At 71.5% G+C, this 54304-nt stretch carries 58 protein-coding genes, 2 pseudogenes and 1 riboswitch (1 of these 61 only partly in view); of the genes and pseudogenes, 27 read left to right on the top strand and 33 right to left on the bottom strand.

Annotation, left to right across the window (positions count from 1 at the left end):
• The first annotated feature begins 601 nt into the window (after positions 1 to 601).
• A complete protein-coding gene (locus AWQ70_RS03970) occupies positions 602 to 1783 on the top strand; it encodes a coiled-coil domain-containing protein (protein WP_245646717.1) in 1182 nt (393 codons plus the stop codon).
• A 309-nt stretch (positions 1784 to 2092) separates the two neighbouring features.
• A complete protein-coding gene (locus AWQ70_RS03965) occupies positions 2093 to 2677 on the top strand; it encodes a dihydrofolate reductase family protein (RefSeq protein WP_067170699.1) in 585 nt (194 codons plus the stop codon).
• 198 nt (positions 2678 to 2875) lie between these two features.
• Here AWQ70_RS03965 and AWQ70_RS03960 read toward each other — a convergent pair whose 3' ends face one another.
• Positions 2876 to 3883: an RNA polymerase subunit sigma-70 gene (locus AWQ70_RS03960; protein ID WP_067170325.1), complete on the bottom strand. Its 1008-nt coding sequence runs from the start codon at positions 3881 to 3883 to the stop codon at positions 2876 to 2878.
• Between the two features lie 557 nt (positions 3884 to 4440).
• Here AWQ70_RS03960 and AWQ70_RS03950 point away from each other — a divergent pair.
• Both AWQ70_RS03950 and AWQ70_RS03945 read left to right on the top strand, forming a co-directional pair.
• Positions 4441 to 5244 carry an alpha/beta fold hydrolase gene (locus AWQ70_RS03950; RefSeq protein WP_067170319.1) on the top strand — a complete coding sequence of 268 codons (804 nt, stop codon included), beginning with the start codon at positions 4441 to 4443 and terminating at the stop codon, positions 5242 to 5244.
• Positions 5241 to 6014: a MerR family transcriptional regulator gene (locus AWQ70_RS03945; protein ID WP_067170315.1), complete on the top strand. Its 774-nt coding sequence runs from the start codon at positions 5241 to 5243 to the stop codon at positions 6012 to 6014. The genes AWQ70_RS03950 and AWQ70_RS03945 overlap by 4 nt, the downstream gene beginning before the upstream one ends.
• 319 nt (positions 6015 to 6333) lie before the next feature.
• Here AWQ70_RS03945 and AWQ70_RS42605 read toward each other — a convergent pair.
• From AWQ70_RS42605 to AWQ70_RS03930, 3 genes and pseudogenes are all read right to left on the bottom strand, one after another.
• Positions 6334 to 7253: pseudogene (locus AWQ70_RS42605) on the bottom strand (ABC-2 membrane transporter-related protein).
• A gap of 38 nt (positions 7254 to 7291) precedes the next feature.
• Entirely contained in the window at positions 7292 to 8137 is an 846-nt protein-coding gene (locus AWQ70_RS03935; protein WP_067170312.1) for an ABC transporter ATP-binding protein, read from the bottom strand.
• Positions 8134 to 8526 carry a GntR family transcriptional regulator gene (locus tag AWQ70_RS03930; RefSeq protein WP_067170696.1) on the bottom strand — a complete coding sequence of 131 codons (393 nt, stop codon included), beginning with the start codon at positions 8524 to 8526 and terminating at the stop codon, positions 8134 to 8136. The genes AWQ70_RS03935 and AWQ70_RS03930 overlap by 4 nt, the downstream gene beginning before the upstream one ends.
• Positions 8527 to 8697: 171 nt before the next feature.
• Here AWQ70_RS03930 and AWQ70_RS38555 point away from each other — a divergent pair, with 171 nt between their 5' ends.
• Entirely contained in the window at positions 8698 to 8841 is a 144-nt protein-coding gene (locus AWQ70_RS38555; protein ID WP_157529870.1) for a hypothetical protein, read from the top strand.
• Here AWQ70_RS38555 and AWQ70_RS03925 read toward each other — a convergent pair.
• The 3 genes from AWQ70_RS03925 to AWQ70_RS03910 form a co-directional block, all read right to left on the bottom strand.
• On the bottom strand, positions 8810 to 9994 hold the full coding sequence (locus AWQ70_RS03925) for an erythromycin esterase family protein (RefSeq protein ID WP_067170310.1): 1185 nt from the start codon (positions 9992 to 9994) through the stop codon (positions 8810 to 8812). The two genes, AWQ70_RS38555 and AWQ70_RS03925, sit on opposite strands and share 32 nt — an antisense overlap.
• 640 nt (positions 9995 to 10634) lie before the next feature.
• A complete protein-coding gene (locus AWQ70_RS03915) occupies positions 10635 to 11021 on the bottom strand; it encodes a VOC family protein (RefSeq protein WP_067170304.1) in 387 nt (128 codons plus the stop codon).
• On the bottom strand, positions 11018 to 11308 hold the full coding sequence (locus AWQ70_RS03910; protein WP_067170300.1) for an ArsR/SmtB family transcription factor: 291 nt from the start codon (positions 11306 to 11308) through the stop codon (positions 11018 to 11020). The genes AWQ70_RS03915 and AWQ70_RS03910 overlap by 4 nt, the downstream gene beginning before the upstream one ends.
• Positions 11309 to 11789: 481 nt before the next feature.
• On the opposite strand from AWQ70_RS03910, the gene AWQ70_RS03905 reads away from it, so the two are divergent.
• Both AWQ70_RS03905 and AWQ70_RS03900 read left to right on the top strand, forming a co-directional pair.
• Positions 11790 to 12329 carry a DUF1062 domain-containing protein gene (locus AWQ70_RS03905; protein ID WP_245646714.1) on the top strand — a complete coding sequence of 180 codons (540 nt, stop codon included), beginning with the start codon at positions 11790 to 11792 and terminating at the stop codon, positions 12327 to 12329.
• A 371-nt stretch (positions 12330 to 12700) separates the two neighbouring features.
• A complete protein-coding gene (locus tag AWQ70_RS03900) occupies positions 12701 to 13621 on the top strand; it encodes a LysR substrate-binding domain-containing protein (RefSeq protein WP_067170294.1) in 921 nt (306 codons plus the stop codon).
• 25 nt (positions 13622 to 13646) lie between these two features.
• Here AWQ70_RS03900 and AWQ70_RS03895 read toward each other — a convergent pair whose 3' ends face one another.
• A complete protein-coding gene (locus tag AWQ70_RS03895; RefSeq protein ID WP_067170291.1) occupies positions 13647 to 14144 on the bottom strand; it encodes a MarR family winged helix-turn-helix transcriptional regulator in 498 nt (165 codons plus the stop codon).
• 84 nt (positions 14145 to 14228) lie between these two features.
• Here AWQ70_RS03895 and AWQ70_RS03890 point away from each other — a divergent pair, with 84 nt between their 5' ends.
• Positions 14229 to 14819, top strand: coding sequence for an NADPH-dependent F420 reductase (locus tag AWQ70_RS03890; protein WP_067170286.1), 591 nt, complete (start codon positions 14229 to 14231; stop codon positions 14817 to 14819).
• A 212-nt stretch (positions 14820 to 15031) separates the two neighbouring features.
• On the opposite strand, the gene AWQ70_RS03885 is transcribed toward AWQ70_RS03890, so the two are convergent.
• Positions 15032 to 15445: a RidA family protein gene (locus AWQ70_RS03885; protein ID WP_373282301.1), complete on the bottom strand. Its 414-nt coding sequence runs from the start codon at positions 15443 to 15445 to the stop codon at positions 15032 to 15034.
• Between the two features lie 52 nt (positions 15446 to 15497).
• Between AWQ70_RS03885 and AWQ70_RS03880 the strand changes: the two genes are divergently transcribed.
• A complete protein-coding gene (locus AWQ70_RS03880; RefSeq protein ID WP_218004401.1) occupies positions 15498 to 15941 on the top strand; it encodes a MarR family winged helix-turn-helix transcriptional regulator in 444 nt (147 codons plus the stop codon).
• 86 nt (positions 15942 to 16027) lie between these two features.
• Here the strand turns inward: AWQ70_RS03880 and AWQ70_RS41910 are convergent, their stop codons facing one another.
• From AWQ70_RS41910 to AWQ70_RS41040, 3 genes and pseudogenes are all read right to left on the bottom strand, one after another.
• Positions 16028 to 16159, bottom strand: a complete 132-nt coding sequence (locus tag AWQ70_RS41910) for a hypothetical protein (RefSeq protein WP_281196829.1) — start codon at positions 16157 to 16159, stop codon at positions 16028 to 16030.
• Positions 16141 to 16932: an MFS transporter gene (locus AWQ70_RS41045; protein ID WP_245646712.1), complete on the bottom strand. Its 792-nt coding sequence runs from the start codon at positions 16930 to 16932 to the stop codon at positions 16141 to 16143. The genes AWQ70_RS41910 and AWQ70_RS41045 overlap by 19 nt, the downstream gene beginning before the upstream one ends.
• A gap of 100 nt (positions 16933 to 17032) precedes the next feature.
• Positions 17033 to 17299: pseudogene (locus AWQ70_RS41040) on the bottom strand (MFS transporter); the annotation flags it as partial.
• Here AWQ70_RS41040 and AWQ70_RS03870 point away from each other — a divergent pair.
• Entirely contained in the window at positions 17184 to 18452 is a 1269-nt protein-coding gene (locus AWQ70_RS03870; RefSeq protein WP_245646710.1) for a hypothetical protein, read from the top strand. The pseudogene AWQ70_RS41040 and the gene AWQ70_RS03870 overlap by 116 nt on opposite strands.
• A 197-nt stretch (positions 18453 to 18649) precedes the next feature.
• On the opposite strand, the gene AWQ70_RS03865 is transcribed toward AWQ70_RS03870, so the two are convergent.
• The gene (locus tag AWQ70_RS03865; RefSeq protein ID WP_067170276.1) at positions 18650 to 20860 is read right to left on the bottom strand and encodes an alpha/beta fold hydrolase; all 2211 of its coding nucleotides are present in this window, start codon (positions 20858 to 20860) and stop codon (positions 18650 to 18652) included.
• Positions 20857 to 21750, bottom strand: coding sequence for an ABC transporter ATP-binding protein (locus tag AWQ70_RS03860; protein WP_067170689.1), 894 nt, complete (start codon positions 21748 to 21750; stop codon positions 20857 to 20859). Before AWQ70_RS03860 ends, AWQ70_RS03865 begins: the two co-directional genes overlap by 4 nt.
• A 107-nt stretch (positions 21751 to 21857) precedes the next feature.
• On the opposite strand from AWQ70_RS03860, the gene AWQ70_RS03855 reads away from it, so the two are divergent.
• The 5 genes from AWQ70_RS03855 (at position 21858) to tsaA (ending at position 24958) form a co-directional block, all read left to right on the top strand.
• Positions 21858 to 22931 (top strand): sensor histidine kinase, encoded by a 1074-nt coding sequence (locus AWQ70_RS03855; RefSeq protein WP_245646708.1) that lies wholly within the window; start codon positions 21858 to 21860, stop codon positions 22929 to 22931.
• Complete coding sequence (locus tag AWQ70_RS03850) at positions 22922 to 23593, top strand: response regulator transcription factor (protein ID WP_067170273.1); 672 nt, start codon at positions 22922 to 22924, stop codon at positions 23591 to 23593. Before AWQ70_RS03855 ends, AWQ70_RS03850 begins: the two co-directional genes overlap by 10 nt.
• An 18-nt stretch (positions 23594 to 23611) precedes the next feature.
• Positions 23612 to 23776, top strand: a complete 165-nt coding sequence (locus AWQ70_RS38545; RefSeq protein ID WP_157529869.1) for a hypothetical protein — start codon at positions 23612 to 23614, stop codon at positions 23774 to 23776.
• 313 nt (positions 23777 to 24089) lie between these two features.
• Positions 24090 to 24497, top strand: coding sequence for a nuclear transport factor 2-like protein (locus AWQ70_RS03845; RefSeq protein ID WP_067170269.1), 408 nt, complete (start codon positions 24090 to 24092; stop codon positions 24495 to 24497).
• A 56-nt stretch (positions 24498 to 24553) separates the two neighbouring features.
• A complete protein-coding gene (gene tsaA, locus AWQ70_RS03840; protein ID WP_067170267.1) occupies positions 24554 to 24958 on the top strand; it encodes a tRNA (N6-threonylcarbamoyladenosine(37)-N6)-methyltransferase TrmO in 405 nt (134 codons plus the stop codon).
• Positions 24959 to 25158: 200 nt separating this feature from the next.
• On the opposite strand, the gene AWQ70_RS03835 is transcribed toward tsaA, so the two are convergent.
• The 3 genes from AWQ70_RS03835 to AWQ70_RS03825 form a co-directional block, all read right to left on the bottom strand.
• Positions 25159 to 26376, bottom strand: a complete 1218-nt coding sequence (locus AWQ70_RS03835; RefSeq protein ID WP_067170682.1) for a Cmx/CmrA family chloramphenicol efflux MFS transporter — start codon at positions 26374 to 26376, stop codon at positions 25159 to 25161.
• A 394-nt stretch (positions 26377 to 26770) separates the two neighbouring features.
• A complete protein-coding gene (locus tag AWQ70_RS03830) occupies positions 26771 to 27685 on the bottom strand; it encodes an SDR family oxidoreductase (protein WP_067170264.1) in 915 nt (304 codons plus the stop codon).
• On the bottom strand, positions 27682 to 28302 hold the full coding sequence (locus tag AWQ70_RS03825) for a TetR/AcrR family transcriptional regulator (RefSeq protein ID WP_067170261.1): 621 nt from the start codon (positions 28300 to 28302) through the stop codon (positions 27682 to 27684). Before AWQ70_RS03825 ends, AWQ70_RS03830 begins: the two co-directional genes overlap by 4 nt.
• Positions 28303 to 28430: 128 nt before the next feature.
• Between AWQ70_RS03825 and AWQ70_RS03820 the strand changes: the two genes are divergently transcribed.
• Entirely contained in the window at positions 28431 to 28691 is a 261-nt protein-coding gene (locus tag AWQ70_RS03820; protein ID WP_067170257.1) for an Lrp/AsnC ligand binding domain-containing protein, read from the top strand.
• A gap of 78 nt (positions 28692 to 28769) precedes the next feature.
• Here the strand turns inward: AWQ70_RS03820 and AWQ70_RS03815 are convergent, their stop codons facing one another.
• Complete coding sequence (locus AWQ70_RS03815; RefSeq protein WP_067170254.1) at positions 28770 to 29444, bottom strand: response regulator; 675 nt, start codon at positions 29442 to 29444, stop codon at positions 28770 to 28772.
• Between the two features lie 222 nt (positions 29445 to 29666).
• On the opposite strand from AWQ70_RS03815, the gene AWQ70_RS03810 reads away from it, so the two are divergent.
• Positions 29667 to 30632: an alpha/beta hydrolase gene (locus AWQ70_RS03810; RefSeq protein WP_067170675.1), complete on the top strand. Its 966-nt coding sequence runs from the start codon at positions 29667 to 29669 to the stop codon at positions 30630 to 30632.
• Positions 30622 to 31749, top strand: a complete 1128-nt coding sequence (locus AWQ70_RS03805; RefSeq protein ID WP_245646706.1) for an acyltransferase family protein — start codon at positions 30622 to 30624, stop codon at positions 31747 to 31749. Before AWQ70_RS03810 ends, AWQ70_RS03805 begins: the two co-directional genes overlap by 11 nt.
• Here the strand turns inward: AWQ70_RS03805 and AWQ70_RS03800 are convergent.
• From AWQ70_RS03800 to AWQ70_RS03765, 8 genes are all read right to left on the bottom strand, one after another.
• Positions 31746 to 32342, bottom strand: a complete 597-nt coding sequence (locus AWQ70_RS03800) for a response regulator (RefSeq protein WP_067170251.1) — start codon at positions 32340 to 32342, stop codon at positions 31746 to 31748. The two genes, AWQ70_RS03805 and AWQ70_RS03800, sit on opposite strands and share 4 nt — an antisense overlap.
• Positions 32342 to 33427: a sensor histidine kinase gene (locus tag AWQ70_RS03795; RefSeq protein ID WP_067170248.1), complete on the bottom strand. Its 1086-nt coding sequence runs from the start codon at positions 33425 to 33427 to the stop codon at positions 32342 to 32344. Before AWQ70_RS03795 ends, AWQ70_RS03800 begins: the two co-directional genes overlap by 1 nt.
• Before the next feature lie 4 nt (positions 33428 to 33431).
• The gene (locus tag AWQ70_RS03790; protein ID WP_067170244.1) at positions 33432 to 34121 is read right to left on the bottom strand and encodes an ABC transporter permease; all 690 of its coding nucleotides are present in this window, start codon (positions 34119 to 34121) and stop codon (positions 33432 to 33434) included.
• A complete protein-coding gene (locus AWQ70_RS03785; RefSeq protein WP_067170241.1) occupies positions 34118 to 34831 on the bottom strand; it encodes an ABC transporter ATP-binding protein in 714 nt (237 codons plus the stop codon). Before AWQ70_RS03785 ends, AWQ70_RS03790 begins: the two co-directional genes overlap by 4 nt.
• 143 nt (positions 34832 to 34974) lie before the next feature.
• Positions 34975 to 35121, bottom strand: coding sequence for a hypothetical protein (locus AWQ70_RS03780; RefSeq protein ID WP_245646705.1), 147 nt, complete (start codon positions 35119 to 35121; stop codon positions 34975 to 34977).
• 87 nt (positions 35122 to 35208) lie between these two features.
• Entirely contained in the window at positions 35209 to 36489 is a 1281-nt protein-coding gene (locus AWQ70_RS03775) for an MFS transporter (RefSeq protein ID WP_067170234.1), read from the bottom strand.
• A 189-nt stretch (positions 36490 to 36678) separates the two neighbouring features.
• Positions 36679 to 37338 carry a CHAP domain-containing protein gene (locus tag AWQ70_RS03770; protein WP_067170231.1) on the bottom strand — a complete coding sequence of 220 codons (660 nt, stop codon included), beginning with the start codon at positions 37336 to 37338 and terminating at the stop codon, positions 36679 to 36681.
• A gap of 14 nt (positions 37339 to 37352) precedes the next feature.
• Positions 37353 to 37492, bottom strand: a riboswitch (cyclic di-AMP (ydaO/yuaA leader).
• Positions 37493 to 37840: 348 nt separating this feature from the next.
• On the bottom strand, positions 37841 to 38338 hold the full coding sequence (locus AWQ70_RS03765; RefSeq protein ID WP_067170228.1) for an FBP domain-containing protein: 498 nt from the start codon (positions 38336 to 38338) through the stop codon (positions 37841 to 37843).
• A 75-nt stretch (positions 38339 to 38413) separates the two neighbouring features.
• Here AWQ70_RS03765 and AWQ70_RS03760 point away from each other — a divergent pair, with 75 nt between their 5' ends.
• Positions 38414 to 38986 carry a TetR/AcrR family transcriptional regulator gene (locus AWQ70_RS03760; protein ID WP_067170225.1) on the top strand — a complete coding sequence of 191 codons (573 nt, stop codon included), beginning with the start codon at positions 38414 to 38416 and terminating at the stop codon, positions 38984 to 38986.
• A 42-nt stretch (positions 38987 to 39028) separates the two neighbouring features.
• On the opposite strand, the gene AWQ70_RS03755 is transcribed toward AWQ70_RS03760, so the two are convergent.
• On the bottom strand, positions 39029 to 40174 hold the full coding sequence (locus AWQ70_RS03755; protein ID WP_067170221.1) for an epoxide hydrolase family protein: 1146 nt from the start codon (positions 40172 to 40174) through the stop codon (positions 39029 to 39031).
• A 52-nt stretch (positions 40175 to 40226) separates the two neighbouring features.
• On the opposite strand from AWQ70_RS03755, the gene AWQ70_RS03750 reads away from it, so the two are divergent.
• The gene (locus tag AWQ70_RS03750) at positions 40227 to 41189 is read left to right on the top strand and encodes a helix-turn-helix transcriptional regulator (protein ID WP_067170217.1); all 963 of its coding nucleotides are present in this window, start codon (positions 40227 to 40229) and stop codon (positions 41187 to 41189) included.
• Between the two features lie 131 nt (positions 41190 to 41320).
• Here AWQ70_RS03750 and AWQ70_RS03745 read toward each other — a convergent pair whose 3' ends face one another.
• Positions 41321 to 41716: a cupin domain-containing protein gene (locus AWQ70_RS03745; protein WP_067170215.1), complete on the bottom strand. Its 396-nt coding sequence runs from the start codon at positions 41714 to 41716 to the stop codon at positions 41321 to 41323.
• Positions 41717 to 41768: 52 nt separating this feature from the next.
• On the opposite strand from AWQ70_RS03745, the gene AWQ70_RS03740 reads away from it, so the two are divergent.
• Positions 41769 to 42761: a helix-turn-helix domain-containing protein gene (locus AWQ70_RS03740; protein WP_067170212.1), complete on the top strand. Its 993-nt coding sequence runs from the start codon at positions 41769 to 41771 to the stop codon at positions 42759 to 42761.
• Positions 42762 to 42780: 19 nt separating this feature from the next.
• Here AWQ70_RS03740 and AWQ70_RS03735 read toward each other — a convergent pair whose 3' ends face one another.
• Positions 42781 to 44130, bottom strand: coding sequence for a serine hydrolase domain-containing protein (locus tag AWQ70_RS03735; RefSeq protein ID WP_067170209.1), 1350 nt, complete (start codon positions 44128 to 44130; stop codon positions 42781 to 42783).
• Between the two features lie 144 nt (positions 44131 to 44274).
• Between AWQ70_RS03735 and AWQ70_RS38540 the strand changes: the two genes are divergently transcribed.
• Positions 44275 to 45171: a TIGR03620 family F420-dependent LLM class oxidoreductase gene (locus AWQ70_RS38540; protein ID WP_067170206.1), complete on the top strand. Its 897-nt coding sequence runs from the start codon at positions 44275 to 44277 to the stop codon at positions 45169 to 45171.
• Positions 45172 to 45207: 36 nt separating this feature from the next.
• The gene (gene recD2, locus AWQ70_RS03725; protein ID WP_067170204.1) at positions 45208 to 47436 is read left to right on the top strand and encodes an SF1B family DNA helicase RecD2; all 2229 of its coding nucleotides are present in this window, start codon (positions 45208 to 45210) and stop codon (positions 47434 to 47436) included.
• Positions 47437 to 47445: 9 nt separating this feature from the next.
• Here recD2 and AWQ70_RS03720 read toward each other — a convergent pair whose 3' ends face one another.
• Positions 47446 to 48171 carry an ArsR/SmtB family transcription factor gene (locus tag AWQ70_RS03720; protein ID WP_245646704.1) on the bottom strand — a complete coding sequence of 242 codons (726 nt, stop codon included), beginning with the start codon at positions 48169 to 48171 and terminating at the stop codon, positions 47446 to 47448.
• A gap of 240 nt (positions 48172 to 48411) precedes the next feature.
• Here AWQ70_RS03720 and AWQ70_RS03715 point away from each other — a divergent pair, with 240 nt between their 5' ends.
• Positions 48412 to 49599, top strand: coding sequence for a L,D-transpeptidase (locus tag AWQ70_RS03715; protein WP_067170198.1), 1188 nt, complete (start codon positions 48412 to 48414; stop codon positions 49597 to 49599).
• 74 nt (positions 49600 to 49673) lie between these two features.
• On the opposite strand, the gene AWQ70_RS03710 is transcribed toward AWQ70_RS03715, so the two are convergent.
• From AWQ70_RS03710 to AWQ70_RS03700, 3 genes are all read right to left on the bottom strand, one after another.
• On the bottom strand, positions 49674 to 50132 hold the full coding sequence (locus AWQ70_RS03710) for a hypothetical protein (RefSeq protein WP_157529867.1): 459 nt from the start codon (positions 50130 to 50132) through the stop codon (positions 49674 to 49676).
• Positions 50133 to 50280: 148 nt separating this feature from the next.
• Positions 50281 to 50733 carry a hypothetical protein gene (locus AWQ70_RS03705; RefSeq protein WP_067170192.1) on the bottom strand — a complete coding sequence of 151 codons (453 nt, stop codon included), beginning with the start codon at positions 50731 to 50733 and terminating at the stop codon, positions 50281 to 50283.
• Between the two features lie 125 nt (positions 50734 to 50858).
• On the bottom strand, positions 50859 to 52067 hold the full coding sequence (locus AWQ70_RS03700; protein ID WP_067170672.1) for a cytochrome P450: 1209 nt from the start codon (positions 52065 to 52067) through the stop codon (positions 50859 to 50861).
• A 198-nt stretch (positions 52068 to 52265) separates the two neighbouring features.
• Here AWQ70_RS03700 and AWQ70_RS03695 point away from each other — a divergent pair, with 198 nt between their 5' ends.
• The 3 genes from AWQ70_RS03695 to AWQ70_RS03685 form a co-directional block, all read left to right on the top strand.
• The gene (locus AWQ70_RS03695; protein ID WP_084516491.1) at positions 52266 to 52925 is read left to right on the top strand and encodes a GbsR/MarR family transcriptional regulator; all 660 of its coding nucleotides are present in this window, start codon (positions 52266 to 52268) and stop codon (positions 52923 to 52925) included.
• 74 nt (positions 52926 to 52999) lie between these two features.
• A complete protein-coding gene (locus AWQ70_RS03690) occupies positions 53000 to 53272 on the top strand; it encodes a hypothetical protein (protein ID WP_067170186.1) in 273 nt (90 codons plus the stop codon).
• Positions 53273 to 53443: 171 nt separating this feature from the next.
• Positions 53444 to 54304, top strand: the 5' portion of a protein-coding gene (locus AWQ70_RS03685; RefSeq protein ID WP_067170183.1) for an alpha/beta fold hydrolase. 60 nt of this gene lie beyond the right edge of the window; 861 of the gene's 921 nt are visible here — the first part of the coding sequence; its start codon is at positions 53444 to 53446; its stop codon lies beyond the right edge, outside the window.

The following is a 54304-nucleotide window of genomic DNA, read 5'->3' as shown; positions in this document are numbered from 1 at the left end:
ACTCGCCCCCTTCCACGGCAGGGGGCAGCCGAACACCGACGACACGATCAACGGCGCTTACCGATCCCGATGCCGTATCACGAGCGGCAGGACAGCTCGCCGTGCGCGCCTGGGAGCGGGAGGGCCAGCCCGTGGCGGGCGCCGATGCCGGGACGGTTTCGTCGTGTGCTCACGGAGCAATGGCAGGGCCGTCGCCGGGGAGGGGTGCCGGCCCTCCTTCTTGCCCTGGACGATGATGAGCCGGGCAGCGGGCTCGCCGGGCAGTCACCGTCGGCCGGGCTGGAGCTGAGTTACCGGCCTTCCGCGCCGGGTCTCGGGGCCGGAGCGACCGGCGCAGGCCGGGTAGCCGCGCCGATCGCTCATCGCAGCCCCGGCCCCGTCGAAAGAGTCAGCGCCGGCACTGCCGAAGGTCTGCGTTTCCGCTGGCAGAGCGCCGGCGCTCAACAACAGGACGCTCAACAACGACGCGCGCACTCTTGCGCTCGCGGTTACTTGCGAGAATTAACAATCTCCCAAGTGATCGATCTGCCCTGAGGCGCAAGATTCTGCTTTTTCTGTTTTTTGGTTTCCAGAAATCCAGAAATTGCTAGAGTTGCTCGGCGTGACGACCTCTCCGGCGGCGACGCCGTGCAAGCACTGCGGCATGCCGATCGAGCAGCGGCCGGGGCGGGGGAGACCCCGGGAGTACTGCCCCGAGGGCGACTGCCAGGCGGCGGCGAAGCGCGAGCGGGAGCTGCGCCGCGCGACACCGGGACTCGAGGGCGCGCTCGCCCGCGCCGAGGATCTGTACGAGCGCATGGAGAAGGGGCTGACCGCCGCGATCGCCCCGCTCGCGCAGGTGTTGTCCGAGGAGCTGAGCCCCGCGGGAGTGGAGGCGCGGCTGAGCGCGGTGCAGGCTGAGGCGCACACCCGCGTCGCCATCGCCCGCACCGAGCGCGAGCAGGCGTTCGAGCAGGTACGGCTCGCCCGCGAGGCGACCGAGGAGGCGAAGCGCGAAGCGGAGGAGGCCCGCCGGCAGACCGAGGAGGCGCACGCGGAGCGCGACACGGCGTTCGCCGACGCGGAGACGGCCAGGGAGCAGGCGCTCGCCGCGCTGCGCGAAGCCGCGACGACGGAACGGATGGCGACGCAGGCGGTCGAGGACGCCCGCACGCGCGCCGACCTGGCCGAGACCGCCCGTGAGCGGGCCCTGCACGAGCTCGCCGAGCAGACCGAGCGCGCCGCCGCCGAGGTGCGGCAGGCCCAGGCCGACGCCGTACAGGCACGGCAGGAGAGCGAGCGGGCCCGCGCCGACGCCGCGGCCGCCGGAGCCGACGCGGAGATGGCTCGCCGGGCACACCGGGAGGCCGAGCAGGCGAGCGCCGCCGCCATCGCCCGGGCCCAGGCGGCGGAGGCGGAGCGTGACCGCGCTGTCACCAGGGCCGACGCCGAACGGGACCGGGCGGAGGCCGCGGAGTCGGCCCGCGCGCTCGCCGTCGCGGAGACCGCGCGGGCTCAGGCCGAGACCGCGACGGCCCAGGCCGACGCCCGCGCCGCCCGCGAGGAGCTGGCGGCCGCGACGGAGCGGGCTCGGTCCGCGGAGACGGAGCGGGAGCGGCTCCAGGCCGAGCTGGCCCTGGAACGGGCGCGCCTGCAGGACCTCCGCGCGCAGCTCGACGCGTCGAGGACGGAGGCGGCCCAGCTTCGCGAGCGCGCGGTCGCGGCCGAGCTCCGGGTGGACCGCCATGAAAGGGCGCGTACCGGCGACGGCGGGCCTGTGGCCGAGGGCGACGCGCGGGACTGAGCGTCCCTGAACATCCGGCCGTGGTACTGCTGGGCTCGTCTATTCAACTGTCGCGAGTTGTCGTTCCAATGGGCCTGATGGCGACGTTCCGTGTTCATCGACGTCGACGCCGCCGTCATAGCGGTGATCGACTCCCGGACCACCGCCTGCGGTGAAATCGAGATCCGGTCGGTGGTGCTCGAGCCCGCCGAGTACGCCGTGCTGAGTCCGGAACGCGAGGACTACCTGCGGACGCAGATCGCACACCGATTAGGTTTCCGCGCCGCGCCCGTCTGTACGTGTGAGATCGACTCACGGGAGGCTGGCACGATGCGGAAACTGATCTTCGGCATGAACGTGACCCTGGACGGCTACATCGCCGCGCCCGGCGACGACCTCGGCTGGAGTGGGGGGGAGGGACCGGACTCGTCGCCGAGCGCCGAGCTGTTCCAGTGGTGGTCCGACCGGGTGGACGCGACGGGCCTGGCGCTGTACGGGCGCAAGCTGTGGGAGGCGATGAGCTCCCACTGGCCGACCGCCGACAAGCAGCCGGGTGCCACACCGGCGGAGATCGAGTTCGCGCGCCGCTGGCGGGACATGCCGAAGGTGGTGTTCTCATCGACGATCGACAAGGTCGACTGGAACACCCGCCTGGTCACCGGCGACGCGGTCGCCGAGATCGCCCGGCTCAGGGCCGAGGACGGCGGCCCGATGGACATCGGCGGCGCGACGCTCGCCGGGGCGGCCATGCGAGCCGGGCTGATCGACGAGTACGTGCTGGTCACCGTGCCGGTCCTGGTGGGCGGCGGCACGCCGTTCTTCACCGCGCTGGACAGCTGGGTGAACCTGAACCTGGTCGAGATGCGGACATTTCCCGGCGGCGTGGTGCTGACCCGATACGAGACGAGGCGATGAGCACGGGCCAAAATGCTCGGCTCGTAAGGCCAGGTCGAGATCCTTCCTGGCGTCCTCACCGTGACCATCGGCGATGAGGGAACCTTTTCCCGGCCCTTCCTTGCGTTCCGAGTGAGCTGTTGACCGACTCGCTGAAGATGAGGACGACGGTGACGCCGGCCCGTGCGCTGGACTCGTCGACGATGGGGACGTGTCTGATCACAGCGTCGCGGGCAGGCTCAGCCATGGTTTGTCGGTGGCGTCGAATCCGGTGAGCTCGGCGACCTTCCCGTCGACGATGTGCAGGACCGCGATGTTGAACAAACGGTATTCCGGATCGTCGGGGGTGCGAAGGTACAGCACGGCGGCAGGCATGCGGTTGACCGTCGTGGCGATGCAGCGCCAGTCGTCGTAGCCGCGCTGGAAGAGCCCACCGGAGACCCAGCCGTCCACCGCGTCCTTGGCCGTGACGATCAAGGTGCCCGGCTCGGGCAGCATCGCGAAGCGCAGGTCGTCGCGCAGCAGGGCCATCAGCCCGTCGAGGTCGTTGCGCTCATGGGCGTCCATATACGACTTCACCACGCCGCGCTCGTCAGCCGACAGCTCGTGCGTGGCAGGGCTCCGCCAGTCGAGGCGGCGGCCGGGCAGCTGCTCGCGCATCGTCACGCGCGCCCGCTGCAGTGCGCTGGTCACCGACGCGACGGTCAGCTCGAGGGCGTTGGCGGCCTTCGACGCCGGCCAGCCGAGGAGGTCGCGCAAGATGAACACCGCCCGCTGCCGCGGCGGCAGGTGCTGGACGGCGACGATGAACGCCAGCTCGATCGTCTCCCGCGCCACCACCGATTCCTGCGGGTCCTCCGGGAGCATCCGGTCCGGGTAGGGCTGCAGGTAGCGCACTTCCGAGCCCGCGCCCAACAGCTCGGCAGGCACGGGTGTGCGGTCGTTGCGCTTCTCCAGGAAGTCGAGGCAGGCGTTCGTCGCGATCCGGTACAGCCAGGTCCGCAGCGCAGCGTGGCCCTTGAACGACTCCTGCTTGTTCCACGCCCGCAGGAACGTCTCCTGCGTCATGTCCTGGGCGTCGTCGTAGTTCGCGAGCATCCGGTAGCAGTGCACCTGCAGCTCACGCCGGTAGCGCTCCGTGATGAGCGCGAACTGTGCTGCGTCATTTGAGCGGGCCGCCGCGATGAACGCGGCCTCGTCGTCGCCTAGCAGTCTGGCGTCGGTCATGGTCGTCAATCCTTCCACGGGTGGCGAGGGGCTACCAGAAGTGACGACCTGGCGGAGGATTTCTGAGCGGTGAAGCCGCTGACACCGGGCCGTTCGTCAGGCCGGATGGGTCGCGTCGATCCAGGGGACGTGTTCGGGTCGGGCACCCCCTCGATGTCGAGGTGGGGTCCCCGTAGTACTGGGGAAGATCGGGCGGATATGGCTGGTCTGGCTGATCGCCCAGTGCAGCGGCCGATCCCGGCCGGCCGGCGGCAAGCCCGGCAGCTCCGGGGCCGGGGCGTCCTCGTTGCCGGCGGCGGTGTGTTCCGCTGGAGCGGGTGGGGGCGGCTGGAGGTGCCGGCCTCCTCATCGAAGGTGACCGGGGCCGCGAGAGCGTTCAGGTTGCGGTGCTTGAGCGGGGAGAGCCGGGCGATGTCGGGGGGCGAGCAGCATCCGAACGCCCAGTGGCGTTAGCGGGCCGTCGGGGGTCGGGTCATCGTCACTGGCCGTTCGGATGCGGGTGGCGTGGCAGGCCTCGTTATTGACCTTGACCTTAGGTCAGGGTGCACGCTGAGTGGGTGACCAACTTCAGCTCCCCCTGGACCGGCATGGTGCCGATCGACGACACCGCGCTGGCTGTGACCGACACCGGCGGGCCCGGCCCTTGCGTGGTCTACCTCAATGGCCAGTTCGCCAGTCAGCGGTACTGGCGGCGCGTCATCGCCGAACTCGGCAGCGGCTACCGGCACGTCACCTACGACATGCGAGCCCGCGGCCGATCGATGCGTTCGGCCGAAGCCGCCTCGTTCGAGGCGCACGTCGGTGACCTCGGCACCGTCCTTGCGGCCAGGGGCGTGGACCGGCCGCTTCTGGTCGGCTGGTCCTACGGCGCGCCGGTCGCGCTGCACTGGGCCAGCCGGAACCCGGACCACGTTGCGGGGGTGGTGTCCGTGGACGGCGCGTACCCGTATGACTTCGCCTACGCCGAGGAGCGGATCCGGCGGCTGTGGCGTCGGTCGCGCTGGCTGCTGCCCATGCTGTCCACGATGGGCATGGCCGGGAAGATGTCCGCCGAGCAGCATGCCCAGAGCAACATCGAGCTCAACGAGATCTACGCCGCCCTCGATCCGGTCTTCGACAGCGTGACCTGCCCGGTCCGGTACGTGGTCGCCACGGGCGGCAATCTCGGAGGCGACCGTGATGAAATGGAAAGCATGCGCGCCAGCCTCACCCCGGTGCTCGCCCGCAACCCGGACATCAAAGTGAGCGCGAAGGTCGCCAGCAACCACGGCAACATGCTGCGCAAGGACTTTCGTGCCGTCGCGGACGCGGTTCGCGAGCTCGCCGGCACCCCACGATCACGAGGTCGGCAGAGCAGATGACGGACGGCGTCACGATCGGCCAGGCCGCGGCATTCGCCGGCATCACGGTGAAGGCCGTGCGGCATTACCACAAGCACGGGCTGATCGACGAACCACGCCGCGACAACTCCGGCTACCGACGTTACGGCTCGGCCGACCTGCTGCGACTGGTCCAGATCCGGACGCTGGCCGCCGCCGGCGTACCGCTGGCCGAGGTCGGGGCGATACTCGACGCCGATCCTGACCGGTTCGCCGCCGCGCTCGTCGACGTCGAACGGCGCCTCAATGACCGGATCGACGATCTGATCGCGCGGCGCGAGACGCTGCGCCGACTCGCCGCCGGCGACCGGGCCCTGCTGCCCGACAGCGTTCTCGCGAAGCTGGACCGGGTGGCCGCCGACCTCGACTTCACGCCGGACGACGTGACGATGGCCCGGGAGGGCCTGGTGCTGATCAGGGCCCTGGTGCCGGAGGGCTTCGATGACTATGTCTCCCGGGTCGAGAGCGGCCTCGACGATCCTCGATACGTCTCCTTGGTCAAGCGCCTGTGGGGTGCCGCAGAGTGGGAGCCAGACGACCCCCGGGTCGACGAACTGGCCACCGCCATGGCCGACTACTACCTCTCCCATCCCGCACTGCTGCCCATCCCTGCCGGACTTCGGGCCGGCGCCGACGGCGCGATTCGGTACAGCCTGCTCGCCCACCACGGAGAAGAGCAGAAGCCGGCCTGGATCCGACTGAGGGCGTTGTTCGAGGCAAGAATGCGCTCGGCCGGCATCGACATCGTGTAGCAGCTCCCGACTGACTGAGCCCTGCGGCCGTATCCCCGGCTCGTCTGTCTCGGCGTCGCTGAACCGCCTGGCCGGGATCAATGCTGGAACTTCTGCTGGCGGGGGCCGCGCAGTTGCCCCACGCGGACGCGGATCTCCGCGAGGTGCGATCCGGCGGCCACCGCTTGCTGCCCGTCCACGGCGCGGGCCCGGTTGCCAGCTCGATTCGATCCAGGTGGACGCTCATGGTGTGGGGCATCGTGGCCATCAGGTCGGTGAGTTCCCCGGCCGCGGCGAGCGACCCCCGGTCCTGGACCGCCTCCTGCCCGGAACCGGCCGGTCAGCCGGGGCGGCGGAGGGTGCGGCGCACGGCCAGGCCGCCGAGGGCCGCCGATGCGAGCGCCAGGATTCCCGCCTCAGTCCATTGGAAGCGCCAGAACCTGGACGGGGGCTGGTAGTACACCACGTGCCGGTAGCCCTTGCCGAACAGGCAGGCCTGCCACGCCTCGGTGTTCTTGTTGCTCTGCCCCATGTCCACCCGGCGCCGGCAGCCGCTGTCGACCGGTTCGGCAACCTCCCTCCCGGACGGCTCCACCCAGGCGGCGCTCACCAGCCGGACGTCGGGATCGTCCAGCAGCACGGTGCCGGACAGCTCGGTACGCGCCGGCTCGGCGTAGTGGTCGCTCAGCTGGAACAGCGTGAACATCGTCATCGCCACCCCGGCCACGACCAGCGCCATCGCGGGCAGCGTCCGTCGGAACAGGGTGCCGGCTGCGGTGCCGAGCGCGAACGCGTACAGCCACCACGCCGCCGGCGCCACCCCGACCATGTTGAACACGCCGATGTTGCCGAACGTGGAGTCGACCCCCGCCCTGAACACCGGCCGCCACAGGCTCACCATGAGCGACAGCAGCAGCCCGCCCGCCACGACCGGCCGCCCAGGACCGACAGCTTGACCGCCAGCCACCGCCATATGGGCACGGCCTGGGTCCAGGCCAGGCGGTGGGTGCCGCGCTCGTACTCGCGGCCGAGCAGCGGCGCGCCCCAGAACGCCCCGATCAAGGCCGGCGCCACCAGCGGCATCCAGCCGAACACCGAGTAGACCGCGTCGTAGCGCTGCCCGAGCGCCACCGCCAGGTCGCCGCACGCCAGAGCCGGCCCGGGGCAGCCCGGCGGGGCGTGCGCGGCCACGTACCAGCTCGCCTCTACGGCCGAGCCCAGCAGCAGCGCCCCCAGCAGCGCCAGGAAGCCGGCCGTCATGAGGATCTGCGCCCGGTGCTGGCGCCATGTCACCCAGATCACGCATCCACCCCCGCCAGGTGCGGCAGCACCGCCGACTCGGGGCTGCGCAGGTAGCCCATGACGAGCTCGTCCAGCCCGGGGCGCCGCGCCTGCCAGCGCGGGTCGAGCGGCGGCGCGCCCCTGACCAGCATGCTGACCTGCCTGCCGGTACGGCTCGCGCTCACCATCTGCGTCCCCGCCGCCGACGCTTCGTGCGGCCCGGTGAGTACGAGATGCTTGTCGAGCAGTTCCTCGATGTCGCCGCTGACCTGCAGTCGGCCCCCGTTCAGCACGATCAGCCAGTCGCAGGTCTCCTCCAGGTCGGAGACGACGTGCGAGGACAGCAGCACGGTCAGCTCCCGCCCGGCCACCTCCGCCATGATCGAGCGCATCACGTCGTGACGGGCGAGCGGGTCGAGGTTGGCCAGCGGTTCGTCCAGCACGAGCAGGTCGGGTCGGCTGGCCAGCGCCAGCGTGACCGCCACCTGTGCCTGCTGCCCGCCCGACAGCCCGCTCACCTTCCGCTCCAGCGGGATGCCGAGTCCGGCCAGCCGGCCGGCAGCGGCGGCGTCGTCCCAGCGGGTGTTCATGCGGCGGCCGAAGATGAGCATCTCGGCGACGGTGAAGCTTTCGTACAGTGGCTTGTCCTGCGCCACGAACGCCGCCTCGCCGGCAACGCGGACGCTTCCCAGCGCGGGCCGCAGCAGGCCGACGGCCGCGTGCATGAGCGTGGTCTTGCCCGCGCCGTTGGGCCCGACGAGCGCCGCCACGCGTCCTGCGGGCACCGACAGCGAGCAGTCGCGCAACGCCCACGTACGGCGACGGCGGACCCCCAGCCCGGTCGCCTCCAAAGCCGGTCTCACGCCACGCCCTCCCTCGCGGCGTCGGCCAGGACCACGGTGAACAGCGCTCGGAGGTCCTCCTGATCCAGCCCGGCCGCGCGGGCCTCGCGCACCCACGCCTCCAGACCGCGCCGCAGCCGCGTGTGCTCGGCGAGCGTCGCACCCGCGATGCCCTGCCGGACGAACGTGCCCATCCCCGGCCGCCCCTCGACCAGCCCTTCGCGCTCCAGCTCCCGGTAGGCCTTGAGCACGGTATTGGGATTGATGGCGAGGCTCTCGACCACCTCGCGAGCGGTCGGCAACTGGTCGCCCGGCCGCAGCGTACCGAGCCGGAGCGCTTGTTTGACCTGGTGAACGAGCTGCAGGTACGTCGAAACCCCCGAGCCTCGGTCCAGGTTGAACTCGATCAACAAAACACCCTTTCACTAATCGAATAGTGAAAGGGTGTTGTATTCGATCACGCTTGTCAACCCGTGGTCGGCACGCGGACTCCGCCCTTTGGTGGCCGGCCACGATGGCCGCCCGGAGGTGTTCGACGACATGATCGGCTGCGCCCGTAGCGTGCGAGCCCAGGGGCGCCGGTGCCGGAGATCGTGCCCAAGCTGGTCGTTCCCAGCGGCAAGAACAAGGGACGCCACCCGACCTCGGCCGGGGTCTACCGGGTGCCGGCCGAGGTCGGGGCCGACCAGACGTTCAGGACGGCGCCGCCCCCATTGACAGCCTGACAGCCTGCTTGAGGAAGACGACGGCGTCGATCGTGTCGAGCTGGGCCGGGTCCAGCGGGAAATAGGCGAAATCGCGGGAGATGCGCGCGGCGGGCTTCGTGATGGCCTCGGCCAGGCGGCGGGCGTCGATGAGCGAGTGGTCCCACGGGAGCGTGGACAGGACGCCCTCGACCGTGTCCGGGGGCGGGGTGTCGTCACCGACTGTGCCGAGGGCCGAGGCCAGGAAGGCGTACCGGTCGCCCAGGTGCGTCGCGGTGATCGCTCCCGCGCTCCACCACTCCAGCGACTGGTCGCCGAACGGCATCAGGCTCTTGTTCCGCTGCAGGTGGAGGTTGCCGGCGAAGACGAGGGCCGGGCCGTGCTCGGCGACGGCACGCAGGTTGGCGGCCATCATCGCGTCCCGCAGGGCCGACAGCCGGGTCCACCGTTCCGGGGAGGCGTCGGCCATCCAGTAGTGGTAGCGGAGCAGGCCGGTGGCGGTGCGCCCGTACAGCGCCGCCCGCTCCCTGTCCTCCGGGCTCAGCTGCGGCGCCTGCGTGTCGAGCAGCGCCACCAGGTCGTCCGCGATCAGTCGCAGCCGCCGGGCGTCGGCGGACCGGCCGATCGACTGGGACGGATCCATGGCCGCGGCCTCGTTCGACCACCGGTCGTCCGGGCCCAGCAGCGTGTCGAGGATTTCCCTGGTCACCACAGTGCGGGGGAGCGGGCCGTCGAGGAGGGCGTAGAGGGCGGTGAGCGCCTGGCGCGGGCTCGCCGCCCAATACTCCAGAGGGCCGTCGAACCCGAAGAACCGGAGCTTTTCGTCATGCTCCTCGTTGTAGGCCCGCATCCAGCGCACGAGATCGCGGTTGGCCGGTGACGCGCCGAAGCCGTGGCTGAAGCCGCGTTCCATGACGTCATCGAGCGTGCCCGCCCCCGTCGTGATGTAGTCGTCCACCACGAGGCCCATGAGACAGTCGCTCTCGACGGCGAACGACCGGTAACCCTCGTGCTCGACCAGGTGCCGGAAGATCTCGTTGCGCAGCTCGCCCAGTTCCCCCACGAAGTGCCTGGCCTCGCCCAGGCCGAGCAGCAGGGGCCGGGCGGGCAGCGACCGGAGGAGCGCCGAGACGCCCGCGCCGTCGAGCGGACGGGCCGTGTCCTTGATGTCCATGACCTCAACCGTATCTTTGAACCTTCGGTGTAAACTTTCCGGAGACAATCCTCGCTTTCATCGCGATGAACCTTCAATCGGCAATGTGTCCGTGAGGCCGGTGGACCAGGCGCGCGAGCACGGCCTGTCCACCCAGGCGATCAGGAGCGACGAGGACGCCGGCATCCTGCCCCTCAGGCGGAACACCGCCCGGCCGGAACAGCACCCCAGGTCGTCGCCACGGACGGGCGGCCAACGGGCTCGGGGCGTACACCGCGGCCGACAGGACCGGGCCCACCCCGGTGCCGGGTGTGTGGGTCGCGGGCAACCTCGCCGATCCCACCGCGAACGTATTCGCGGCGGCCGCCACCGGCTCGGGCGCCGCCAGAGCGATCAACACCGACCTCATCGCCGAGGACACCCGCCGCGCCGTGCGGGCCCGCGTCGATCCCTTCTCACCCGAATCGGAAGCCCGCCTCTGCGAGCAGGTCATAGGCGACCGGCCACGGCATGTGACTCCAGGTCGCGCACGCCGGACAAGCTGACCGGCTGACCGGCCGTCGATGTCGCACACGCCGAGCCTCAGCAGGAGCGAGTGCCGGAGATGCCGGACGGCCTGCTCGTCCGACGATCGGGATCGTGGCGGAACAGCTCGATCGCGTTACTTGGTGTGCACGATCTGGATCAGGTTGCCGCAGGTGTCGTCCAGGACGGCTGTGGTGACCTGTCCCATCTCCAGCGGCTCTTGCGTGAATCGGACCCCGAGCGCGCGCAGCCGGTCGAACTCGGCGGCCACGTCGTCCACGGCGAAGGAGGCGGCCGGGATGCCGTCATTGACCAGCGCCTCCTTGTACGGCTTCACGGCGGGATGGCCGTCGGGCTCCAGCAGCAGTTCGGTCCCGCCGAGGTCTTCCGGCGAGACCACGGTGAGCCAGCGGGCTGCGCCCAGCGGGAGATCGGTCTTCTTCACGAAGCCGAGCTTGTCGGTATAGAAGCGCAGTGCCTTGTCCAGGTCATCGACGAAGACGCAGGTGATGTAGATCCTCATGGTGCCTCCGGGGTGTCGGGCTTGAGCCACCGGGTGACGATGCGCTCAAGGGGTTCGGTGGTCAGATCGTGGAACTTGTAGCGGCCCTGGCGCCGCGTGCGGACCAGACCTGCGGATTCCAGTACCGCCAAATGCTGGCTGATCGCCTGGCGGGACAGTCCGAGACCGTGTTTGGTGACCAGCCGTGTGCAAATCTCGAACAGGGTCTGGCCGTCCCGCTCCACCAGCTCATCAAGGATGCGCCGGCGGGTGGGGTCGGCCAGGGCCTTGAAGACATCCTCCGCCATGACTCCCACAATAGGCAAGTACCGACTTGCCTATCAAGTTGGGTTCGCGGCGCCCGAAGGCCCAGGAGGGCGGCGACCCGAGGTGCGGAACAGGGCGCCACCGGCCGAGCGGGAAAGTGGCCGGTCGGCGGCGAGACGGTGGGCCGCGCGGAATCGGGTGAGCTGTTGCCGGTCGCGTTGCGGCTGCGGACTTGCCGCGGTGGACTCAACTGACAGGCATCACCGCCGCCGGAAAACCGTTTGAGCCTTCCTTCCGCGTTCCCGTAGGTTGCCTGCGGCCCCGTCGCAGTGAGGACAGAGGACAAACCGCGTGACCCCGCCTGCTCTTTAGACCTGACACCTTCTTCCGCTCACCTTCAAGCCGACCCTCTCGTCGGCTCTGCCGGGCTGCCCATGTGCGCCCGGTCATACAGCGTTTGAGGCCGCGCGCAATCGGCCTCGTGTCAGGTCTAGAGAGATCATGTCTTCACAACCTCATACCGTGCTGCCCTGGGTCGTTCGTCGGACCAGGCTGCCTCTACTGTCGTTTCGGTGCGTCGACTGTCGGTCGGAGTCGGCCACCACCGGCGCGGGCAGGTTCCGCGTCAACGCCAACGGCAAGCTGCTGGACGTGTGGCTGCTGGTCCGCTGCGTGTCCTGTGATCGGACGAGCAAGCTCACCGTGCACGAGCGAGCGCCGGTCAGATCCTTCGATCCGGCCGAGCTCGACGGCTACCGCGCCAACGATCCGGAGCTGGTGGCGGCCAAACTGTTGGATCCGCTGCTCGCCCGGCGCAACCGGTTCACGCTGGACTGGAAGGGGGCCTGGCGGCTGGACACCCCGTCGGCATGGCTCGACGAGACGTGGCCGGTCCAGGTGGAGGTCGTCTTCGAGGATCCGGTGCCGATGCGACCGGAGCGGCTCATCGCGCAAGGGCTCGGCATCAGCAGGAACGAGGTGCTGCGCCGGATCAAGTGCGACATTCCGCTGCGGCGTCCGGTGAGCGCCGGGTTCACCTTCACCGTGATGGCCGGGGACTAGCGGGGATGTCGCGGCGGCGGTCCTCTCCCTGGCCGGGGACCGCGCCGCGACATCGTCGGCAAGACCAAGAACGGCCCGCCGGCGTGGCCGGGGCGGCACTGCCGGAGACGTCATCATGGCGTTGCGGGGCTGTGGCTGCTCCCCGGCCGCGCCGGCGACTCGTAGCAGCTGCCGGCGTGCCGGGACGGCGGCCGCCGATCAGCGTGACGCGGTCGCGACCGCGAGGCCGAAGCCGATGAGCGCGAGACCTGTCGTGCGTCCGAGCGTGCGGCCTCCGCGTTCCGTCGGTCCAGCGAATGTTTCCGACCTATATTCATCAGGAGAACCGACCGTTCCACGGACGCGCGAGAAGCGAAGAGAGCGATCCGCCGATGTACGACCTGCACCGACTGCGACTGCTGCGCGAACTCAAGCACCGCGGCACCCTCGCGGCCGTCGCCGCCGCCCTGTCCTACAGCCCGTCCTCGGTCTCCCAGCAGCTTTCCCTCCTGGAGGCGGAGGTCGGTGTCCCGCTGCTGGAACCGGTCGGCCGCCGGGTACGGCTGACAACGCAGGCGGAGATCCTCGTCGCGCACACCGAGGCGGTGCTGGAGCGGCTGGAACGAGCCGAGGCGGACATCGCGACCTCCCTGACCGAACTGACCGGCACGCTGCGCATCGCCTCGTTCCAGACCGCGGCCCTCGCCCTGGTGCCGCCCGCGCTGACCATGCTGCGCGACCTCCACCCCGCCCTGCGGGTGCACGTGACGCAGATGCCTCCGGAAGCGGCCCTGCCCGCGCTCCAGGCCCGCGACTTCGACCTGGTCATCGCCGAGGAGTATCCGGGTAACCCCAACCCTCGGCCCGCAGGACTCGAACAGGAAGATCTGCTCGACGACCCCCTCCACCTGGCGACGCCCGGACCCGCGGACGAGAAGTACGGCCCCACCGCCTCGCCGCGCTCGCTCGCCGGCCACCCGTGGGTCATGGAGCCCGAGGGCACCGCCGCCCGCCACTGGGCCATGACCCTGTGCCGCAACGCCGGCTTCGAACCCGATGTGCGCTTCGAGACCACCGACCTCCTGATCCACCTGCGCCTTGTCGAGCTGGGCCACGCCGTCGCCCTGCTCCCCGACCTCGTATGGAACGGAAAGCCGCCGACCGTCGCGCTGCGTCGGCTTCCCGCCGGCCAGCGCAGCCGCCGCGTCTTCACCGCGGTGCGCCAAGGCCGCAGCCGGCACCCCGGGATCAAGGCGTGCCGCCGCGCGCTCCGGCAGGCGGCCGCGGACGTGACGGCCCCGGCCGGCGCCTGATGTCCGGGGCGTGGGAGATGACCGGTCAGCTCCGCTTGTCGACCGCCCTGCGGGAAGGCGCCGTCGGGACGAGGCTCCGCAAGTGGTCGCGAGCGACCTTCATGATCGACGCGAGCTGCGCCACCTGCTGCTCGCTCAGCAGGTCGATCAAGCCCGCCCTGATGGTCGCCACATGCCCCGGAGCCGCGGCGAGGAGTACGGCACGCCCCTGCTCGGTGAGGGAGATCAGGATGCCGCGCTCGTCGGAGGGGTCGGGATCGCGCCGGACGAGCCCGCTCTTGACCAGTTGGCCCACCTGGTAGTTCAGGCCGCTCGGTGAACAGACCATCAGCGCGGCCAGTTCGGTCATGCGCAGGCTCTCGGGGCTCTCGTTGAGCCGGTGCAGGATCTCGTACTGCACCCGGGTCACCCCGCCCGCCTCGCGCAGATGAAGTTCCACCAGCCGGTTGAGCAGGTCGGACGCCTCGAGGAAGCCGGCCCACGCCTGCATCTCGGTCTCGTTCAGCCATCTGGGCTCGCCCATGAGCGTCACTCTACCGGGTGCTTCGAATTCGAAGTTAAGTGTGCTACGTTGCTTCGAATTCGAAACAAGAACAGGAGAAGTCTCGTGGAGATCTGCGTCATCGGAACGGGCAACGTCGGCTCCGTCCTGGCGGAGCGGTTCGCCGAGGTCGGCCACGGTGTCACCACCGTCAACACCTCGACGCCTCAGGAGCGGGCGGTCGACCAGGCCACACGCGCCGACGTCGTCGTACTGGCCGTGCCCTACCCGGCGGTGAAGGGATTCGACGGCGAACTGAAGGCGGCGCTGCGCGGGAAGGTCGTGATCGACGCCACCAATCCGTTGTCGCCCGACTTCATGTCCCTGACCGTGGGCCACGAGACCTCGGGCGGCGAGCAGGTCGCGGCCGCGCTGCCGGGCGCGAGGGTCGTCAAGGCGTTCAACACCGTGTTCGCGGCCACCATGGCGACTCCCGTGCTGGATGGCCGCCGGCTGCTGGTGCCGGTGGCGGGAGACGACCCGGAGAGCAGGAAGGTCGCCGTCGAACTGGGAACCCAGTTGGGGTTCGACGCGATCGACGTGGGGCCGATGACCAACGCGCGGTATCTGGAGCCGGTGTGCGAGCTGCTGGTCCAGCTCGGGTACGGCCAAGGGCTGGGGGAGCGGATCGGCCTCGTTCTCGCCCGAGGCCGGTAGCGCCTCGAGGGGCGCGTCGGCCCTCTTCGGGATCCGGTGCAGGTGAAGGTTGCCGGGCGCCGAACGGCGCCTCGCCGCGACGGCGGACGCCTACGGGGCTCCGGCCGATGCGGCCGGCGCCCGTGACGGTGAAGTCGGCGGGCGGGTAGGCGATCTCAACATTGCTCACCCTCCGCCCACCGCCGGCTCATGCACGGGAACGCGCGACTCCGTCAGCCGGGGATCACCGCGACGGCTTCCACCTCGACCAACTGGTCGTGGTAGCCGAGAACGGCGACCCCGAGCAGGGTGCTGGGCACGTCGTGCTCGCCCATGTACTCGCGATACACCTCCCACGCGGCGACCAGGTCGGCCTGGTTGGAGGAGGCCACGTACACGGTGGTCTTGGCGACGTCGGTCAGTGACGCGCCGGCGCCCTCCAGCGCGGTCACAAGGTTGCGCATCACCTGGTGGGTCTGGCCCGCGTAGTCCCCGACGGCGACCGTGTTGCCGTCGAGGTCGAGCGGGCAGGCGCCGGCCACCCAGATGGAACGCACGGGGGCGTCGGCGACGGCGGCGTAGGCGTATTCGACGGTCTTCGCGAGACGGTCGTTGCGGATCAGTCGCACTGCAGAATTAGTAGGCATCCGCATATAATCTACAGATGCTTTTCATCTGTCAACGACTATCGTTGGGCCCGTGACGGATCGCCGCGACCTTGCCGAGATGCTCCAGCCCCTGGTGCAGTCGCTCATCGCCGCCGAGCGACCTGTGCTGGCCGCACACGGGATCACCATGTGGGGCTACGCGGTGCTCACCGCCCTCGACAACAACACCGTACGCACCCAGGCCGCCCTGGCGGAGGCGATCGGCGCCGACAAGACCCGCATCATCAGCACTCTGGACAGGCTGCAGGCCGACGGGCTCATCTCGCGCGACCCCGACCCCCGTGACCGCCGGGCGCGCATCCTCGCGATCACGGCCAGGGGCAGCGACGCCTGCCGGTCGGCGCGGGCCGCCATCCAGGCCAACGAGGAACGGCTGCTCGCCCGGCTGCCCGCGGACGAGCGCCTGGGCTTCCTGCGCGCCGTAGAGGCGCTCTCCCGCCTCACCCGCGAGGAGATCGTCGGCGGACCCGGCTGATCATCGGTGCGACCACGCACGCCGCCCCCCTCCAGCCCGACCATGCCGATCACTCGCGGCGTCGCCTTGGCCGGGATGTCGAACACCTACGTCAGCGTGATCCGCCGGCCGGGGTTGATCTCGTCGTACAGGCCCGCGCCGCTCTCGCGGTTCTGGTCGATCGTCGCATCGGAGCTCACGTTGTACTGCTTGGCGTCGGTCATGTACGGGTTGGACATGCGAATCCTCCGTGTCTCCCTGGGCGCTTCACCGAGCGGCGGCGCTGGACGAGGGCGATCCTGATCGTCGGGATCAAGGTCAGCGTGGCGATGGCGGCGCCGACCACGGCGGGTCCGGTGGCCTCCAGGGACGAGTCGAGGGCGTGCCCGGCGATCCAGGTGCCGACCGCCGTGCCGAGATTGAACGCCGAGACGCTCAGGGCGGACGCCAGGGTAGGCGCCTCACCCGCGAAGCGGACCGACAGGGAGATCAGCACCGGATTGGCGCCGAGCCCGAAGAACCCCAGCAGCGCGACCAGAACGACCGTGGCCCAGGCGTGGGCCGACAGCAGGCAGATCGCCGGCAGCAGGACCGTGGCACCCGTGGCCGCCCCGATCGTCGCGGTGTGCGGGCGGGCGTCCCCCAGCCGGCCCCCGACCAGCGAGCCCGCCAAGGCTCCGATGCCGAAGCCGACGAGCACCAGCGGCACGAGCCCGGCCGCGATACCGGTCCGGCCGGTCAGCAGCGGCGCGATGTAGGAGTAGGCCGACAGCACCCCGCCGGTCGTGGTCGCGCAGGCAGCCAGCACCAGCCACAGGCGACCCGAGCGCAGAGCCGCCACCTCCGACCGCACCGAAACCGCCCGATGATCCGGGCCGTCGTGCGGGACGGTGCGGGCGATCAGGCCGGCGGCCGCCACCGCCAGGACCGCCAGCGCCCAGAACGGGCCCCGCCAGCCCACCAGTTGCCCGGCGAACGCGCCGAGCGGCACACCGACGACATTGGCGAGCATGCCTCCGGCGCCCACCAGGCCCAGGGGCGCGGGAGCCCGCGGCGGGACCCGCGGCGCGGCCGGCGGTCACGTTGGCCACCGCCCAGAACGCCCCGGTCGCCAGCGCCGTCACAAACCGTGCCGCCAGCAGCAGCGCGAAGCTGGAGCCGACCGCGACGACCAGGTGCCCGGCCGCGAACACGCCCAAGGCCAGCATCAGCGTCAACCGTCTGGGCAGCCGCAGCGTCAGCAGCGCCATCAGGGGCGCACCGATGATCATCCCGACCGCGAACACCGTGATCAGCAGCCCCGCCTGGGGCACGCTCACCCGCAGGTCGCCAGCGATCTCCGGCAGCAGGCCCGCGACCAAGAACTCGGTCGTGAGCATCAAGAAGGTGCCCACCGCCAGCAAGCGCGGCCCGAAGTTGCCCAGCCGGTGGTCAGCCGCTTCGATGAACCCCGTGTTCCGTCCCGTCTCCATGACCGCCCCTCGGCGGCGGCCCGTCGCCCGCGCCGTGCTCGCCGCTTTGACGATCATGGTCATCGCCCCGCTCACGCTGACCGGCTGCACCCGCTCGGCCGACCCGCCGCCGCTGCCGCCCCACGGGGTGTACGACCACGAAGCGGCGGGGGAGACCTCGCGCGCCGAGCCCGTCCCGGCCAACGGCACCGCCGGGGCCCTCACGCGGCCGTTGACGGAGGCCGGCTGGTTCTGCGCGCAGGTCCGCGGCAACGCGGACGGCCGCTCCCTGTGGTGCCGGATCGGTCGCCGTGACGAGACGGACACGGTCGTTCCGCAGGTGGCGCAGTTCCTTCTGGACCGCGAGGACCGGCTCGCCTGGGCGTGGTTCCCGGCCCCCGCTGGGAAGGAAGACGGCCAGGTCGCCGCTGCCGCCGCCTCGTCGCTGACCGCGGTCTGGTCCGGCGCCGGCGACCGCCTCCGCGAGGAGATCGACGACTTCGACCGCGACCGCCGGAGCGACACGGTGCGGCGGAGCGGCGAGATACCCCGGGCCGGGTGGCGGGACGAGTACGCGGACTACAACTATTCGGACCTCAACGGGCTGGTCGTCACCGCCAGGGACGGCTCCGTGCGGCGGTGGCCGTTCGGCGCCGAGCACTACGCGACCACCATGAGCTCGGCCGTCGGCGACCTCCTGGCCGGCGGATACGACTGCTTCTATCCGCCGCAGGAGAGCTGCAACCGTCCCCAGTCGAACGGCTACTTCCGGGTCAGCCTCCGCGGTGATCAGATCGTGTCGGCCGGCTTCGGCATCGGCAGCCTGATCGAGTCGGGGCGGCAACGGCATCCGCTCAGCCAGGAGTTCCCGCACGGGCTCACCTTCCTGACCGACGCCGTTCGCGGCGCGATCACCGAGCGCCTCGAACAGTGCCGGAGGACCGGTACGGGATTCACCGGCATCGTGGCCGGGTCCGTCGTGATCATCGACGCGTCGCGGGGCGGTGTCGACGACGACGATTTCGCGGCGTACTTCCACGTCCAGATCGGCGCACCCCTCGCCGCGACCCTGCCCGTCTGACGCACACGATCGGCTCTCCACCCGACCTCCACCCTGATCTCCACCGTGATCTCCACCATGCGGAGGTGCATGTACAGGCCGCTCGGTTCGTACGGTGCGGGCTGGCGTACGAGTTCAAGACCGAGGGCCCGGTTTCGGCGCACCGTGCGGACCACGCTCGCGTCGCCTCGCCTCCGGCCGTCGTGCCGCACGACGGATCAACTCTCCGCGCGACAGACGGTGTTCCCGGGCGGGACGCGGAGGTCGATGAAGTACCGGTTGGCGTGCGCGATCGTGCACGGGTCACCCGTGTGGTACAGCCCGTGCCCATGCCCCTCGAAGCGGATCGTGCCCGATCCCGGCACCCGGAGGGCGAGGTCGGCGGTGTCCGCATAGTCGGTCCACGTGCCCGCGCCGACGAACGGCGGCAGCCGGTCCACGGGAAGAGGAGCGGTGGGATCGCGTACCGGTTCGGGCCAGCCCACGCAGCCCAGTGGGTGCCACAGCTCGTTACCGGACAGGTGCGGTGCGATCCGGTCGCCCAGGGCTCGCAGGCGGCGGTACTCCGCGTAGTCGCGATAGCGGATTCCGTCCAGGCAATGGGTCATGTTCATCCCGACGAACGAGGGTGGCTTCAAGCTGCCCAGCGTTCCCGCCTTGACGTAGTCGGAGAATCCGGTGGCGTCCCCCTTCTCGGCCCGCCTGATCGCCTGGGCCAGTTCCTTCCAGCGGGCGTTGCCCACGCCGGGCGTGACGAGGTGGGGCATGGCGGCCACGGTGATGTCGAACCCGCTGTACGCGACCCCTTTCTCGGCGGGCACGGGGGAGCGGTCGGCTGCGGAGCGGAGTTCGTTCCACACCGTGCCGACGTCGCGTCCATGCAGCGCGCAGGCGGAGTCGTTCGCGCACCACTGGGAGAAGCGGGTGAACTGCGCCTCCATAAGGGCGTATCGCGCTCGATCCTCCTCGCTCTTGTCCCGGAGCCTGTTGACGGTCCCGTCGAGGTACATCGCTCGTACCCGGCTGGGGAAGAGCCTGGCATAGGCGAGCCCGGGAACGCCGCCGTAAGAAGTGGCCATGAAGGTGAGCTGCCGCTCGCCCATCGCCGAACGGATCGCGTCGATGTCGCGCGCGAACGAGGCGGAGTCGAGGTGACCGAACAGCTCGGGGTCGGCGGCGCGACAACGTTCGGCGGCCGCCCGGTTCGCGCGGCCCAGCGCGGCCCACTCGCGCTCGTTGTCCGGCCTGGTGATCCACGGGCCGGTGGTGAGGCAGTCCTGATCGAGGACGCCCAGCTCGACACCGTTGCGCGGCAGGAGGCTGACGACGTCGAAGCGGTCCCGGATCTGGGCGAAGCTGCCCGCGCGCCGCTCGAGGTCCTGCACTCCGGACCCGCCGGGCCCGCCGGGGATGGAGAACAGCACGCCGATGCGGTGGCGCCTGCCGGTGTGGGGCAGCATCGCGAGGGGGAGCGTGATCGTGCGGCCCCGGGGTTCGGCCCAGTCGACGGGGACGCGGATCTCGCTGCAGAGCAGCTTGTCGCAGGGCTTCCACGTCAATATGGAGTCGGGAGTGGCGGCGGCGGATACGGGCGCGGCGCCCACCAGGAGGACGGTGGCGGCCGAACCGGCGAGCAGCGGCCGGAGGCGGTGTCCGCGCAGCGCGATGGCGGCCGCCGCGGCGGTCAGGGCGGCGACGGTGTAGGCGGCCAGCAACGCGCCCGCTGCGATCGGGGTGAGCAGGCCGTCAGCGGCTATCTGGCCGGGCAGCGCCCCGATGAGGTGCGCGCCGATCTGGTGGCCGAGCGGGCGCGGCAGGGTCTGCGCGGCGACGGGCAGGATCAGCAGCACGACGATCAGCGCGACCAGCGTGCCCGCCGTGGAACGGATCGCCGTGCCGAGTCCCAGCCCCATGAGCGCGACCAGCGGCATCGAGGCGCCGGTGACCAGCAGCCCCGCCAGGACGCCCGGCTCGGACAGGGAGGCACCGAGCGTCTCCCCGTCCAGCAGCAGCGTGTCCGCTCTGGTGCCGAGGACCGCCATGGTGGCGGCGTACATGCCGAAGACGAGCACCTGCCCCGCGACCAGGCTCACGGCCACCAGGACCGGGATCTTCGCGAGGAGGAAGGTGCGGCGAGCGGGGACGGCCGTGAGGCTCGTGCTGATGTGGCCCGTGCCGTATTCGGTGGTGATGGAAAGCGCGCCGAGCGCGCCCATCACGAGGTAGGCGAAGGGCAGGCCGGTGCCCAGCCCGTCGCCCAGGCTGTCGAAGCGCCGCAGGTCCGCGCCCTGCTGGGCGTCGAAACCGCGTGTGACCAGGAAGGCCACGCCCGAGCTGAGGCCCACCGCGATCAGTGCGGAGATCAGCAGGTAGAGGTTGGAGCGGAGCGTTCTGAACTTCAGCCACTCCGCCGCGATCGCGTCCTTCATCGTGCCACGTACTCCCTGCTGTCGTCGGTCAGCTCCATGAACGCCTCCTCCAGGGAGGCCTCGCGCGGCGTGAGCTCGTACAGCGCGATGCCGTGGGCGAAGGCCAGCTCGCCGATGCGCCTGGCGTCGAGCCCGGTCACCGCCAGCCCGTCCTCCACCCGGACGACGCCCCCGTTGGCCTGCAGAACCGTCGCCAGCGCGGCCGGGTCGGCGGTGTGGACGAGCACGTGGCGCCGGTACCGCTCGGCGAGGGCCGCCATGGCCGTGTCGGCGATCAGGCGGCCGCGCCCCATCACCACGACGTGGTCGGCGGTCACGGCCATCTCGGCCATCAGGTGGCTGGAGACGAGCACCGCCCGCCCCTCCGCGGCCAGCGTGCGCATCAGCTCGCGGATCCACCGCACGCCCTCCGGGTCCAGTCCGTTGACCGGTTCGTCGAACATCAGCGCCTCCGGGTCGCCCAGCAGCGCCACCGCGATCCCGAGCCGCTGCTTCATGCCCAGCGAGAACGTCGCGATCCGCTTGCCCGCCACGGACGTCAGGCCCGCCCGGTCGATCACCTCCTCCACTCGGGCCAGGCCGATGCCGTTGCTGCGCGCCACGCACGCCACGTGCGCCCGTGCGGTGCGGCCACCGTGTACGGCTCCTGCGTCCAGCAGCGCCCCGAGCGTCAGCAGCGGGCGTCTGAGCGAGGCGTAGGGCCGCCCGGCGACCAGGGTGGTGCCGGCTTGCGGGGCTTCCAGGCCGAGGATGGCTCGCATCGTGGTGGATTTCCCGGCGCCATTGGGGCCGAGGAAACCGGTCACCTGGCCCGGTTTCGCGGCGAAGGTGAGCTCGTCCACCGCGGTGGCGTCGCCATACCTGACTGTGAGGCCATTGACTTCGATCACGGGGTTCAGCCTCGCCACGTGTGCTCGCGCCCTCCATCCGCCCAAGCCCAGCGCATGAGGTGGGATTTCCCACCCGCGAAGGTAGGGCTGGACCTACCGTGTGGCCGGTGATCGGCAGGCAGACTGGCGGGGTGCGCGGAGTCAGGAGAGGGTTGATCGCGGCGGCCGGGGTGCCGCTGAACGCGATCACGGGCGTGGCTGTGGTCCTCGCCTGGGTGCCGGCCGTCCGCGCGGCTCTCGTCTCGCTCCAGCGAGCGTGGGCGGGAGCGGTGCTGGGCCGGGCCGTCCCCGCGCGTGCGCCCGGCCTGCGCGTGCCGGCCTGGCTGGCGATCAACGCCGTCGTCGGCCCGGCCCTCCTGATGGCGATGGCCGCCGTGGTGAACACCGTGGGTGTCATCTTCTCCCTGCAGCCCGCGGTCAACAGCCCGAGCGTGACCTTCGCGCTCAGCCTGGCGCTGCTCACCCTCTCGGCACTCGCCCTGGCCGTCGCCGCGCTCATGGGACTGGCCGAGGCCCGGCTCGCCGAACTGCTCCTCGGCGGTGGCGGCTCGCTGGCCCAGCGGGTGCGGGAGCTGACCGCCTCCAGGGCCGCCGCCGTCGACGCGCGAGCGGCCGAACTGCGCCGGATCGAGCGCGACCTGCACGACGGCGCCCAGGCCAGGCTCATCGCGGTACGGATGAACCTCGGCCTGGCCAGGAGCGCCGGCGACCCCGAGCAGGCCCGCGCGCTGATCGAGGAGGCATGGGAGTCAGCCGGACAGGCCCTCACCGACCTGCGCGATCTGGTGCGCGGCATCCACCCGCCCGTACTCGCCGACCGCGGCCTGACAGGCGCGATCGAAGCGGCCGCCCTGCTCTGCCCCATCCCGGTCGCCACGGACCTCGTCCTGACCGGCCGCCCCGAGCCGCCGGTCGAGTCCGCGCTCTACTTCGCCGCGGTCGAGGCCATGTCCAACGTCACCAAGCACAGCCGGGCCACCCGTGCATGGGTACGAGTGCGCCACACCGGCGACGGCCTCCGCCTGGTCGTCGGCGACGACGGGCACGGCGGCGCGGATCCGGCGGCGGGCAGCGGCCTGCGCGGGATCGCGGAACGCCTGTCCGCCTTCGACGGCACGCTGACCGTGCAGAGCCCGCCGGGCGGTCCGACCATCCTCACCATGGAGCTGCCGTGCGCGTAGTGATCGCCGAGGATCTCGCCCTGCTTCGCGATGGCCTGATCCGGCTGCTGTCGGCGCACGGCTTCGAGGTCGTCAAAGCGGTGGACAACGGCCCCATGCTCCTGACGGCTCTGGTGGAGCAGACCCCCGACGTGGCCGTCATCGACGTGCGGCTCCCGCCCACCTTCACCGACGAGGGCCTGCGCACCGCCCTGGAGGCCCGGCGCCGCTGGCCCGGGCTTCCGGTGCTGATCTTGTCGCAGTACGTCGAGCAGCTCTATGCCCGCGAGCTCCTCTCGGACCGGTCGGGTGGCATCGGATACCTCCTGAAGGACCGCATCGGCGATGTCGCGGAATTCGTCGATTCGGTGCGCCGGGTCGCCGGCGGCGGCACCGCCATGGACGCGGAGGTGATCTCCCAGCTCCTGACCCGCCGATCGAGGGACGAACCCCTGGCGGAGCTGACCATCAGGGAGCGCGAGGTCCTCGCCCTGATGGCGGAGGGCCTGTCCAACCTGGCGATAGCGACCCGCTTCGGGGTCACGGACAAGGCGATCGGCAAGCACACCAACAACATCTTCGCCAAGCTCGGCCTCCCGCCCTCTGACGACCACAACCGCCGCGTCATGGCCGTCCTCGCCTACCTCCAGGCGGGCCCCGTCTCCCCGGATCCGTCCTGGTAACAGTCCGGAGAGCGAACTATGGGAGTGCACATCCGGCCGAGTCCGATCGTGATCACCGCCGTCACGGGCGTGACGGTCACGGCGACGGAGTTCTCCTGCGTCCTGCTGTTCGGCCTGGGCGCGGCGATCACACGCCTGCGTACAGGGCCGGGCCACACCGAGCGGCTGCTCCCGGTGCCGTAGCCGCGCGGGAACGTACGACGGCGGGAGTAACGCGAACGTCTTCGGCCGTACGACGACGGCGGCAGGTGCGGGCGGCGAAGATCGAGACTCCGCTCACACAACCGTCGAAGGGCACGATTCATGCCGCCATCGGTACGCCACGTCACTCCCGTTGTCCCTGCCGGCCTGCGGCGTCATGACCGCCGTCACCCACGTCGAGGCCGACATCGCCGCGTAAGGGCCTTCGGGACACTGCTCAGGCGAAGTAATCGGTGATAGCGATGATTTTTGATCTACCGGTAAACGCAGGCCCCTCTCCCTTCAAGGAAGCTTTATGGGCATCAGCTCCGAGCGCGACCTCGCTGACTTTCTGATCACCTACACCCGGGACATGGCTGTCTCCGACGAGGAGCCTGACGCGATCCTCGACCGCTACTTCGTTCCGGACTTCGAGTACTGCAACGACGGGCTCGTGATCGACCGGCAGCGCATGATCGATCACGTCCGCCCTGTCCGTAAGAATGTCGACAAAGAGGTGATGACCGCTGACGACTGGTCTGGTGTCGAGATCCACGAGGCGCTGGTCTCGGGTGACCGGATCGCCGCTCGGTGGACCTTGCGCACCAAGTTGCGCAAGGGCAAGATCTTCGCGGCGGAGATCTACATGTTCGGCCACCTGGCCTCAGACGGTCGGATCCGCCGGATCGATCAGATCAGCAAGCAACTGGAGGAAGCACAGTAACCACGTTGCTGGAACGTCCGTGGTCATGCCGCACCCCAGGAAAGGATCCAGGACTCTTGACCGAATTCACGCTGCGCCCTGTCGGGCGCGTCGAGTCGACACTGACCGATCGGGCGGCGGCGCCCCGGCAGCCCGACGAGGGAGCACCGGATGCCTGGCTTGTCTTCGACGACCGGTACGCCCCCGCTCTGGATGGCCTGACCCCGGGCACCGATGTACTGCTGCTCACCTGGCTCGACCGCTCCGACCGCGACACCCTCACCGTCCACCCGCGTGGCGACGCCACCCGGCCGCTCACCGGCGTCTTCGCCACCCGCGCGCCAGACCGGCCCAACCCGATCGGCTTGCACACCGTCCACATCCTCGCCGTCGCCGGTACGCGCGTCCACGTTCGCAACCTCGAAGCCCTTGACGCAACCCCGATCCTGGACGTCAAACCCCTCCTCACCCCGGACCGCTGACGATAGTTGAATAGGTGAGCTCGGCAGTACGCCGGAGATGCGCGCTTAACGCCTCCGGCGGGGAAGGCGGCCCGCTCAGGTCCAGGCGGCGCTCGGCGTGGCTCTTGCCGAAGCGGATGTAATCGTTGCCCCCGTTGTAGCTCTCCACCACGTTCAGCCCGGACTCGGTCGCGTGGGGGCCACGAAGGTTTCGCCGCCGGTCACATGTGCGGTCGCTGCATGACATGGGAGGCCGGCCCGTCCTCGCGCGCCGGGGTCCGCATGCGCCGTACGGCGTGGGCGAGGCCCGCCGTGATGAACGCCGCGGCCACCAGCAGGGCGCTCACCCACAGCGGCGAGCGGTAGCCGAACCCGGCGGCGATGGTGACGCCGCCGAGGGCGGGACCGGCGGCCGCGCCCACGTTGAGGGCCGCGGTCGCGAAGGAGCCGCCGAGCGAGGGCGCCCGGGTCGCCGCGTACAGGACTTGGGTGATCAGGGTCGAGCCGACGGCGAACGAGAGGGCGCCCTGGAGGAAGACGAGCAGGAGCGCGGCGACGGGGCTGCCGGCCGTGGCCGTGAAGAGTACCCACCCGGCGAGGAGGGCGATCCCGCCCGGGATCAGGACCCGCATGGGCCGCGTGTCGGACAGGCGGCCGCCGACGGTCACTCCCGCGAACGATCCGAGGCCGAACAGCGCCAGCATCGCCGGCACCCAGTGCTCGGAGAAGCCGCTGACGTGGGTGATCAGCGGGGTCAGATAGGTGAAGGTGCAGAAGGTGGCGGCGTTCACCAGCGCGGCCAGCAGCAGCACGACCAGGAGTCGCGGGCTGCGCAGGGCGCGCAGTTGGCGCCGCGCGCCGGGACGGGCCTCGTCCGGGCCGCCGGTCGCCGGAACGGTGTCCGGCACCGCGCGCAACACGGCGAAGACGGCCGGCAGGGAGACCAGGGCCACGGCCCAGAACGCCGATCGCCAGCCGAGGGTCTGGCCGAGCACGGCTCCGGCGGGCACCCCGGCGACGCAGGCGAGGGTGATGCCGCCCAGCAGGACGGAGGTCGCCCGTCCCTTGGCGTCCGGCTCGACCATGCCGGTCGCGGTCGCGAGTCCCACGGCGAGGAAACCGGCGTTGGCCAGCGCCCCGAGCACCCGGGTCACGAGGAGTACGGAGAAGCTGGCGGTGATCGCGCCGATGGCGTGCACGAGCATGAACGCGACCAGGAAGGCCAGTAGCGCCCGCCGGCGTGGCCAGCGCAGGCTGAGCACCGCCATCAGGGGTGCTCCGACGATCATTCCCGCGGCGAAGGCGGACGTCAGCGTGCCGGTGGCCGAGATGGAGACGTTCAGCTCGGCGGCGATGTCCGGGATCAGTCCGGACAGCATGAACTCGGACGTTCCTTGGGCGAAGACCGCGAGTCCGAGGATGTAGATGGCGAAGGGCATGGACAGGTGCTCCACAGTCGCGTCGAAAGGCATCGAAGAACGGCATGGACGCACCGGCGCGGCGTCCCGAGCCGCCGCGCGGAGCGGCGTTCACCCGGGGCGCGCGGGTGCTGTCGCATGGAGGAGACCGGCCCCGGCGCCGCGAAGGCGGCTGAGGGCGACGGCACTCCCGAGAAGAATCAGTCCGTACGACGGTGATCCGGCGGCGAGGGTGACGAAGGACGCGCCGCCTCAGTGACGGCGCTGCCGCGTGACATCACAAGAAGCCACCGAAGGACCGGTGGCTAGCGTCTCGATGCCTCAGGACTGGACATGGGCCACCACCCTAGTGAAGGGCCGAAGGCCTCGTCCACCGCATTAGGTGCCCGGGAGCCGGCTCGGGACGCGGCGGTGGTCAGAGCGGCTCGCCCAGCGGGCCGTACTCGCCTTCGAGCGCGACCGCCCAGTACGCGGCGAAGTCGGGCTGCGTGCCGTCCACGTCGGTGAACCCGTACTCCTTGTACAGGCTCCAGGTCGCGAGCGCCCGCCCGGTCTTGCGGATCACGTCCGGGTCGGCGGCCAGCGCGGCGACCGCCCGGCCCAGGTACGCCGGGCTCTCGGAGTGGGCGAAGTGCGGGTCCTTGGCCGCGCCGTCCCTCCAGTTGTCCTCGGTGACACCGAAGTGGTCCAGCACCGCCTCGGAACGGAGGAATCCGGGCGTGATCGCGACGGCCGCGACGCCGTACGGTCTCAGCTCGGCCGCCTGGGCCGCGGCGAGGCGGATCACCGACGACTTCGCCAGGTCGTAGAAGAACGACCCGCGATAGCGGGCGGTGTTGCCGTCGGTGACCTCGACGACCAGGCCGCTCCGGCGGGCGACCATCAACGGGAGCGCGTACCGGCTGGTGACGACGTGGGTCTCCACGGCCTGACGCAGCAGCCGCAGGCCGGTGTCCAGGTCCTGCTCCCAGAGCGGGTGCTCCCAGTCGGTCAGCGGATCGCCGCCCCATACGGAGTCGACCAGGATGTCCAGCCGCCCGTCCTGCTCGGCCGCGATCCGGTCGACCAGGGCGCGGACCTCCTCGGGCCGGCTGTGGTCGGTCCGTACGGCGATGCCCGTGCCGCCCGCGGCCGTGATCCGCTCGGCGGTCTCCTCGATGGTCTCCGCGCGGTCCAGCTCCGAACGCCCGGCCGCGCTGCTCCGGCCGGTGACGTACACCGTCGCTCCTGCGGCCCCGAGCTCCACGGCGATGCCCCGCCCTCCGCCCCGCGTGCCGCCCGCGACCAGGGCCACCTTCCCGGCGAGCGACGGTGTAGCGGTGTTCGTCATGATTCCTCCACATCTGGGGTGCCGCGAACATGAGCGGAGAGCACGGCGCGGATCTCTTCCCGCAGCCGCCGCGCCAGCGTGCCCCGCCGTTCGAGTGCCCAGGTCAGGCCTGTGCCGGCGGCGACCGCCTGGACCGTGGCGGCCAGGGCCGCGACGTCGGTCCCGGCACGCAGCTCGCCGGCCTCAACGGCCTCCGCGAGCAGGGACTCGATCGCCCGCCCCTGCGCAAGGTGGACGGCCAGGGCGTGCTCGTGGAACTCCGGGTCGGTCAGGTCGAGGCAGAGGAACGCCAGATGGTTGGCGAAGGTCTCGGGCGTCGCCATCCCGGCCATCTGCTCGGTCACCAGCGTCTCCAGCGTCTCCAGAGCCGCAGGCGGAGGATGGCCCGCGCCGCGCGCCCGGCGCAGGAGCGCGTCCGGATCCTTGGCCGAGCGCTCCGCCAGCGCCAGGAGCAGTCCGCGCTTGGACCCGAACCGCTGGACGAGCGTGCCGGGGACCAGCCCGACCTCGCGTGCCACCAGCGACAACGTGAGCCTGGCCGGGCCCACCCTGCCGATCACCTCCGCGGCCGCACGCAGGATCACCTCGTCGTCGACCCCTCGGGGACGTCCCGCCACCGCCGCACTCCCTCATTTAATAAATGACTGTTCATTTATTAAACCACGGATACGTCGCCCGGCGCCCCACCCGCCGCGGGAGGCGCCCAGGAACGAGCCTGGCGCGGTGCGCAGCGTGCGCCGGTGCGATGCACCTCATCGCCGAGACCGCCCAACACGGCGGACCGGCCCTGGCCTCGGTCGGCGCCGCGATGGCCGCTCACCCCGAGGCCGACATGGTGGCGGCCACCACCGGCCCGACCAACCCCATGGTCGGGGTGACCTGCCGCGACACCCGCGGCCTCTACCGCTACCTCACCGAGCGGGTGGCGCCGCTCCACGGCGTGCGCGAGTTGGAGACCGCGCCCGTGATCCGCACGGTCAAGCGGGTGGGCACCCTGCTGTCCTGAGATTCGGCCCGGGATCCTCGTAGCAATCCCGGAGAATCCGACGAACCTCTCTCCGACCCCCCGGTCACCGCCGCCCGATCAGGCCGACGCGCCTGAACCGTTCGTCGGCGACACCAGGCCCGCCTCGTACGCGAGGATGACGAGCTGGACCCGGTCGCGCGCGTCGAGCTTGGTCAGCAGCCGGGTCACGTACGACTTGACCGTGGCGACGCTGATGACCAGGTCGGCGGCGATCTCGGCGTTGGACCTGCCTCGCCCGATGAGGGTCAGGACCTCGCGTTCCCGCCCGGTGACGGCCTCCAGCTCACGGGGTTCCGGCCCGGGGGCGGGGCGGAAGGCGAACGCCTCGATCAGCCGCCGGGTGACGCCGGGCGCGATCAGGGCGTCGCCGGCGGCCACGACCCGGATCGCGGTGAGGATGTCGTCCAGGGCCATGTCCTTGACGAGGAATCCGGACGGGCCGGCGCGCAGCGCGCCGTAGACGTAGTCGTCCTCGTCGAACGTGGTCAGGACGATGACCTGGGCCGGGCTGGGGCCTCTGCTGATCAGCCGGGTGGCCTCGATGCCGTCCATGCCGGGCATGCGGATGTCCATCACCACGACGTCGGGGTGAAGGTCCTCGGCCAGCCGCACGGCTTCGTGCCCGGTCGCCGCCTCGCCGGCGAGTTCGAGGTCGGGGGCGTCGGTGATGACCATCCGCAGGGCGGTGCGGATCAGCGGCTGGTCGTCGGCCAGCACGACGCGTACGCTCATCGTTCGACGGCCCGGCGCACCTCGACGCGGCCCGCCCGGAGACCGGGCGGCACACGCTTCAGCAGCGGCGACGGAGGGGTGACGTGCATCCCGAGATCGTAACGGCGCGTGGCGGGCCCCGGCATCGGACCCCGGGTGTACGACCGTGGTCTATCGGCGGCGGAGCGGATGCCGACGGCGGTCCGATGCGGCACGGGCCCCGGCTGCGACACCGTCGATCGGGTGATCGACATCAACTCGCCCCGTCTGCGCCGCACCCTGCCGGCCGTCGCCATCGCCGCCTCGCTGGCGATGCCGGTGGTGGGTGCGGCGCGCCCCGCGGCCGTCCCCGCGCCCGCCCCCGCCACCACGGCCCCGCTGACGACGATGACTCCGGCGGCCCTGGCCGCACGGTACGCCGTCAGCCGGGACGACATCCGGGCGGCCGAACGCGTGGCCGGCGACCACGGTGATCGGTGGCGGGCCGCGATGCTGAGCGCCATGGCCGATCCCGCGCGCCGGTTCCTGTCCTTCGACGGCCGGGACGGCGGCCGTGCCGTGGAGGTCTTCGGCGACCTGGAGTCGGCCGAGGACGTCGCCGTGCTGGTCCCCGGCGGCGACACTCATCTCGACAAGTACGGGCTGCTGCGCGCCGGCGCGCTCAGGCTGCGACAGGCGCTCGGGGACCGGTCCGCGGTCATCGCCTGGCTCGGCTACCGCACGCCCAACACGGTGAGCCTGGCGTCACTCACCGCCGCCCACGCCGATGACGGCGCCGTCGCGTTGCGGACGTTCGTGCGGGAGCTGACCACGGTCAAGCCCGCCGCCCGCGTCTCCCTCGTGTGCCACTCGTACGGCAGCGTGGTCTGCGGCCGCGCCGTACCCGGGCTGGACGTCGACCACCTCGTCCTGATCGGCAGCCCCGGCGTCACCGTCGACCACGTCGGCGCGCTGCGTACCCGCGCGGCCGTCTGGGCGGGCAGGGGAAGCCGGGACTGGGTCGCCCGCGTGCCGCACACCCGCGTCCGCCTTCCCTTCGTCACGCTCGGCTTCGGCGCCGACCCGGTCTCCCCGGGCTTCGGCGCGCGCGTCTTCGCGGCCGGCGACGGCAGGCACAGCGACTACTTCAAGGCCGGCTCCCTGTCGCTGGCCAACATCGCCCGGATCGTCTCCGGACGGCCCCCGGTCGAGGCGCGCCGTGCTGCCTGAGCTCGTCCGGCGCGTCGACGCGGCGACGCCGGCCGATCGCGACCGCGCCGTCGACGCGCTGCGCGCGCTGGCCATCGGCGGCGTGGTGCTCGGCCACTGGCTGGTGACCGCGCTGGTCGCCGACAGCGGCACCGTACGCGTCACGAGCCCGCTGCGGAACATGCCCTACCTGGCCCCGGCGTCGTGGATCCTCCAGACCATGGCGGTCTTCTTCCTCGTGGGCGGCCAGATGGCCGCCAGGAGCCATGCCTCCGCGTGCGCGCGGAACGTCGGCTACGGGCGGTGGCTGGGCACGCGGATGGCCCGTCTGTTCCGGGCGGTGGCCGTCGTCCTGGCGGTCTGGGCTCTGGTGGCGACCGTCATGCTCGCCCTCGGAGCCGACTCCGCGACCGTGTACGCGCTGGTCAAGCTGGTGTGGTCGCCGCTGTGGTTCCTGCTGGTCTTCGCGGCGCTGACGGCGGCGACCCCGCTGGTCGCGCGGCTGCATCCGGTGTGGCCGCTGGCCGCGGTCGCGCTGGTCGACCTGGTCCGGTTCGGGCTGGGCGGGCCCGCGTGGATCGGCTGGGTGAACGTGGCGGCCGGGTGGCTGGTGCCGTACTGCCTGGGCGCGGCCTGGGCCCGCGACCGCCTGCGCGGCCGTACCACAGGGTGGGTGTTGCTGCTCGGCGGCGCGGCCGCCACCGCGGCACTGGTGGTGTGGGCCGGCTACCCGGCCTCCATGGTCGGAGTGCCGGGCGCCGCGCTCTCCAACCAGTCCCCGCCCACTCTCGCGGCCGCGGCCTTCGGCCTCGCCCAGTGCGGGGCGGCGCTGCTGTCGCTCGCCCCGCTGCGCCGGCTGCTGGCCCGCCCCGCCGCCTGGGCGGTCGTCGCGGCGGTCAACCTGTCCGCGATGACGATCTTCCTCTGGCACCAGACCGCCATGATCGCGGTCACCGCCGTCGGTCTGCTCGCGGGCCGGGCCCTGCCCGGTCTGCACACCGTCCCCGACGGTCCCGGCTGGCTGCTCGCCCGGCTGGCCTGGCTCCCCGCGTTCGCGCTGGCCCTGGCGGCGTGCTGGGCCACGTTCCGGGCCGGGCCCCGTGCTCCCGTCACCCCCATGGCCCGCCGCTCGGGCTAGAGGAGCCCCCGTTCCATGGCCACGACGACCGCCGCGGCCCTGCTGTCGACGCCGAGCTTGACGAAGACGTGCTTGAGATGCGTCTTCACGGTCGTCTCGCTGATCAGCAGGGTCCTGGCGATCTCCTTGTTCGCCGCGCCCCGCGCGACCAGGCGCAGCACCTCCAGCTCGCGCGGGCTCGGCTCCTGGATCGGGGGCTTGCCGATGAGCGCTGACGCGATCGACGGGGCCAGGACCGCTCCTCCGGCGGCGGCCGTACGGATCGCCCGGTGCAGCTCCTCGCGCGGCGCGTCCTTGAGCAGGTAGCCCGCCACCCCGGCGGCCATGGCCCGCGTCACGTCCCCGTCCGTGTCGTACGTCGTCAGCACGATCACCTTGATCTCCGGGTGGTCCTCGCGGAGCCGCCGGATCGCCCCGACTCCGTCCAGTCCCGGCATACGCAGGTCCATGAGGACCACGTCCGGCCGCGCCCGCCTGGCCATGGCCAGCGCCTCGAACCCGTCGGACGCCTCCGCGACCACCTCGATGTCGGCCACCTGATCGAACATGCCGCGCAGGCCGTCACGAACCACGGGGTGGTCGTCGACGATCATCAATTTGAGGGGATGCGCAGGCACAGCGCCGTCCCCTCTCCCGGCGCGGACTCGACCGTCAGCGTGCCCCCCACGCCGCCGGCCCGCTCCCGCATGGCGGCCAGCCCGTAACCCGAGCCGGGCACGGCCGGGTCGAAGCCCTGTCCGTCGTCGAACACGTCGAGCGTCACCTCGTCGTCCATGTACGTCAGCGTGATCGCCACCCTGCCGGCCCGCGCGTGCTTGGCCGCGTTGGACAGCCCCTCCTGCGCCGCCCGCAACAGCGTCGTCGCCACCTCGCCGGAAAGCGGCCGGCGCGTGCCCTCCACCGACACGGTCGCCGTCGTCCCCGACGTCCGTGACCACCGCTCGGCCACCTGCGCGAGCGCCGCGTCGAGCCCCGCGTGGGCGAGCGGCCGCGGCCGCAGCGCGTCGACGGAGCGCCGCGCCTCCTGCAGGTTGTCGCGCGCCAGCTCCTTCGCGAGCGCGATCCTCTTCTGTACGGCCGCCAGGTCGGGCATCGCCTGCTCGGCCGCCTCCAACTGGGTGACGATTCCACTCAGGCCCTGGGCGATGGTGTCGTGGATCTCCCTGGCCAGCCTCGCCCGCTCCTCCAGCACCCCGACCGCTCTGTTCTGCGCGCTCTGCCGGGACACGTAGCTCACGAACAACCCGACCGCGACCACCAGGCCGGAGCTGCCGGCCAGCCGCCACAGGGCGTCGGGATCGTCCAGGTACCCCCTGGCGGCGAAGGTGCTGAGCACCGTACCCACCGCCCCCACGTACGACCAGGGGGCGGCCAGCAGCAGGTACGGCTGGGGCATCAGCCCGAAGATCACCACGTCGAAGGAGCGGTCCGTCGTCACCAGCGCGACGTAGAGGCCGCAGAGCACCGCCAGATGGAACGCCATGGGGTTGAGCCGGCCGAGCAGACCCGGCCGCCGTACGACGAAGAACCAGTGCCAGGCGGCCATCAGCGCGAGAATCCCCAGCGCCGGCGGGGCCGGGCCCGCCCCGTCGCCGACCCAGAGGATCAGACCGAGCGCCAGGCAGGCGTGGAAAAGCAGATGGAAGGCGCGCAACCAGCGCGCCTCCCAGACGTTCACGTCGTCACTCCCATCGGAACAGCGCGACGGCGGCAGCCGTGCCGGCCACGATTATTCCGGCCAGGAGCACCATCGGGAAGACCGCGACGGTGCCGGACCAGCCGCCGCCGAGGGCGTCGACGCCGGGGGTCAGCGGCAGGAAGTCGCCGATCCGGCGCAGCGCGTCGGGCAGCGCCTTCCTGGGCACGGCGGCGCCCGCCAGGAAGATCATAGGGAACATGACCAGCATGCCGATCAGACTCGCGCCCCTGGCGTTGCGCACGACGGCGGCTATCACGAAGCCGAGCGAGCAGGCCATCACGGAGCAGAGCAGGAAGGCCGCGGCCAGCAGGGGGAGGTTCCTGGGCGGTTCCACGCCGAACCCGACGATCGACACGACCACCAGCAGCGCGGAGCCCGCCAGGCCCAGCACGACCTGCGCCACCACCTGCGCGCCGAACAGCATGACGGGGGAGACCGGCGTGATCGCCAGCCGCTTGAGGAACTTGCGCTCGCGGTAGGAGGCCACGATGCCCGGCAGCGCGCCGATCCCGCCGATGGCCACGATCATCGCGATGTAGCCGGGAACCGCGCCGCTGTCGCCCCGCTTGAGCACCAGCAACATGAGCGGGAACGCCGTCATGAAGAACAACGAGGCGGGGTCGCGGAACAGCAGCCTGAGCTCGGTGGCCGTCAGAGCGGTGAACGCCTTCATCGGTTGTCTCCCTCCAGCGCGAAGTAGGCCTCTTCCAGCGAGGCGGTCCCGGTCCGGGCGACGATCTCGCCGGGAGTGCCCACGGCCGTCACCCGGCCGCGGGCGAAGACGGCCACCCGGTCGCAGAGCGCCTCCGTCTCCTCGAAGTAGTGGCTGACGAGCACGACGGTGGTGCCGGCCCGCTTCAGATCACCGACCTGCCGCCAGGTCTCCCGGCGCGCGATCGGGTCCAGGCCCGTGGTCAGCTCGTCCAGCACGACCACCTCGGGGTCGCCGACCAGGGCCAGCGCGAGCATGAGCCGCTGCCGCTGCCCGCCGGACAGGTCGCCGAACGCCTTCCCGGCCAGGGGCGCCAGGCCCCACCGCTCCATCACCTGCCGCCAGTCGGCCGCCTCACGATAGAGGGAGCCGAACAGGCGCAGCGCCTCGGCGACCTTGATCCGCTCCGGCAGCGAGCTGTCCTGGAGCTGCGCCCCGATCCGCTCGGCGAGGGCCCGCCGCCCGCGCGCCGGGTCCGCGCCGAGCACCCGCACCGTGCCCGCGTCGGGCCGCCTGAGCCCGATCAGGCACTCGACGGTCGTGGTCTTGCCCGCGCCGTTGTGGCCGACGATCCCGAACGTCTCCCCGGACCGGACCGTGAACGTCACCCCGTCCACGGCGCGGGTGCCGCCGTACGTCTTGTGGAGGTCTCGCACCTCGATGGCTTCCATGCCTTGAGCGTCCCGCCGCGGCGCGACGCGCGGCATCGCCCGACTCGTCGCCCCGGCATCCTCCATCCGGGGGATGGCCGGAGGACACGGCCGGGCGCCCTCCGGGGCGAACGCGCACGCCGCCCGGTGGGAGGGCGGTCGCCTCACGCCTTCCGGCGTTCGTCCGCCGCGACGACGAGCACGCCGCCGAGGAGCGCCAGGCCCACGTTCGCGTGGACCTCGTAGCCGGTGAACAGATCCACGCGCGGGATGACGACGCGGTTGAAGACGTTCAGCACCGCGCCGAACACCGGCTGTACGGCGAGGCGGTCGATGGTTCCGCTGATGCCCGCGACGAGCAGACAGAGCCCGGCGAGCTGGATGGCATGGCGCGCGGCTCACCGCCCGACCGCCTCGCCGCTCGCCCCGCGTACGGCGGGCCCCCGGCGGCGCGCGGCCACGCCGTACAGCAGGGTGACGGCGACGATGACGAGCGGGAACACGGTGGCGACGGCGAGGCCGGTGCGCAGGCCGGAGCCGCCGTCGTCCGGCAGCAGCTCGGCGAGCCCCCGCAGTACGCCCTGACCCGCGCCGGAGGCGTCGGCGGCGGCCCCGGCGATCCACGGGCCGAGCGCGCCTCCGGCGTCGCCGAAGACCGCGAGCACGCCGAACATCGCCGCGCCGCCGAGCGGGAAGCGGGCCGAGGCGAGGCTGAACGTGCCCGGCCACAGGAGGCTGACGGCCAGCCCGCACACCGCGCAGCCGACGAGGCTGAGCACCGGGCTGCCGGACAGGCACACGACGAGGTAGCAGACGGTCGCCAGTGCGCCGCACGAGATCATGGCGGGCACCAGCGGGATCCGCTCGCCCCACAGGCCGTAGACGACGCGTCCCGCGCCCATCAGGACGGCGAACAGGCACGGCCCGGCGAGGTCGCCCCACACCTTGGAGACGCCGAGCCCTTCCTCGGCGAACAACGACGACCACTGCGACATGGTCAGCTCGGCCGCGCCCGCGGCCAGCATCAGGACGATCGCCGCGGCGAACGCGGGCGCGCCCAGCAGCGCCCTGAGGGACGTGCGGTGCTCGTCCGGGACGGTCGCGGGAAGGGGGACCCGCATGAAGGCCGCCGCGTTGACCATCGGGACCACGGCCCAGACCAGCGGCAGGACCTGCCAGGCGTCCTGGCCGACCCAGGCCAGCAGGAGCGTGCTGCCCGCCACGACGGCGACCTGCCCCCAGCAGTAGAAGGAGTGCAGCAGGCTCATCTGGGCCGCCTTGCCCTCCTGCGGGCTGGGCAGCGCGTCGACCACGGGGCTGACGAGCACCTCCAGCAGGCCGCCGCCGACCGCGTAGACGACGACCGCCGCGCACAGCCCGAGGTACGGGGACGGGGCGATCGCCGGGGCGACGGCGAGCAGCGCGAGCCCCAGCGCGGCGAGGACGTGCGCGACCACCAGCGGCAGGCGGTAGCCGATGCGGTCGGCGTACCTGACGGCGACGACGTCGGTGACGAGCTGGGTCGTGAAGTTCAGCAGCACCAGCCGGCCGAGCATCTCCAGCGGGACCTGGTACCGGGTCTGGAAGACGATGAACAGCAGCGGGGCCAGGTTGTTGACGATGGCCTGGGTGAACGAGCCGGTGTAGCAGGCGCGGCGCGTGTGCGCGAAGGTCGTCATCGGGGGGAGGGGCCTCTTCCTCGGGCTTGTTGCCTGTGGTCGGGCCAATCTCGCACACGTCCTGCCGCCGTGCCTATGATCTTGCGGCTCGGGATCGCGGTACGGCGGCGGCGCGGTGTCGCGACCGTCCTCCGGACAGCGGAACGCCCCCGGCGGTCCGCCGGGGGCGCTCTTTCGGGTCACACCGGATCAGGCGGTGTAGACCGGGTAGCCGAAGCCGGTCACCTGGCTCATCGGCCGGGTGCGGATCTCGACCTTGCCGTTGCCGGTGTTGCCTTCGACGGTCTTGATCGTGCCGTCGCCGTTGTCCTTGATGACGAAGCCGACGTGGTCGATGCCGTAGATGTCCTTGCCGCCGTTCCAGTCGAAGAACACGACCGCGCCGGGCTTGGCGGTGCTGCCCCAGCGGTGGTTGTCCTGGAACCACTTGGCGTGCTGCACGGTGTAGGCGTCCCAGCCGAGGACCGGGCGCAGGCCCGCCTGGTCGCCGACCCAGGAGACGAACATGTCGCACCAGGCGGCGTTGGCGTAGGCGTTGACGCTGCCGCCGTCACGGGCGACGGTCTCCTTCGCGCGGGGCGAGTTCATGTACCACTCGTGGAACTTGGTGCCGCCGCCGTTGGCGTTCTCGCTGACGCCGACCTGGCTCTGCGCGATCTGCAGGAGCTTCTGGGGGCTCACCTTGGGCAGCGAGGCGGCCTCCTTCATGAGGGGGCTGATGTTGGCCTGCGCACTGGCCGGAACGGTCTCAGCGTGGGCCGCGGACATGGCCGCGGGCACGGCGGCGCTGGAGACGGCGATGACTCCGGTGACCAGGGCAGCACGAAGGTAGGTCTTGGGGGCTCGCATTACGGGGGTCTACTCCCTTGCTTCCAAGCCGCCTACCGGGTTAGCTGACGGGTTCGGGCGTGGAAGTCGCCCTACGGCACAGCTGTGCCGATTCACCCCAGAAAAGTGGTGGGTCCCCGGCTCCGCGATGACGCGGACTCGGCGGTCGAACGGTCAGGTCCAGGAAAGGACGACCGTGTGATCGGTTATGGGGCAGGCATACCGCGCAGAGGTCAGGTATGCCCCGTGTTCCCAAAACGGTAATAGACCAACTCGAATCGGTCAAGCAGGGACAAACCCGGACATAACTCCGTAATGATCGGTTAACGAGACGCCATGAGTCGTGACGATCGGCCCGATCGCGCGGATCCTCCTGCCGCCACGGCGTTCCCGGCTCCGGGGGCGGCTTCCGGAGCCGGTGTCCGGAAGCCTGCCCGAGCGCCTGAAAGATCTACGTACCGGCTTGACCTGACGTGGGGATTTCCCTGGTCGTCCGCATGCCCGCCGTCGCCCTCGCCCCCGGTCACGCGACCACCTTGTCCAGGAAGGAGCGCAGGTTGGCCCGGGTGCGGGCGACCTTCTCCTCCGGGGTGAGGGACTCGTCGACGACTCCGGCGCCCGCGGCCTCCTTCTTTCCCCGGCTGTAGAGGGAGCAGGCGAGGTCGACGCACAGGTACCGCCCGACCGAGTCGCCCTGGCGGCCCGCCTCGCCGGTCCGGCGCGCCGTCATCAGCGCCACCCCGCCGCCGGTGTGCGTGGTCAGGCACAACGAGCACATGCTGCGCGAGGTGAAGCGGCGCGACCCGCCGGCCGTGACCCGGAGCGCGATCCCGACGAGGAGGCCGTCGCGTTCGACGACCAGGTACGCGCGTTCGGGCGCACCCGGATCTCGCCATCCGAGGAAGTCGAGGTCGTCCCAGGGGTGGTCCGCGAGGTCCTTGGGGAGGTCGAGGCGCTTCGCCTCTCCCTTCGAGCAGTTGACGAATGATGTGCGTATGTCGTGTTCGGTGACTGGTCTCATGGGCGGCGAGGCTAGCCCTCCTTACGGGTATTATGCAACTACTTAAAGCTTGTAAGTAAGCGTGAAGGGTGGCATATGGCACGGGCGGGAGTGACCGCGGAACGCCTGACCCTGGCGGCGGCGGACCTGGCCGACGAGATCGGCTTCCAGAATGTGACCCTCTCGGCGCTCGCGCGCAGCTTCGGCGTCAAGCCCGCCGCCATGTACTCGCACATCAAGGACGTACAGGACCTGAGGGTGCGGGTCGCGGCGCTGGCCCTGACGGAGCTCGCCGACAGGGCCGCCGCCGCGCTCGCCGGCCGAGCCGGCAAGGACGCGCTGGTGGCCTTCGCGAACGCCTACCGGGGCTACGCGAAAGAGCATCCGGGCAGGTACGCCGCGGCGCAGATGGAGCTCGACCCGGCGCCGGCGGCGGTGGTCGGCCCGGCGCGGCGGCACTCGGAGATGACGCGGGCGATCCTGCGCGGATACGACCTGTCGGACCCCGACCAGACGGACGCGGTGCGGATGCTGCACAGCACGTTCCACGGTTACGTGAGCCTGGAGACGGCGGGCGGGTTCAGGCACCACCCCCGCGAGGCGGACGCCTCGTGGTCCAGAACCCTCGACGCCCTCGACGCCGTCCTGCGAAACTGGCCGCCGGCCTGACGGGAGCCGGCGCCGTCTTGGCCACGGCCCGGGCCATCCCGGTCACCGGAGGTGGCGGAAGAAGGCCCGGATGTCCTCGACGAGCAGGTCGGGCGCCTCCATCGCGGCGAAGTGGCCGCCGCGATCGAACTCCGACCAGTGCACGATGTTGTGTTCGCGCTCGGCGATCCGCCGGACCCCGGCGTCGCCGGGGAAGACGGCGACGCCGTGCGGCAGCGCCGAGTACTCGGTCGCCGCCCCCCAGCCCTTCTGCCCTTCCTTGTAGAGGCGGGCGGCCGAGGCCGCGGTCCCGGTGAACCAGTAGACGCTCACGTCGGTGAGCATCTGGTCGACGTCCACCGCGTCCTCGGGCAGTTCGCGGGCCGGGTCGGTCCATTCCTTGAACTTCTCCACGATCCACGCCAACTGCGCCGCCGGCGAGTCGTGCAGCCCGAACGCGAGGGTCTGCGGCCGGGTCGCCTGGATGATCGCGTATCCGGCCCGGTCCTGATCCTGGTACTGGCCCAGGCGGGCGAGCTCCGCGTGGGTGAGCCCCTCGAATTCGGCCGGGTCGCCGGTCGGGAACCCGAGCGCGCCGTTGACGTGCACGCCGACCACGCTCTGGGGCGCGGCACGGCCGAGCATCGGCGAGATGACCGCGCCGCTGTCGCCGCCCTGCGCGCCGTATCGCCGGTATCCGAGCCGGTCCATCAGCTCCGCCCATGCCCGCGCGACCCGCCGCAGGTCCCAGCCGGTCTCGGTGGTGGGCCCGGAGAAGCCGAACCCGGGGATGGACGGGGCGACGACGTGGAAGGCCTCGGCGGGGTCGCCGCCGTACGCCGCGGGGTCGGTGAGCGGGCCGATGATCTCCAGGAACTCGGCGACCGAGCCCGGCCAGCCGTGCGTGATGATCAGCGGCAGCGCGCCGGGTTCGGGCGAGCGTACGTGCAGGAAGTGGATGTTCTGCCCGTCGATCCGCGTCGTGAACTGCGGAAACGCGTTCAGCCGCGCCTCGGCGGCACGCCAGTCGAAACCGGTGCGCCAGTACTCGGCCAGCTTCTTCGCGTAGCCCACGGGGACCCCGTAGGACCAGCCCACACCGGGCAGCTCGTCCGGCCAGCGGGTCGCCTCCAGCCGGCCGTGCAGGTCGTCCAGCCCCGCCTGCGGGACGTCGATCCGGAACGGGTGAATCCGCATGTCGTCGTTCATGTCTGTCACGGTAGGCGTCACCTAGGACAGCTTCAGTCCTAGGATTGCCGTCATGTTGGAGACATCGGCGCGGCTGCTGCGGCTGCTGTCACTGCTGCAGACCCCCAGGGACTGGTCCGGCGCCGAGCTGGCCGAACGGCTCGGCGTCTCGCCGCGCACGATCCGGCGCGACATCGACCGGCTACGCGAACTCGGATACGCCGTCGACGCCACCGCGGGCGCACCCGGCTACCGGCTCGGCGCCGGCACCGGACTCCCGCCGCTGCTGCTCGACGACGATGAGGCGGTCGCGGTCGCCATCGGGCTCGGCACCGCCGCCGTCTCCGGGGTGGCGGGCATCGAGGAGACCTCGGTCCGCGCCCTCGCCAAGCTGGAGCGGGTGCTCCCGTCCCGGCTCAGGCGGCGCGTCGGCGACCTGCGGTCGGCCACGGTCCCGCTGGCGGGCCGGGACGCGGCCGTGGATCCGGCCGTGCTCACCACGATCGCCGCGGCCGTCCGCGACGGGGAAAGCCTGCGGTTCGACTACCGCTCCCACGACGGCACCGGGGATCGCCGCACCGCCGAGCCGTACCGGCTGGTGAACTCGGGCCGCCGCTGGTACCTGGTGGCGTGGGACACCGGCCGGGCCGACTGGCGCACGTTCCGTGTCGACCGGCTGCGCCTGCGCACCCCGAACGGGCCACGTTTCACCCCTCGTGAGCCGCCCGGCGCCGACCTCGTCCGCTACGTCTCGGAGCGGATCTCCGTCGACCCGTACCGCTACCGCGGCCGGTTCACCGTGCACGCCCCGGCCGAGGTCATCGCCGTCCGGATGCCGCCGACGATGGCCGTGATCGAGCCGGCGGGGGAGGACGCGTGCGTCCTCAGCACCGGATCGAACTCCCTCGACGAGCTGGCCATGTGGGTCGCGCGGCTCGGCGTCCCGTTCACGGTGCACGAGCCGCCCGAACTCGTCGAGCACATCCGTGCGCTCGGCACCCGCCTCGTCGACGCGACCCGGCATCACCCGGCCTGACAAGCCCGCCTCAGCCCCGCGACCGGCGCCTGCGGCCTGTCGCCGCTCGCCGGCCGACTGCACCTGGCCTTGTCCGCCCGGTTTTCTGCGCGTCCTACGGGAACGCCGTCGCGCCGGGGAGCGGGTGGGGTTCAGGCGAGCGGGTGCCCGGTCGTGGCGTCCACGTGGCCGGGGATCTCCTCGTGCCGGTCGCCCACGCTCGACGTCCCGGTGGGCTCGAACAGCAGGATCGAGGCCCCGAGGGCGGAGGAGGGCCGGTGCTCGACCCCGCGCGGCACCACGAAGACCGACCCCTGGGGGAGCGTGACGGCGCGTTCCCCGGAGACGCCATCGCGCAGGGCGATGCTCAGCTCGCCCTCGATGACCAGGAAGAACTCGTCGGTGTCGTCATGGGCGTGCCACACGTGCTCGCCGGCCACCTTGGCGACCCGTACGTCGTAGTCGTTCACTCGGGTGACGATCCGTGGGCTCCACAACTGGTCGAAACCGGCCAGCGCGGCCCGCAGGTCGATGGGTGTGTTCGTCATGCGTCGATCCTGGCCGTGGGCCTTCATCTCGCGAAAGTGCTAGAAATCGCATATGTCGCAAGAATCCTCGCAGCGGGTCGCCGGCTCCCCGGGACGCGTCGTGATGATCGTGGACGAGGGGTCGAACCCGTTCGAGATGGGCGTCGCCACCGAGTTGTTCGGGCTGCGCCGCCCCGAGCTCGGGGTGCCGTGGTACGACTTCGCGCTGTGCGCCGCCGCACCCGCCGTGCGCATGCACAACGGCTTCTTCACGTTGTCGCGGGTGGCGGGCCTCGACGCGGTCGACGAGGCCGGCACCGTGATCGTGCCCAACCGGCCGGACCCGCTGACGGCCCCCGACCCCGCCGTGCTCGATGCCGTCCGCCGCGCCGCCGCGCGCGGAGCCCGGCTGGTGAGCTTCTGCACCGGCGCGTTCACCCTGGCCGCCGCCGGCGTCCTGGACGGCCGCCGCGCCACCACGCACTGGCGCTGGGCGGAGGAGTTCACCGCGCGCCACCCGAAGGTGCGGCTGGAGCCGGACGTGCTGTTCGTCGACGACGGCGACATCCTCACCGCCGCCGGCAGCGCGGCCGCGCTCGACCTCGGCCTGCACCTGATCCGCCGCGACCACGGGGCCGACGTGGCGAACGCGGTCAGCCGCCGGCTGGTCTTCGCCGCCCACCGGGACGGCGGCCAGCGGCAGTTCGTGGAGCGACCGGTCCCCGCCGTACCCGACGCGTCGCTCGCCCCGGTGCTGGCCTGGGCACAGGAGCGGCTGGACCGCCCGCTGACCGTCGCGGACCTCGCCGCCCGTGCCGCGCTCAGCCCCGCCACCCTGCACCGGCGGTTCCGCGCCGAGCTCGGCACCACACCGCTGAGCTGGCTCACCGCCGAACGCGTCGACCTCGCCCGCCGCCTGATCGAACGCGGCGAGCTCCGGATGGAGGCGGTCGCCCGGGCCAGCGGGCTCGGCACCGCCGCCAATCTGCGCGCGCTGATGCGGCGCGCGACCGGCCTCAGCCCCAGCGCCTATCGCCGGCGCTTCGGTTCCGCCGCCACCTCGTGAACGGCGGAACCGCGCCGCGTCAGCGCCAGCCGCCCTCGTCCACGCCGCCCGGCACCGGCACCGAGGTGTCGTACGGCTCGCGCGTGAACACGAACGTGTTGAGATCGAGGTGGACCCCGCCCTCCGGCGACCGCACGACCCGCAGCGTCTCGCCCGCGTAGTACCCGTCGAGGCCGAGCCACGTGCCGTCCTCCCGCGCGACGAACCGGGAGGCGCGCCCCTGCCCGTTGGCCGGTGTGAGGGACATCCCCCGGTCCGGCAGCAGGCGCAGCAGGTAGGCGGTCGGCCCCCAGTACCACGGCCCGGTGAGCGCGAGCAGGTCGGCGTCGGCGGTGCCGGGAAGCCATTCCGCCGGCAGCGGCGGCTCGTGCGCGGCGAGGATGTCCAGCAGGTCCTTCGGCAGCGACGCCCGTACGCCGGAGGTGGTGTTGGCCATGAACATCACGCCCCGGTCGTCGGCCGGGTCGGCCCACACGGTGGCCAGGAACCCGGGCATCGAGCCGGTGTGCCCGGCCAGGCGGCGGCCGTTGTGCCGGGTGAGCTGCAGGCCCAGGCCGTAGCCCGAGACCCAGGCGTCTCCGTCGTCCACCGCCGCGGGCTCGCGCATCTCGGCCAGGGTCTCGGGGCTCAGGACGCCCGCCGTGTGACCGGCGACGAAGGCCGTCCAGCGCGCGAGATCGGCCGGTGTGGACCACAACTGCCCCGCGGGCGCCATCGCGCCGTGGTCGTGCTCGGGCTCGGGCAGCAGCACGTCGGCCCACGGGTGCACCGCGTACCCGTGGGCGTGCGGGGCGCGCGGGCGCGGCGTGGTGCCGGTCATGCCCAGAGGGACGAGGACCTCCTCGCGCACCGCCTGTGCCCAGGGCATGGACCGCTTGCGGGCGACCAGCTCGCCGAGCAGGCCGAAGCCCAGGTTGGAGTAGTGGTATCGGCGGCCGGGGCGGTGGCGTGAGACGCCGGGGCCGAGACCGGCGATCATCTCGTCGGCCGGAGCGCCGGGAGTGCGCTCCCACCACTCCCCGGGCGGCTCGGCGGTCAGCCCGGACGTGTGGGAGAGCAACTGCGCGACGGTCACCTCGTCGGCGGGCGTGCCCGGCATGTGCTTGCCCAGCGGGTCGAGCAGGTCGAGTGCGCCCTCGTCGCGCAGCCGCATGACCACGACCGCCACCATGCTCTTGGTGATGGAGCCGATGCGGTACTGCGTGTCCGGCGTGGGCGGCTCGCCGTCGACCCGGCCCCGGAAACCGAGCCAGGCGACCCGGCCTCCTCGGACCAGCGCGGCGGCCAATGACGGCACTCGTGACTCCGCCTGCTCGGCCGCCAGCCTGTGCAGCAGGGCGCGAGCCGTACGTTCCTCGACCTTCGACATGCGCACAAGGCTAGCGGCGGCGTCCGACAGACCCGGTGGCCCTCGACCGGTCTCACACCCCGCGGCCGGACACTCACGCGCCGCTCCCTACAGAGCCCCTCCGCGGGGTACGTGGGGGGAGAACGAACGTCTGAGGAGGACCGGATGGACACGAAGCGGACCCGGCTCGGCCGGGTGGGGGTATGGCACGCGGCGCTCGGCCGCGTGTCGGCGGACGCGGGCAGGGACGCCGTCGCCGAGATCGAGCGGCTCGGCTACGGCACGCTGTGGTTCGGCGAGGGCTCCACGACCAAGGAGGCGCTCACGAACGCGGCGATCCTGCTCTGCGCCAGCCGGAGCATCACCGTCGGCACCGGCATCGCGAACATCTGGGCCAGGGACGCCACCGCGATGGCCGCGGGCGCCGACACGCTGGCCGAGGCGTACCCCGGCAGGTTCGCGCTCGGCATCGGCGTCAGCCACGCCCCGCTCGTCGAGTCGCGCGGTCACGACTACCGGCGGCCGGTGGCCGCGATGACCGCGTACCTGGACGCGATGCGCCGGGCGGACTACGAGGCGCCCGCGCCGGCGCATCCCGCGCCCCTCCTGCTCGCGGCGCTCCGCCCGCGGATGCTGGAGCTGGCCCGCGACCGCGCGGACGGCGCCCATCCGTACTTCGTGCCGGTCGAGCACACGGAACGGGCCCGCGAGGTGCTCGGGGGCGAGCCGATCCTCGCGCCCGAGCAGGCCGTCGTGCTCGAACGCGACCCCGGCACGGCGCGCGAGTACGCCCGCGAGCACATGGCGCCGTACCTGGCCCTGCCCAACTACGCGAACAACCTGCGCGCCCTCGGGTTCGACGACGACGACCTCGCGGACGGCGGCAGCGACCGGCTCGTGGACGCGATCGTCGCGTGGGGCGACGTGGACGCGATCCGGGACCGGGTGCGGGCGCACCTCGACGCGGGGGCCGACCATGTCGCGATCCAGCCGCTCGCGCCCGGCGGCCGGCTGCCGCTCGACCACCTGGGAGAGCTCGCGCCCGCCCTGCTCGCGGTGTGAGACCGGCGGACCCGACCCCGGCGCGGCTGCGGGAGAATGCCAGCCATGACGAACCCTCCCGGCAACCCTCCGGGCGCGGTCCTCGAAGCCGTACTTGAGCGGATCACCTACGCGAACGAGGAGACCGGCTACACCATCGCCCGCGTGGCCACCGAGCGCTCGGGCAACGAACTGCTGACGGTCGTGGGGCCGCTGCTCGGCGCGCAGGTGGGCGAGTCGCTGCGGCTCACCGGCCGGTGGACCTCCCACCCCCGGTACGGCAGGCAGTTCGAGGTGTGGTCCTACGCCACGGTGCTGCCCGCGACCGTCCAGGGCATCCAGCGCTACCTCGGCTCCGGGCTGATCAAGGGCATCGGCCCCAAGATGGCCGAACGGATCGTGGACCACTTCGGCACCGACACCCTGCGGGTGATCGAGGAGGAGCCCGGCCGGCTGGTGGAGGTGCCCGGCCTGGGGCCCAAGCGCACCAAGATGATCGCCGCCGCCTGGGAGGAGCAGAAGATCATCAAAGAGGTGATGATCTTCCTGCAGGGCGTCGGCGTCTCGACCTCGATCGCGGTGCGCATCTTCAAGCAGTACGGCGACGGCTCGATCGACGTGGTCCGCAAGGAGCCCTACCGGCTCGCGGACGACGTGTGGGGCATCGGGTTCAAGACGGCCGACACGATCGCGCAGGCGGTCGGCATCCCGCACGACAGCCCGGAGCGGGTGAAGGCCGGCCTGCGCTACACGCTGTCGCAGGGCGCCGACGACGGCCACTGCTACCTGCCCGCGCCCAACCTGGTCTCCGACGCGGTGAAGATCCTCGACGTTCCCGCCGAGCTCGTGACCACCTGCCTGGAGGAGCTGACCGCGGACGACTCCCGCGAGGCGAGCGTGGTCCGCGAGGAGATCCCGGCGGCCGAGGGCACCGTACCGGCGATCTACCTGGTGCCGTTCCAGCGCGCCGAGGCGTCCCTCGCCGGCACGCTGCGCGGCCTGCTCACGACCTCGGGAAACCGGCTGCGCGCGTTCGAGGACGTGGACTGGCCGGTCGCGCTGGACTGGCTGCGCGGCAAAACCGGCGCCGACCTGGCCCCCGAGCAGGCCCAGGCCGTACGGCTGGCGCTGACGGAACGGGTGGCCGTGCTGACCGGGGGACCGGGTTGCGGCAAGAGCTTCACGGTGCGCTCGATCGTCACCCTCGCCAGGGCCAAGCGCGCCAAGGTCATCCTGGCCGCGCCGACCGGCCGGGCGGCCAAGCGGCTGGCGGAGCTGACCGGCCACGAGGCGACCACCGTGCACCGGCTGCTGCAGCTCCGGCCGGGCGGCGACGCCACCTTCGACCGGGACAACCCGCTGGACGCCGACCTGGTCGTGGTGGACGAGGCGTCGATGCTCGACCTGCTGCTGGCCAACAAGCTCGTCAAGGCCGTCGCCCCCGGCGCGCACCTGCTCTTCGTCGGCGACGTCGACCAGCTCCCCTCGGTCGGCGCGGGCGAGGTGCTGCGCGACCTGCTGGCGGCGCCCGACATCCCGAGGGTGCGGCTCACGCAGATCTTCCGGCAGGCGCAGCAGTCGGGCGTCGTGGTCAATGCGCACCGGGTGAATACCGGCCAATCGCCCCTGGTGCGCGAATTTCCTGACTTCTTTCTTTTCCCGTGCGAAGAGCCGGAGGAAATCGCCGCGCTGACGGTGGATGTGGTCGCCCGCCGCATTCCGGGCAAGTTCGGGCTCAACCCGCGCCGCGATGTGCAGGTGCTCGCGCCGATGCACCGCGGCGCGGCGGGGGCGGGCGCGCTGAACATCGCGCTGCAGGAGGCCCTCACCCCGTACCGGGAGGGCATGCCCGAGCGCCGGTACGGCGGCCGGGTGTTCCGGGTGGGCGACAAGGTCACGCAACTGCGCAACAACTACGACAAGGGCGCGGCGGGCGTGTTCAACGGCACCGTCGGCGTCGTCACCGGCATCACGCCCGAGGAGAGCAAGCTCACCGTCCTGACCGACGAGGACGAGAACGTCGACTACTCCTTCGACGAGCTGGACGAGCTGGCCCACGCGTACGCGGTGAGCATCCACCGCTCCCAGGGCAGCGAGTATCCGGCCGTGGTCATCCCCCTCGCGACCAGCGCGTGGATGATGCTCCAGCGCAACCTGCTGTACACGGCGATCACCAGGGCCAAGAAGCTCGTCGTCATCGTCGGCTCACGCCGCGCCCTCGGCCAGGCCGTACGCACCAAGGGGGCGGGCAGGCGGCACACCGGGCTGACCCACCGCCTGTTGTGAGCCGGACGGCTACGCGGCCCCGTCGGGGGAGGGCCGCAGCGCCGCGACGTCGAGGTCCAGCAGGCGGGAGAACGCCTCCGCGCCCGCGGGGCCGACGCCCAGGGCGCGTCCCGAGCCGACGCGGGTCACCCAGCCCTCCCGCAGGGCGTGCCGGCAGAGGGCGGCCCTGGCCGATCCGGCCAGATGCGGGCGGCGCTCGGTCCAGTCCAGGCACGGGCGGGCGAGCGGCCTCCGGCCCGTGACGGGCGGCAGCCCTCCGAGCACGTCGCCCAGCCAGGCCACCCCGGCCTCGGTGAACGCGAACCCCGTCTCCCGTTCGAGCAGGCCGCGGCCGGTCAGGGCGTCGGTGATCGCGACCCCGAGGCGTCCGGCGAGGTGGTCGTAGCAGGTGCGGGCGAAGGCCAGCGCGCGGCGTGATCCGGCGACGCGCAGGGTCGCGGGCGGCGCCGCGGCGGGCGGGTCGTGGGTCGCCATGTCCTCGATGAGCTGCGCGACGGCGGGGTCGGCGAGCCGCACGTAGCGGTGGCGGCCCTGGTGCTCCTCGGCCAGCACGCCCCCGGCGACGAGGCGGGAGAGGTGCTCGCTGGCGGTCGACGGCGCGACGCCCGCGTGCCTGGCCAGCTCTCCCGCGGTCCAGGCCCGCCCGTCGAGGAGCGCGAGGCAGAAGGCGGCGCGGGTGCCGTCGGCGAGCAGCCCGGCCAGCCGGGTCAGCGCGATCTGGGAAGCGGTGCTCACCCGTCCATCATCGGCGGCGCTCATTGCGGCGCGCACCGAAGTGTCCCGGCGCTCTGACATTGATCATGATTTGGTTTGACGCGCACTTTACCGCCTGCGAACTAAGTTCAGGGTATTACGTGACGAAAGTGTGATCTAACTCTCGAAAAGAACGAGTCCGGCCAGTGTTAGTCCTAATAGAGTCTTGTGTTGCACTTTGCCATCATGGGGGAGACGTTTGCGTTGACCACTAACACGCGCATGAGATTGCCGCTCGCCGGACTCGCCGCCGCGACGGCCGTCGTTCTGTCCGCTTGTTCCGGGGGTTCGGGCGCTGGGGGAGCGTCCGGCACCGCTGACACCGGTGACACCGGGGCGACCGCGGCCGCCGCGCCCACGATCAAGATCAGCCCGGCCGAGGGAAGTTTGAAGGTACGGCCGGACAAGACCGTCGTCGTGACGGCTGCGAACGGCTCGCTCGAAGAGGTCACCCTGGAGGCCGACGGCAAGCAGGTCGAGGGTGAGTTCGACGCGGAACGCAGCAAGTGGGTCTCCAAGGAGCCGCTGAAGCCGTCCAGCAACTACACGGTGTCGGCCAAGGCGAGCGGGGACGGCGGGCCGACCACCGCGACGAGCAAGTTCACCACCCTCAAGCCCAAGATGGAGCTCGCGGTCGCGGACGTGACCCCCGGTATCAAGGGCGAGACCGTCGGCGTCGGCATGCCGATCATGGTGACGTTCAACCAGGCCGTGCAGGACAAGGCGGCGGTCGAGGCCGCGCTCGAGGTCAAGGCCGAGAAGCCGGTCACCGGCGCGTGGCGGTGGATCAACGACAAGCTGGCGATCTACCGGCCGGCCAAGTTCTGGCCCGCCCACCAGACCGTCACGTTCACCGCCCACCTCGCGGGCGTCAAGGGCGGTCCCGAGATGTACGGCGTCGAGGACCACACCGCGAAGATCAAGATCGGCGCGGCGTTGGTCAGCTACGTCAACGTCAAGACGCACATGATGGTGGTCAAGCGCGACGGCAAGACCATGCAGACCATGAAGATCAGCGCGGGCAACGGCACCACCCGCGAATACACGACCACCAGCGGCGTCCACCTGACCATGGAACGCGGCAATCCGGTCACGATGATCTCTCCGGGCAAGAAGGAGGGCGAGCCCGGGTACTACAAGGAGATCGTCAACCACGCGGTCCGCATCTCCAGCAGCGGCGAGTACGTGCACAGCGCCCCGTGGTCGGTCGGCTCGCAGGGCCGGGCGAACGTCAGCCACGGGTGCATCAACGCCCACCCGACGCAGGCCAAGTGGTACTACGACAACTTCCACCGCGGCGACGTCGTCAAGATCGTCGGAACCAACCGCGCGCTCGAGTGGAACAACGGCTGGGGCTTCTGGCAGATGTCCTTCAGCCAGTGGAAGAAGGGCAGCGCCCTGAAGTCGTGACGGCCCGGGGGACTCACGCGTCGGCCCCCGACTCCCGCGTGGGAGTCGGGGGCCGACGCGCGTGGGACGGCGGGTCAGGGCAGAACCAGCTCGCTGACCTTGACCGCCATCGGCCCGGCCGGGTCGTAGACGACCCTCACCGGCACCCGGCCCTTGCTCAGCCGCTGGTAGAGGTGGATCGGGTAGCAGTTCTTGGTGCCCATCGCGCGCTTGTCGCTAGTGTCGTACGGGTACCCGGCCGGCGCCTTGCCGCACTTCTTGTTGACCTGGCGGAAGACGAGCCCCTCGGTGTAGTCGATCCTGATGGGCCGCCCGCTCTTCCTGGTCAGCTCCCACGCCATGATGTCGCCGTCCCCGACCGAGCCCAGACGGGCCCGGTACGGCGTGACGATCATCGCCGAGTCGCCGGACTTCTTGGCCCAGCCGTACACGGTCTTGAGGGGCGCCTGCCGCGCGGCCGCCGACGCCGGGGCGGCGGCCAGGGACAGCAGGGCGGCGACGGCGCCCGCCGCCGCCAAGGCTGACTTCTTCACTTCATCTCCGATCATGAGCCCGCACCATCGTGACATGTCAGGCTTTGGTCGGAGAGCACGGAGCGATATGAGCAATCCCATGCCAGAACAGAACAACCTTCGCCGTTCCCGCCGGGTCTCACATTGAATGCGCGAACCGCCGGTGCGGTCAGCCCGCGGCATGCCGAGTCGCCGTCGCGTAGGACCGGAACATCTCCACGAACAGCCCGATCAGGGCGATGCCGAGGACGCCGTGGTACCACTCCCAGCCCACGCCGATGCCGACGAACCCGTCCACGATCATGATCACTGCGCCGCCTCCGACCGCCAGCAGCATCCCGGCCAGCACGAGCAGCATCAACGTTCTCGGCACCGTGCGTCCCGGTGGCGTGACGGTGGCGAGGGCGACGCACGCGCCCACCATGCCGGAGGCGGTCGCGAGCCACTGTGCGACGGCCGCGTCCATGAAGTAACTCTGCGCCTCGGCGGCCGACACGGGCGGGCCGCCCGGAAAGCCGAGCCGGGCCTGCAGGGCGAAGGCGGCCTTCCCCGCCGCGTAGCCGAGGAACAACACCGCCAGCGTGTAGGCCGGCCAGCGCCGGGGGTGAGCGGAATCAAGCATGGCTCGACCGTAGACACGGCCTGCCGGACGTCCCTCCCCCATAGGAGGGAGATGCCTCCCCTTGCGGGGGTGCCGTCACCTGGCACCGGCGGCCGTACGCGACCGCACCCGTCACCGGCGCGCGGTCACACGTCCCAGGCGACCGGGAGGCTCTTCACCCCGTAGATGTCCGCGGTCTCCGGGCGCAGCCCCACCTCTTCGGCCGGGACGGCCAGGCGCAGCGTGGGGAAACGGTTGAGCAGCGCGGGGAAGGCGACCCGCATCTCGACGCGGGCCAGTTGCTGGCCCAGGCACTGGTGGATGCCGTGGCCGAAGGCCAGGTGCCCGCCGTCCTGCCTCTGGAGGTCGAGTACGTGGGGGTCGGCGAAGCGCTCGGGGTCGCGGTTGGCGGTGTTGTACGACACGATGACCGTCGTGCCGGCCTCGACGGTCTGGCCGCCCAGCTCGACGTCCTCCAGCGCCGTCCTCATGAACGTCTTGGCGACGGACAGATACCGGAGCAGCTCCTCCACGGCCCGGTCGGTGAGCGCGGGATCGGCGCGCAACGCGGCCAGCTGCGCCGGGTTGCGCAGCAGCGCGAAGGTGCCCAGCGCCAGCATGTTCGCGGTGGTGTCGAATCCGGCCGCCAGCAGGATCAGGCTGATCCCCCTCAGCTCCTCATCGGTCAGGTCGCTGTCGGTGAGGTCGCTGAGCACGTCGTCGGTGGGGTTCGCGCGCTTGGCGGCCACCAGCTCCGCGAGGTAGTGCTGGGTCGCGGTGTAGGCCGCGATCTGCTCCTCTTCGCTTCCCTCCCCGCCGAGGAACGAGTCGATCTGGTCCTGGAAGGAGCCCCGGTCCTCGTACGGCACCCCCAGCAGCTCGCAGATCACGATGACGGGGATGGGCTTGGCGAACGCGGTCACCAGGTCCACCGGCGGCCCGGCCTTCTCCATGGCGTCCAGGTGGTCGGCGGTGATCTGCTCGACGCGCTCGGTGAGCTGTCGCATCCGCCGTACGGTGAACCTGCCGACCAGCGGCTTGCGGTAGCGGCTGTGCTGTGGCTCGTCCATGAGGAGGAACTCGCCGGGCGGCGCCGGGGGGACCTCGATGTCGCCGTAGTCGATCAGCGGGTGGTGGCGCATGAGCTCCTTGCGTGAGCTGAACCGCGAGTCGGCCAGGACCGACCTGACCAGGTCGTATCCGGTGATCAGCCAGCCCTGGTGCCCATCGGGGAAGGGGTAGCGGCTGATCGGGCCGTGCCGGCGGGCGTCGACCAGCTCCGCCGGCGGGTCGAAGGGGCAGCCGGGCTGGCGCGCCGTCGGCAGGGTCGTGACGGTGTGGAGGGACTCACCCATCGCCATTCCTCATCTCGCGATAGTACGTGTTCGGTGCACATCGAAAGCTACGTTGCGTTCAGGATGTCGTCAATCGCCCGAATGGAATTTGCCGAGGTAGACGGCGATAAATTGATGCAATGACGCTGAAGGCAAACGCAATGGGGCGTTGCAATGAATGGCGGCGAAGGCAATACTTGCGGCATGCCAGGAGGACGGTTGACCCAGCGGGACCGCCAGCGCATCGCGGCCGGACTCGCCGACGGGCTCTCCTACGCCGAGATCGCCAGGCGGCTCGACCGGCCGACCTCGACGATCAGCCGGGAGGTCGCACGCAACGGCGGCCCCGGAGGCTACCTGCCCCAGCAGGCGCACCAGGCGACGGTCCTGCGCTCGCGGCGCGGCACACCCGCGCCCCCGCAGGCGGCCGCACCGCCGGGAGGAACGTTGGAAGAGGAGATCATCGAGATGGCGGTCAGGACGGGGCTGCCGAGGATGACCGCGCGCGTGCACCTCGACCTGCTGCTGTCCGAGGACGGCAGACGCACCGCGGCCGAGCTGACCCGCCGGCTGAAGGTCAGCCCGGCCTCCGTCTCCGTGGCCGTGAACTACCTGGTCCAGCAGGGGTATGTCCGGCGCGAGCGCGATCCGCGGCGGCGTCGCGACCTCTACGTGGTCGACAACGACGCCTGGTACCACTCGATGGCGGTCAGCACGCGGCAGACGCTCGAGGCGGCGCGGGCCGCGATGGCGGCGGCGGAGGCGTTCGGGCTCGACCGGCCCGTGGGGCAGCGGCTGGCCAAGGGAGGAGCGTACCTGGAGCGGGTCAGCCTCGACATGATGGACTCGGCCGACCGGTGGCGCGCCCTTCTGGCGTGACCGACGAAGATCGCCCCATCCTGGATGTCAACCAATCCTTGACATGACCGCGAGGTCAATGAATCGTTGACATCATGAGTCGTCCCGCCTTCCGCGCCCCCTCCTCCGGGCTCCTGGCCATCTCCATCCTGCTGCCGCTGCTGGGCATCCTGCTCGTGGCGCAGGCCGCGCTCGACAGCCTGGCGCCGTTCCTGCTCTTCCTCGTCGCCGGGCTCGCGGTCTTCGTCGCCGGCGTGGTGACGGCGGTGTCCGCGACGCGTGGCGCGGCCATGTCCGGCGCCGACGCCGCCCGCCTCGAGGAACTCGAGCCGCTCCCTCCCGCCGACGAGGAGGGGGACCGGCGGTGAGCGAGTGCGGCGGCCGCCGCGCGAACCGCTGTACTGCCCGCGGACGTCGGTGACAGGCGAGGCGAGCGATCCGGACGACGTCTTCGCGAGCGATCCGGTCGGCGGCTCACTGCCGCAGTCGGCCTCACCGCGTTAGGATACGACTGTATCCATACAAGGGATGAGGTCACCATGCGCATGCCCGACCGGCCGTCCGCCTTCACCAGCGACTCTGCCCGTGACAAGTACTACGCCGTCTATGACCGGTTGCTCGGCGAGCTGTGGCCGGTGCCGGTGGACGCCATCGACGTGGAGACCCGCGCCGGCATTGTGCGGATCCACCGGGCCGGGCCCGCCGAGGGGGATCCCGTGGTGCTCCTGGCCGGTGCCGGCGGGAACGCGTTGGCCTGGTACCGCTACATCGAGCCGCTGGCACGCACGCGCCCGGTCCTCGCCGTCGACCCTCTCGGCGAGCCAGGCCGCTCGGTTCAGAGGCGACCGCTCACAACCGGCGCCGAGGTCGGTGGCTGGATCACCGACGTACTGGCCGCAGTCGGAGCCGAGCGCGCACACGTGGCGGGTTTCTCCGCCGGCGGCTGGGCCGCAGTGGAACAGCAACTCGGAGGGGGCGGCCGGGTCGCGGCGCTGACGCTGGTGGACCCGGGCGGCTTCGCGCCGTTGCCCAGGCGGTTCATCCGCTGGGCCCTTGCCGGCGCCATCGCCTCCATGCTTCCCCGTACGTTGCGACACCGCATGGCCGGCGTAGTGGGCAACGGGGTGCTGCGTGAGGATGGGCTGGTGGAGCTGATGCGGGCCGGCTGGTCCTTCCGCCGGCGGGTGCCCATCCCGCCCGCCTACACCGACGAGCAGATACGCGAGGTGTCCGTGCCCGTACAGGTGCTGCTGGGCGCCCGCAGCGCGCTGCTCGACGCGCAGGCGCTGGCCGCGCGGCTGGCCGACATCGCGCCGTCCTGGCGCGTGGAGATCGTGCCCGGCACCGGGCATTCGCTGCCCGTCGAAGCTCCGGACCTGGTCGCCGAGCGGATCCTCACC

This window comes from Microtetraspora niveoalba, from assembly GCF_001570405.1.
GTDB lineage: Bacteria > Actinomycetota > Actinomycetes > Streptosporangiales > Streptosporangiaceae > Microtetraspora > Microtetraspora niveoalba.
The sequence above is the reverse complement of the archived record's forward strand: the minus strand, read 5'-3'. Positions and strand labels throughout refer to the sequence as shown.

What these genes read in the sequence shown, in the direction of transcription:
- AWQ70_RS03965 (WP_067170699.1), top strand. Translation starts at nt 2,093, where the DNA reads ATGCGGAAACTGATCTTCGGCATGAACGTGACCCTGGACGGCTACATC.
- AWQ70_RS03960 (WP_067170325.1), bottom strand. Translation starts at nt 3,883, where the DNA reads ATGACCGACGCCAGACTGCTAGGCGACGACGAGGCCGCGTTCATCGCG.
- AWQ70_RS03945 (WP_067170315.1), top strand. Translation starts at nt 5,241, where the DNA reads ATGACGGACGGCGTCACGATCGGCCAGGCCGCGGCATTCGCCGGCATC.
- AWQ70_RS03925 (WP_067170310.1), bottom strand. Translation starts at nt 9,994, where the DNA reads ATGGACATCAAGGACACGGCCCGTCCGCTCGACGGCGCGGGCGTCTCG.
- AWQ70_RS03915 (WP_067170304.1), bottom strand. Translation starts at nt 11,021, where the DNA reads ATGAGGATCTACATCACCTGCGTCTTCGTCGATGACCTGGACAAGGCA.
- AWQ70_RS03910 (WP_067170300.1), bottom strand. Translation starts at nt 11,308, where the DNA reads ATGGCGGAGGATGTCTTCAAGGCCCTGGCCGACCCCACCCGCCGGCGC.
- AWQ70_RS03900 (WP_067170294.1), top strand. Translation starts at nt 12,701, where the DNA reads ATGTACGACCTGCACCGACTGCGACTGCTGCGCGAACTCAAGCACCGC.
- AWQ70_RS03895 (WP_067170291.1), bottom strand. Translation starts at nt 14,144, where the DNA reads ATGGGCGAGCCCAGATGGCTGAACGAGACCGAGATGCAGGCGTGGGCC.
- AWQ70_RS03885 (WP_373282301.1), bottom strand. Translation starts at nt 15,445, where the DNA reads ATGCCTACTAATTCTGCAGTGCGACTGATCCGCAACGACCGTCTCGCG.
- AWQ70_RS41910 (WP_281196829.1), bottom strand. Translation starts at nt 16,159, where the DNA reads ATGTCCAACCCGTACATGACCGACGCCAAGCAGTACAACGTGAGCTCC.
- AWQ70_RS41045 (WP_245646712.1), bottom strand. Translation starts at nt 16,932, where the DNA reads ATGCTCGCCAATGTCGTCGGTGTGCCGCTCGGCGCGTTCGCCGGGCAA.
- AWQ70_RS03870 (WP_245646710.1), top strand. Translation starts at nt 17,184, where the DNA reads ATGATCATCCCGACCGCGAACACCGTGATCAGCAGCCCCGCCTGGGGC.
- AWQ70_RS03865 (WP_067170276.1), bottom strand. Translation starts at nt 20,860, where the DNA reads ATGAAGGACGCGATCGCGGCGGAGTGGCTGAAGTTCAGAACGCTCCGC.
- AWQ70_RS38545 (WP_157529869.1), top strand. Translation starts at nt 23,612, where the DNA reads ATGGGAGTGCACATCCGGCCGAGTCCGATCGTGATCACCGCCGTCACG.
- AWQ70_RS03845 (WP_067170269.1), top strand. Translation starts at nt 24,090, where the DNA reads ATGGGCATCAGCTCCGAGCGCGACCTCGCTGACTTTCTGATCACCTAC.
- AWQ70_RS03835 (WP_067170682.1), bottom strand. Translation starts at nt 26,376, where the DNA reads ATGCCCTTCGCCATCTACATCCTCGGACTCGCGGTCTTCGCCCAAGGA.
- AWQ70_RS03830 (WP_067170264.1), bottom strand. Translation starts at nt 27,685, where the DNA reads ATGACGAACACCGCTACACCGTCGCTCGCCGGGAAGGTGGCCCTGGTC.
- AWQ70_RS03820 (WP_067170257.1), top strand. Translation starts at nt 28,431, where the DNA reads ATGCACCTCATCGCCGAGACCGCCCAACACGGCGGACCGGCCCTGGCC.
- AWQ70_RS03815 (WP_067170254.1), bottom strand. Translation starts at nt 29,444, where the DNA reads ATGAGCGTACGCGTCGTGCTGGCCGACGACCAGCCGCTGATCCGCACC.
- AWQ70_RS03800 (WP_067170251.1), bottom strand. Translation starts at nt 32,342, where the DNA reads ATGATCGTCGACGACCACCCCGTGGTTCGTGACGGCCTGCGCGGCATG.
- AWQ70_RS03790 (WP_067170244.1), bottom strand. Translation starts at nt 34,121, where the DNA reads ATGAAGGCGTTCACCGCTCTGACGGCCACCGAGCTCAGGCTGCTGTTC.
- AWQ70_RS03785 (WP_067170241.1), bottom strand. Translation starts at nt 34,831, where the DNA reads ATGGAAGCCATCGAGGTGCGAGACCTCCACAAGACGTACGGCGGCACC.
- AWQ70_RS03775 (WP_067170234.1), bottom strand. Translation starts at nt 36,489, where the DNA reads ATGACGACCTTCGCGCACACGCGCCGCGCCTGCTACACCGGCTCGTTC.
- AWQ70_RS03770 (WP_067170231.1), bottom strand. Translation starts at nt 37,338, where the DNA reads ATGCGAGCCCCCAAGACCTACCTTCGTGCTGCCCTGGTCACCGGAGTC.
- AWQ70_RS03765 (WP_067170228.1), bottom strand. Translation starts at nt 38,338, where the DNA reads ATGAGACCAGTCACCGAACACGACATACGCACATCATTCGTCAACTGC.
- AWQ70_RS03760 (WP_067170225.1), top strand. Translation starts at nt 38,414, where the DNA reads ATGGCACGGGCGGGAGTGACCGCGGAACGCCTGACCCTGGCGGCGGCG.
- AWQ70_RS03755 (WP_067170221.1), bottom strand. Translation starts at nt 40,174, where the DNA reads ATGAACGACGACATGCGGATTCACCCGTTCCGGATCGACGTCCCGCAG.
- AWQ70_RS03750 (WP_067170217.1), top strand. Translation starts at nt 40,227, where the DNA reads ATGTTGGAGACATCGGCGCGGCTGCTGCGGCTGCTGTCACTGCTGCAG.
- AWQ70_RS03745 (WP_067170215.1), bottom strand. Translation starts at nt 41,716, where the DNA reads ATGACGAACACACCCATCGACCTGCGGGCCGCGCTGGCCGGTTTCGAC.
- AWQ70_RS03740 (WP_067170212.1), top strand. Translation starts at nt 41,769, where the DNA reads ATGTCGCAAGAATCCTCGCAGCGGGTCGCCGGCTCCCCGGGACGCGTC.
- AWQ70_RS03735 (WP_067170209.1), bottom strand. Translation starts at nt 44,130, where the DNA reads ATGTCGAAGGTCGAGGAACGTACGGCTCGCGCCCTGCTGCACAGGCTG.
- AWQ70_RS38540 (WP_067170206.1), top strand. Translation starts at nt 44,275, where the DNA reads ATGGACACGAAGCGGACCCGGCTCGGCCGGGTGGGGGTATGGCACGCG.
- recD2 (WP_067170204.1), top strand. Translation starts at nt 45,208, where the DNA reads ATGCCAGCCATGACGAACCCTCCCGGCAACCCTCCGGGCGCGGTCCTC.
- AWQ70_RS03715 (WP_067170198.1), top strand. Translation starts at nt 48,412, where the DNA reads ATGAGATTGCCGCTCGCCGGACTCGCCGCCGCGACGGCCGTCGTTCTG.
- AWQ70_RS03705 (WP_067170192.1), bottom strand. Translation starts at nt 50,733, where the DNA reads ATGCTTGATTCCGCTCACCCCCGGCGCTGGCCGGCCTACACGCTGGCG.
- AWQ70_RS03700 (WP_067170672.1), bottom strand. Translation starts at nt 52,067, where the DNA reads ATGGGTGAGTCCCTCCACACCGTCACGACCCTGCCGACGGCGCGCCAG.
- AWQ70_RS03690 (WP_067170186.1), top strand. Translation starts at nt 53,000, where the DNA reads ATGAGTCGTCCCGCCTTCCGCGCCCCCTCCTCCGGGCTCCTGGCCATC.